The following is a 55,341-nucleotide window of genomic DNA, read 5'->3' on the forward strand; positions in this document are numbered from 1 at the left end:
TGTGGCCCGCAGCTCAGACGTGAACCGCGACCTTGAGCGCTTCCAGGGACGGCGCGGCGGCAATACCGGCTTCGGCGCACAGCTGCAGCACCCGCGGCACGTCGTTGCCGTAGACCAGCACCACTTGCAGCTCGTCGTCCAGCAACTGGCTGAAGTTCATCAGCACGTAACCGCCGTTTTCCGGGTTCATGCTGCCCATCTGGATCTGGATGCGGTTGAGCGCGGTCAGGGCCTCGGTCTTGGCCAGTTGCTTGGGCTTGATATTGAACGCCACGCCCGGGCCGAAAGACGCGACGATCTGCGCGAACAGGTCCATGTAGGTGTCGGCCTGGAACAGCACGGTGTCCGGCAGGCTGCCGACCACCACCCATTCGCCCAGCGGGATCGGGAAGCTGTCGTCGTAGTTGATGTCCGGATTGGCGGCCAGGAAAGCCTGGGGATCGGCGTAGGCCTGGGCGGCCTCGTCGGCGATCCGCAGGATTTCTTCTTCGCCCATGCAGCCGGAGCTGATTTTAGTGATGAGTTCGGCGAGGACGTTTTTCATGGGCGAATCCTGTTACGGGTCAATGGCGGGCGCGCAGGATAGCCTAAACCCGGCCCGCGAACCTACCGCCGCGCCCCAGGCATGGCCCAGGCCCGACGGTATGCGCCGTTCAGCTCAGCCCAGCAACTTCTGCAATTGCGCGGTGGTGTCGACGGCGCCCATGGTCTTCGCCGCGTCCAGTGCGCTCACGCCGTTGGCGTCGGTGGCTCGTGGGTTGGCGCCCTTGCCGATGAGGTAGTCGACGATTTCCGTGCGGTTGAACATCGCCGCCATCATCAGCGCGGTACGCCCGTCGAAGGACGAGCCTTCCACCTCGGCACCGCCCTCCACCAACGCCTTGACCACCGCCAGGTCACCCTTGAAGGCTGCGCCGGCGATCGGGCTCTGGCCGTTGTCGTTACGGATCTCGGGGTCGGCCTTGTGCTTGAGCAGCACCTGTACCGCGTCCACATGCCCGTAGTAGCTGGCCAGCATCAGCAGGGTGTCGCCCTTGTGATTGCGCAGGTTGACCGGCAGACCGCTGCTCGCCAGCTTGTCGAGCATCTGGGCGTCGCCTTGACGTGCGACGTTGAAGACCTGCTCGGTGAACTCGGCGGCTTCTTCTGCGGTCATCTGGCGGCTTTTGTCTGACATCGGGAACTCCACTTTCGGCCAATCGGAAAGCCGCTAGTTTCCCCAAGCGGCTCCCGCCCTGTCATCCCTTTTTTCTCAAGAGCGGCCATAGCCAGAATCAATAACGGTGCCGACCGGCACAAATATCCGCCAGGACCGCCTCCGTCACCCGGACATAGGTCGCCGAACCCGGCAACCAGGCGTACACCGGGTCGCCGCCGGTTTTCGACGGGTCGAAGGCTTCTTCCTTGAGCCGGGTCTTCTGGTACTTGAAGGTGCCGGTGGTCTCCATCTTCACCTTGACCCGCAGGAACAGCGGCACCGCGTAGCCCGGCAGATGCTCGCGGGCGAACTGCAACAGCTCGGTGAAATCCAGGGTCGCCAGGGATTCGGCCGGGGTGATCGCCGCCATCCCGGCACGGCCGTTGGTGTTGTGCACCTCCACACCATAGGCCACCGCCTCGGCGACCTGCGGATGTTGCAGGAGGATGTTCTCCACCTCGGTGGTGGAGACGTTTTCGCCCTTCCAGCGATAGGTATCGCCCAGGCGATCGATGAACTGCGCATGGCCAAAACCGATATCGCGCAGCAGGTCGCCGGTATTGAAGTAACGGTCGCCCTTCTCGAACACGTCGGTGAGGATCACCTTCAGGTTCTTTTCCGGCTCGGTATAGCCGTCCAGCGGTGCCTTGTCGTCGATCTTCGCCAGCAGCAGGCCTTGCCCGCCCTTGGCGACCTTCTGCATGAAGCCGGAACCGTTGCGGATCGGCGCGCAGGTGTCGTGGGCATACTCCACCAGCGCCCAGGGCGCCAGGGAAAAACCCACGGTATTGTCGAAGTTGAGCACGTTGGTAAAGCCGATATTGCCGTCGCTGGCGGCATACAGCTCACAGATATGCTCGATGCCGAAACGCTGCTTGAACGGCCCCCACACGCCGGGGCGCAGGCCGTTGCCGACCATCTTCACCACGCTGTTGTCACGGTCGTGCTCGCAGGCAGGCTGGTCAACCAGGTAACGGCACAGCTCGCCCACATAACCAATGGTGGTGGCCTTGAACCGGCGGACGTCTTCCCAGAAACGGCTGGCGCTGAACTTGCGGCGAATGGCGAAGCCCGAAGCGCCGCTGATGGCCGAGCCCCAGCACACGCACAACCCGGTGGCGTGATACAGCGGCAAGGTGCAGTACAGGATATCGGCCGGCTGCATGTCGAGGGCGATCATGCCGAAGCTGGCCGCGCTGCGCATCCAGCGACCGTGCTTGAAAATACCGGCCTTGGGCAGCCCGGTGGTGCCGGAGGTGTAGATATAGAAGCACGGATCGTCGAGGTAGATCCGCGCGGTACTTGGTGGGTTGGACGATTCGCTGGCGGCACTGGCGGTCATCAGGTCGATGCAACCGGCAGGCGTTGGCCCGGGCGCCACATCCGGATCGGCGACGAACCAGGTGCGCGCCTCGTCGATGGCGACCTGATCGCGAATCGCCGAATAGGCATCCAGCAGTTCGCCGCCGACGATCATCGCTACCGGCTTCACCAGGTTCACGCTGTGCACCAACACACTGCCGGTCTGCGCGGTATTGAGCATGGCGCAGATGCCGCCGAGCTTGGCCACCGCCAGCACGCTCACCAGCAACTCGGGACGGTTCTCGACGAAGATCGCCACCACGTTGCCCTTGCCGATGCCCTGGCTCGCCAGGTAATGGGCGATCCGGTTGGCCCACTGGTTGGCCTGTGCATAACTCAACACCCGGTCGCCGTACAGCAGCGCCGGACCGTCGGGGTTGCGTTGGGTGGCCTGCTCGAAGGTCCAGCCCAGCCCGCAGGGCTGATCGGCGCGCTTGACGTTGGCTATCTGCATGCCCTTGATGACCCGCGGCAACGCCCGGGCGATGGAGGGCAACTTCCGTAGCATCATGCCCCAGGTGATCATGTCGTGCTGATGAGTGCTCATGACGGCTCCTGTTCGACGCAAAAGGATCCTGCACGGGACCAGGCCGGGCAGGCGGACAAGGGTCGATGGGGCTATTCAGCTGGGGCCCGAGGGCGGGCCGCGACGGCAAACAGGAGAAACAGGGGGCGTGCTATTGGCAGTAACGCAGAGCATGGCGTTCATGGATGACGTCCTATTTTCTTATTATCAGGCGCCCATGATCCAAGGGGATCACGGCGCATGACTGTCCATGTCGGTGAAACGTCTGATTGACCTGTACAGCCCCGGAACACCAGGGCTTGGGCTTGTGCAAAGAGTCTGCGCCAAGCCTGTCGCTGGCAAAAAAATACGTCAGCGCTTCCTGGCCTGTACATGGAGTTTTTGCAAAGTTTTGTATCTCCTCCGCGCCGCCAGGTGCCTCGCGCTTGAGGGCCGGGCTTGCCGGCTGAATCTTTTGCGTGAACCGGCAGTCACAGCGTTACGCCACTGCCCTTGCCCAGGCCCGCGATCTCGCAAAATGCAGGATGCACGATGGCCATTCATGCAAATTGCACGGACACGCAAACGGCGAATTTTTATAACAATATGATTTATAACGATTTTTATAAAAAATTGAGGCTGGCACAATCGCTGCACCTATCACTCCAGGTTTGCCATTCAAGAACCAATGGAGCTGATAGACATGAGCCTGATCCAAGAAAAATTCGCTTCCCTGTTCTCCAACTACGAAGTGACCACTCAGCCACGGCCCGATGGCGGCATCCTGTTGACGCTGCGTAACAGCGAAGGTAAACAGCTCAAGCGCTCGATCTCTTATGCGCAGTTGCATGCGGGCGATCAGTTGTCGTGGGTGATCAGCGCGTTGCGTCGCGACCTGGCCGAACAGGCCAGCGAATTGCCACAGATTTCCCTGCTGCAAAGCCAGAACCGTTTTGCCCTGCCGTCGTATCACTCGCTTTAAATCCGCACCGCCGCGGATTCGCGATGATCACCGGCAGTTGGATAACAGATACCCCCAATCAGGCCGTGCCAGCCTTGCGCTGACACGGCCTGATTGCTTTTCAGAAACCCTGCGGATCGATATCGGCGAAGCTCGCTACATTCGCATGCCCCGCCAATACCCCGCCTTCGCGCACCAGGCCGCAGGTGGCCAGGCCGGCGGACCGGGCCGCATCCAGCTCCTGGACAATATCGGACAAAAAGAGAATCTGCCCGGGCGCACAGCCGATGGCCTGGGTAATGCGCTGGTAAGACTGCACTTCCCGTTTCGGCCCCGAGGTGGTGTCGAAGAAACCGCTGAACAGCGGCGACAGGTCCCCGGCAGTTGAGCAACCGAAAATCAGCTTCTGCGCCTGGATCGAGCCCGACGAATAGACATACAACCGATAGCCGGCCTGGTGCCAGCGCTGCAACGCCGCCACCGCATCCGGGTAGACATGGCCCTTGAGCTGTCCGGCCCGGTACCCCTGCTCCCAGACCATGCCTTGCAGCGCCTTGAGTGGCGTGGACTTGCGATCTTCCGCGATCCAGCCCAGCAGAATCCCGATCACCCGCTCGACGTCCGCCACCGGCTCGCCGCTGGCCTCGCGCACCGCCTGCAACTGCTCGGCAACGTCGGCCCGGCTGGCGTGCTTGCGCACGAAGTCCGGCAGCTGCCGCACCGCGTAGGGGAACAGCACCTCGAAGACAAAACTCACCGCGCTGGTGGTGCCTTCGATGTCGGTGAGAATGGCCTTGATCGGCATCCGCTCAATCCTCCAGAAGCGGGAACTGGCTGGCGATATCGGAACCGGTGAAGTTGGCGACCCAGCCTTGCGGGTTGTTGAACATGCGGATCGCCACCAGGTATGGGTTCTCGCCCATGTCGAACCAGTGCGCGGTACCGGCCGGCACCGAAATCAGGTCGTTCTTCTCGCAGAGCACGGCATACACATAGTCGCCAATATGCAGGCTGAACAGACCGCGGCCGGCGACGAAAAAGCGCACCTCGTCCTCGGCATGCCGGTGCTCGTCGAGGAACTTGGCGCGCAGCTCGGCCTTCTGCGGGTGATCGCCATTGAGGCTGATCACATCGACGGTGATGTAGCCGCGCTCGGTCATCAGGCGGTCGATCTGTTCCTGGTAGGCGCCTATCACTTCCTCCTGGCTGGCGCCCGGCTGGATCCTGGTGGCGGCTTGCCAGCGATCGAAACGCACGCCCTGCTCGGCCAGGGTCGCGGCGATATCGTCGAAATGGGTCAGCACCTTGTTCGGCAGGTCCGGGCTGGATACGTGGTAAACGGACAGGCTGCTCATCTTGGCAATTCCTCGTTATCGGCAGTGCCTTCCGGCTTTTTCCAGGCCGGTCAGGCAGTGCATATCATCAGGCGCTGGCTACTTCAGTCGAAGCAAGCCTTAACGGTTTAACAGGGCGCGAGTCTGCAACTCGCACTCGAACAGAAACTCGAAGGCCTCGATCTGGCGCTGCGCGTCACTCATGCGCGCGCCCCAGGTGTAGAGGCCATGACCGCGAATCAGGTAGCCGACGCAATCGGCATGGGCGTCGAGCCAGGGCTGGATCTTGGTCACCAGCCGGGCGATGTCCTGATCGTTGTCGAAAATCGGCACGCGCACCCGCGACTCGTGGCTGGCAATGCCGGTAAAAGCCTTTTGCAGCTCGTAACCCTCGAACTCGATGAAGTCCTCGGCGGTCAGGCGTGACAGCACCGTGGCATTCACCGAGTGGGTATGCAACACGGCGCCGATCTGCGGGTTCCAGCTGTACAGCTGGGTGTGCAACAGGGTTTCGGCCGACGGCTTTTTGCCCGGTTCCAGGCTGTTGCCCGACAAGTCGGTGGCCAGCACGTCATCCAGGCCCAACTGGCCTTTGTGCTTGCCCGAAACCGTGAGCAATAGCGCGCTCGGCGACAGGCGCGTGGAATAGTTGCTGCTGGTGGCCGGGGACCAGCCGCGGGCATACAGAAAGCGTCCGACCTCGATGATGTCCTGTGCCAGCTGTTCGCGGGTAAGGCTCATGGCCTCTCCTCTTGCATACGTGTGGCAATGATAACGGCTGCCGCCAGCGCTGCGAGGCTTGCAATACTAAAGGTCAATGTCGCACCCAGGGCGTTCCAGCTGTAGCCGGAATACAACGCGCCCAATGCGCCGCCGGTGCCGGCCAGGGCCGCGTACAGGGCCTGGCCCTGGCCTTGCTGACGGTCGCCGAAGCTGCGTTGCACGAAATGAATGGCCGCGGCATGAAAGCTGCCGAAGGTCGCGGCATGCAGCACCTGGGCAAACAACAGCACCCACAGATGCTCGGCAAAGGCGCCCAGCAGCAACCAGCGCAGGGCTGCCAGCAGGAAACTCGCCAGCAGCACCCGGCGTACCGAAAACCGCGAGAGAATCCAGCTCATTGCCAGGAACATCAAGACTTCGGCGACCACCCCCAGCGCCCACAACAGGCCGATCAAGCCGCGGCTGTAGCCCAGGTGTTCCAGGTGCAGGGTCAGGAAGGTGTAGTAAGGACCGTGGCTCATTTGCATCAGCGCCACGCAGGCATAGAAGGCCAGGACGCCGGGGCTGCGCAGCTGGCCAAGAAAGCCCCCGGCGGCCAAGCGGCTGCCCTGGGCCGCTGGCTGGGCATTGGGCACCCAGGCGCTGCTGAGCACGATGCCGGCCATGATCAGCACCAGCGCCGCCGGGTAGATGTCCAGGCTCAACCACTCGAACAGCCGCCCCAGCGCCACCACCGTGAGGATGAAACCGATCGAGCCCCACAGGCGGATCTGGCTGTAGCGAGCGGTCTGGCCTTGCAGGTGCGCCAGGGTGATCACTTCGAATTGCGGCAATACCGCGTGCCAGAAGAACGCATGCAGGGCCATGACCATCGCCAGCCAGGCGTAGCTCTTGCTGACGAAAATCAGCGAAAAACTCAGCAGCGTGCAGATCGCGCCAAAACGCACGATGGCCAGGCGCCGGCCGGTGTAGTCGCCCAGCCAGCCCCAGAGGTTCGGCGCCACGCAGCGCATCAGCATGGGAATCGCCACCAGCTCGCCAATACGCGCGCTGGAAAACCCCAGGTGATCGAAATACAGCGCCAGAAACGGCGCGGTCGAACCCAGCAAGGCGAAATAGAACAGGTAGAAACTGGAGAGCCGCCAGTACGGGAGCGCCGCCACGGCCGTCAGACCGTGGCGACTGGCAGAGACGCCATTACAACTGGCCCAGCACCGGCGTGCTGACGCGCACGTCGGCATTCTGGCCACGATGACGCAGCAGGTGATCCATCAGCACGATGGCCATCATGGCTTCGGCGATCGGCGTGGCGCGGATGCCCACGCACGGGTCGTGACGGCCCTTGGTGATGACGTCCACCGGGTTGCCATCGATGTCGATCGAGCGGCCCGGGGTGGTGATGCTGGAGGTCGGCTTGAGCGCCAGGTGCGCGACGATCGGCTGGCCGGAGGAAATCCCGCCCAGGATGCCGCCCGCGTTGTTGCTGAGGAAACCTTGCGGGGTCAGCTCGTCGCGATGCTCGGTGCCACGCTGGGCGACGCTGGCGAAACCGGCGCCGATTTCCACGCCCTTGACCGCGTTGATGCTCATCAGCGCATGGGCCAGCTCGGCGTCCAGGCGGTCGAAGATCGGCTCGCCCAGGCCCGGCATCACGCCCTCGGCGACCACGGTGATCTTGGCGCCCACCGAATCCTGATCGCGACGCAGCTGGTCCATGTAGGCTTCCAGCTCCGGCACCTTGTCCGGGTCGGGGCTGAAGAAGGCGTTGTCTTCCACCGAGTCCCAAGTCTTGAACGGGATTTCGATCGGGCCCAGCTGGCTCATGTAGCCACGCACCACGATGCCCTGGCTGGCCAGGTACTTCTTGGCGATGGCCCCGGCCGCCACGCGCATGGCGGTTTCCCGCGCCGAGCTGCGACCGCCGCCGCGGTAGTCGCGGATGCCGTATTTGTGGTGGTAGGTGTAATCGGCGTGGGCCGGACGGAACAGATCCTTGATCGCCGAGTAGTCCTTGGACTTCTGGTCGGTGTTGCGGATCAGCAGGCCGATGGAGCAGCCGGTGGTCTTGCCCTCGAACACGCCGGAGAGGATTTCGACTTCATCGGCTTCCTGGCGCTGGGTCGTGTGGCGGCTGGTGCCGGGCTTGCGCCGGTCCAGGTCGCGCTGCAGATCGTCCAGCGACAGCTCAAGACCCGGTGGGCAGCCGTCGACAATGGCGACCAACGCCGGACCATGGCTTTCGCCTGCGGTGGTGACAGTGAACAGCTTGCCGTAGGTATTGCCGGACATGCAGGACGCTCCATGAAATCAGCCGAAATAACTCAATCTGGATTACTGAGCCGGGAAGTATACGCAGGCTCCCCAACTAGTTCATCCTCGAACCTTATCCGTGTCCGGAAGTCCAACCGGCACCTTCTCCATGATGGCGTGATGATGCTGCGAGTTCTTCTCTTGAGCCTTACCCTGTTCACCGGCCTGGTCCAGGCGGCCGTACTGCAACGTCCCATCAGCCTCGACACCGGCACTGGCGAGTTATACGGCTCGCTGCTGCTGCCCAAGTCCGATGCCCCGGTGCCGGTGGTCCTGATCGTCTCCGGCTCCGGCCCCACCGACCGCAACGGCAACAATCCCGACGGTGGGCGCAACGACAGCCTCAAGCGCCTGGCCTGGGTGCTGGCCAAGCACAACATCGCCAGCGTGCGCTACGACAAGCGCGGGGTGGCCGCCAGCCTCGCCGCCACCCCGGACGAGCGCAACCTGACCCTCGACGCCTATGTCGCCGACGCCGTGGCCTGGGGCAAGAAGCTCAAGAGCGACCCGCGCCTGGGCCCGTTGATCATGCTCGGCCACAGCGAAGGCGCGCTGATCGCCACCCTGGCGGCGCCCCAGGTCGATGCAGCGGCGGTGATTTCCATCTCCGGCACCGCCCGCCCAGTGGACCAGGTGCTGCGCCAGCAACTGAGCTATCGCCTGCCGGCGCCGCTGATGCTGCGCAGCAACGAACTGCTCGACAGTCTCAAGGCTGGCCGGGTCGACACTGACGTGCCGCCGCAGTTGGAAGTGATCTTCCGCCCCAGCGTGCAGCCGTACCTGATCACCCTGTTCAGGCAAGACCCGGCCGCCGCGTTCGCCCGCCTGAAGATGCCGGCGCTGATCGTCCAGGGCAGTAATGACATCCAGGTCGGTGTCGGCGATGCGCAGATGCTCAAGGCCGCCAAGCCGGACGCCCAATTGGCGCTGATCGAAGGCATGAACCATGTCCTGCGTATCGTGCCCAACGACGTCAAGCGGCAACTGGCCTCCTACAAGGATCCGCAGCTGCCCCTGGCCTCGGAACTCGGCACCCGCATCATCAGCTTTATTGACGGACTTCACGCCCGTTGACGCGTTTTCCCCTCCAGTCCTGAAAAAAACGGCCGATAAGCCTTTGCCGGCCGTTCACTTGCCGTCGGCAAGTAGCGCTTGGACAGGATCTCGCCGTTATGACCGATACCCAGAACCCTCCCGAAACCGAGGTTGAAACCCCCGCTCCCGAAGCCGTGGCGTTGCCGTGGGCGGACGTCCATGCCGAGCATCACCGGATGCTTCGCCTGGCCCCCCTGCAAACCGATCGCGCCACGGGCGGACGACCCTTGCGCTTTATCGAGTTCGGTTATGCCGAGCGCAGCAACAAGGAACACAGCCTGTTGCGCATGACCCTCCAACTGCCGGGCCAACGGGTGCGCAAGGAACAGAATCACCTGGATGTCTGGGTCGACCACGCGACTCGTCGGGTGCGCTTCGAACCGGAAAACCTGCAGATCGAGCCGGCGAACCGTGGCATCGGCCGCTTTCTGCTGGCGCAGGGGGCAAGCTGGGCCCAGAAGAAATGGCCGCACTACCGCGTGGACGGTTTCGAACTGGCGAACAAGGATGCGCTGAACGAGGCCACGCGCCTGCGGCGCGATCATTTCCTGCGGGTCCAGGGTTTCGATGTGGTTTACGCCGATGCCCAGCATCTCAAGGGCAGCGTCAAGCATGTGCAGGTCGGTGAACTGCTGCCCAACTGGAACACCGAAAAGCTGCAATTCGTCGAGATCCTCGAAGCCGCGCAAATGCTGCAGCAGGCCGAGCAGAACCTCGAAGAACAGGAAGTGAAGCTGCGCAAGCACGAAGAAAAGGTCGCCAAGTACAAGCGCGAAGACACCGGGCTGCGCTTTACCATCACCTGCCTGGTGGCGTTTGCGGTGTTCCAGGCCGGGTTGCTGATCTGGATCGCGACCCACCGCTGACTCCTGGCCGCCTCTACGGACAACTGTAGGAGCGAAGCTTGCTCGCGATAGCGTCCGTCCAGGCACACCCCGGTGCCTGGATCGCGGGCAAGTCGGATCGCCGCCCGCTCGCTCCTACAGAAACGCCGATCAGACCCGGGAGCTGAACAGTGCCTGGTGCTGTCGGCACTGCTCGGCGGTGAGCATGAATACGCCATGACCGCCGCGCGCGAAGTCCAGCCAGGCGAAATCGACTTCCGGGTACAGCGCTTCGACATGAACCTGGCTGTTGCCGACCTCGACGATCAACAGGCCCTTCTCGGTCAAATGATCCGCCGCCTCGGCCAGCATGCGCCGCACCAGGTTCAAGCCATCGTCGCCACAGGCCAGGCCCAGCTCCGGTTCATGCTGGTATTCCTCGGGCATGTCGGCGAAGTCCTCGGCATCCACATACGGCGGGTTCGACACGATCAGGTCGAAGCGCTGGCCCGGCAAGCCGTCGAAACCGTCGCCCTGCACCGTGAACACCCGCTCATCGACGCCATGACGCTCGATGTTCTGGTTCGCCACCTCGAGGGCTTCGAACGACAGGTCGGCCAGCACCACTTCGGCCTTGCGGAACTCGTAGGCGCAGGCAATGCCGATGCAGCCGGAACCGGTGCACAGATCGAGAATGCGCGTAGGCTCGGCGCCCAGCCAGGGCTCGAAACGTTTTTCGATCAGCTCGCCGATCGGCGAACGCGGGATCAGCACCCGCTCATCGACAATGAACGACAGGCCGCAGAACCAGGCCTCGCCCAGCAGATAGGCGGTCGGTACGCGCTCTTCGATGCGCCGCTTGAGCAGACGCTGCAGGTTGACCAGTTCGTCGTCTTCCAGGGCGCAGTCCAGATAGCTGTCAGCGATTTCCCACGGCAGGTGCAAGGCACCCAGTACCAATTGGCGGGCTTCGTCCCAGGCGTTGTCGGTCCCATGGCCGAAAAACAGATCCTCCCCATGAAAGCGGCTGACAGCCCAACGGATATGGTCGCGCAGGGTGCGCAGGCGGGAAGTGATCACGGGACAGACTCCTGAAAAAACGACTGGCGATTCTAACAGCCAAAACGTCTGAGGACGACGCATGAAAAATCTGAGTCTGCGGGGCGTTCGGGCGCTTTTCCCTGCATTCGACCCGATTCTGCATAGCCCTTGACACGGCTGTAGGCCAGCAACCACGCACCTTACGTTAGTAGCGATTCACAGAAGCGCTCCGCCAGAGGACAATGTCGCAAAAGCCCCACTCACAGGAGCCCCAGAATGTCCGTTCCAAAGACGATGTTTCAACTCAGCGGTCGTGGTTATGCAGCGGCTAATTTGAGCCACGCGACCCTTGTGATCATCGACGCCCAGAAAGAGTACCTCAGCGGTCCGCTGGCCCTGTCCGGCATGGACGCTGCGGTCGCCAACATCAAGCAACTGGTCGCTGCCGCCCGCTCCGCCAGCCGCCCGGTTGTGCATGTGCGCCACCTCGGCACCGTCGGCGGCCTGTTCGACCCCCAGGGCGAGCGCGGTGAGTTCATCCCCGGCCTCGAACCCCTGGGCGACGAGACCATCATCGGCAAGCTGCTGCCGAGCGCCTTCCATGGCACCGAACTGGAAAAGCGCCTGCAGGACCTGGGCTCCCTGGACCTGATCGTCTGCGGTTTCATGAGCCATTCCAGTGTCAGCACCACCGTGCGCGCGGCGAAGAACCTGGGCTTTCGCTGCACCTTGGTGGAAGACGCCTGCGCCACTCGCGATCTGCCCTACAAGGGCGGCATCCTCAGCGCCGAGCACGTGCAGCAGACCGAAATGGCCATCATGGCGGACAACTTCGCCACCCTCGCCGCCACCAAAGATCTGATCTGATCGACCTGCAATGAGCGGCGCGCCTTCAGGGGCAAGGCCGCTCATCCGTAAAAGCCTCTCATTTGCCGTAATTGCCTTAGCCTCAGGAACCACCCGGTCATCTTTCGGTCGAAGGGCCGATACCCATTGAGGAAGGTCGGAATGAAGATATCCGATGGTTTTGACGCACGTCGTCTGCGGCCCAAAGGCCCGCGGAACTGGCGTTTGCGCCTGGGCGCGGGATTCTCCGCGTTGCTGGCGACCTTCGGTGTGCTGCTGGCGATGGCCGGGGCCGCCAGCCTGTTGGGGCGCCCTCCGGCGCTGGGCGAATTGAATGCAAGTCCGGCGGGTTCCGCGGTGATTCTAGCGGTCGGTCTGTTACTGCTGTATGTCGGCGTCTGGCTGTGGCGTCGCTGCCGGCGGCGCATGCGCCAGCCGCAGACCCTGAACATGGCTCCCCACCTGATGAAGAAGCATGACTGAATCGACGGCAACACGTTTTGTCCCGCCCCTCTCCCGTCGAGTTGGGTAAACTGCTCGGTCTTCGCGGAGGCTGACATGCAAGACGACGATTTTTCCCTGTTCAAAAGCGCGATCCAAGGCGTCAAGCCGATCAAGCACGATCGCGCCGAAACCGGCAAACCCAAGGCTGACCGGGCGCAGATCGCCAAGCTGCGCCAGGCAGCCAGCGTGCGCACCGAAACCACGACCGTCGACGGGCTGTCCGATCAGTTCGTGATCGATGTCGGCCCGGAAGACGAGCTGATGTGGGCCCGCGACGGGGTTCAGGAAAGCCAGATGCGCAAGCTCAAGGTCGGCCAGATCCCTTTCGAGGGCAGCCTCGACCTGCACGGCATGAACGTGGAAAAGGCCCGGGAAACCCTCTGGGCATTCCTCGCCGAAGCCACCAAGTTCGAAATCCGCTGCGTGCGCGTCACCCACGGCAAGGCCGTGCGCCTGGACGGCAAGCGGCCGATGATCAAGAGCCACGTCAACACCTGGCTGCGCCAGCATCCCCAGGTACTCGGCTTCACCTCGTGCCAGGCCAAACATGGCGGTGCCGGGGCGGTCTACGTGATGCTCAAACGCACCATGATGGAAGGCCGCGACGAGTAAAGCCGCTTCGTCGCGCTTGCAGCGCCCGGTCCGCCACCGTACCCTTGCCCTTTGCGTAAAATCCCACAGGTAGTTTCATGTCCCTGGAACAGAATTACACGGCGATCCTTGGCCAATTGGGCGAAGACGTCTCCCGCGAGGGCCTGCTCGACACGCCAAAACGTGCCGCCAAAGCCATGCAGTACCTCTGCCGCGGTTATGAACAAACGCTGGAAGAAGTCACCAACGGTGCCTTGTTCAGCTCCGATAACAGTGAAATGGTGCTGGTCAAGGACATCGAGCTCTACTCGCTGTGCGAGCACCATCTGCTGCCTTTCATCGGCAAGGCTCACGTCGCCTACATTCCGAGTGGCAAGGTGCTGGGCCTGTCGAAAGTCGCGCGCATCGTCGACATGTACGCGCGCCGCCTGCAGATCCAGGAAAACCTCAGCCGCCAGATCGCCGACGCGGTCCAGCAAGTGACCGGCGCCCTGGGCGTCGCGGTGGTGATCGAGGCCAAGCACATGTGCATGATGATGCGCGGTGTGGAGAAGCAGAACTCGTCGATGATCACCTCGGTGATGCTGGGCGAGTTCCGCGAAAACGCGGCAACCCGCAGCGAGTTTCTCAGCCTGATCAAGTAAACGGCTGCCCGAAAGAACCGGCGTTCATCGCCGGTTTTTTTTCGCCTGGCAAAAATCAGGTAAGCTGCCGCCCCTTCTTTCATGGGCAAGAGGCAATATCGTGATCGTCAAAGCGCTTCGAGTCGGCCTGGGCCAGCTCATCATCTTCATCGACTTCATCACCCGCCCACGCAAGCAGCAGCGCCCCGCTGCCGCTCAAGCCCAGGTCGAACAGGCCGCCAAGGGCCTGGCCCTGTACCAGTTCCACGCCTGCCCGTTCTGCGTGAAAACCCGCCGCACCCTGCACCGCCTGAACGTTCCGGTGGCCCTGCGTGACGCGAAAAACAACGAACAGGATCGCCAGGCCCTGCTGGAGCAAGGCGGCAAGATCAAGGTGCCGTGCCTGCGTATCGAAGAAAACGGCCAGACCACCTGGATGTACGAGTCCAAGGTGATCATCGATTATCTGGACAAGCGCTTTGCAACAGCTTGAATGGTTGGTGGCGTTCTGAAGGACGTCATCGCGCCAGAACAGCCCCCACAAGATCCAGACCATAAAAAAACCGACCCAAGGGTCGGTTTTTTGTTTCCCGCAGAGACTCAGTCGAGCATCCCGATATGCCGCGGGTGGCTTTCCACCCGCTGCATCCACGCCTGGATGCCCGGGTAGCGCGCCAGGTCGAAGCCACCTTCATGGGCGACATGGGTGTAGGCATAGAGCGCGATATCGGCAATCGAGTACTGCTCGCCCACCAGATACGGCGTTCGCGCCAACTGGTGTTCCATCACATCCAGGGCCTTGTAACCGCGTTTTTGCAGCTTCTCGTATTCGTGCTGGCGTTCTTGCGGCAACCCCAGATAGAGCTGGATGAAACGTGCCACGGCAATGTACGGCTCATGGCTGTATTGCTCGAAAAACTGCCATTGCAGCACTTGCGTGCGTAAACGCGGCTCGCTCGGCAGGAATTCGCTGCCGTCGGCGAGAAAGTTGAGAATCGCGTTCGACTCCCACAGGCAGGTGCCGTCTTCCAGCTCCAGCACCGGGATCTTGCCGTTGGGGTTCTTCGCCAGAAACGCCTCGGTCTGCGTATCCCCGTTCAAGATGTCCACGGCATGCCACTCGTAAGGCTGGCCGAGCAGATTGAGCATCAGCTTGACCTTGTAGCAGTTGCCGGACCGGTAATCCCCATAAACCTTGTACATGGCCCTCTCCCCTTAGGCTGCCTGTGCAGCCTGTGCTTGACGTACCACGGTGGCCAGCCGCTTGAGACCTTCGTCCAGACGCGCCGGATCGATATGACTGAAATTCAACCGCAGGTGACCTGGATTGCGGTCCGGCTCGGAGAAGAAGGGTTCGCCCGGCATGAATGCCACGTCCTGCTCCAGCGCCGCTTTCAGCAAAGTGCGGGTGTCCAGCGGCTGTTTCAAGGTCAACCAGAAAAACAGCCCGCCCTGGGGCACCTGCCAATCGGCCAGATCGCCGAAATGACGTTGCAGGGCGGCCTGAAAACCATCGCGGCGCACCCGGTAGAAATCGCGCAATTCGCCCAGGTGCTGCTGGTACTGCTCGGTACCTATCCATTGCAGCGCCTGCCATTGGCCGACGCGGTTGGTGTGCAGGTCCGCCGATTGCTTCAACCGCAGCAGATGGGGAAACAGGTCCGGGCTGGCGATCAGGTAACCGACCCGCAACCCTGGCAGCAGGGTCTTCGACACCGTGCCGGTGTAGATCCAGCTGGCCTTGCGCAGGCGCCCGACAATAGGCGTGGCGTTGCCGCCATCGAACGTCAGTTCGCGGTAAGGCTCGTCTTCGATCAGGGTCACTCCGAACTCGTCGAGCAGCGCCGCCACGGCATCGCGCTTGGCCTCGCTGTAGCGCACCGCCGAAGGATTCTGGAAGGTCGGGATCAGGTAGATGAACGCGGGACGATGCTGCTCCAGGCAGGCGCGCAATTGCGCCAGATCCGGCCCATCGGCCTGAAGCGGCACGGTCAGGCAATCGGCGCCGAACAGCTGGAAGATCTGCAGTGCCGCGAGATAAGTCGGCGCTTCCAGCATGATCTCGGTGCCCTTGTCGATGTACAGCTTGGCCGCCAGATCGAGGGTCTGCTGGGAGCCGCTGACCACCAGCACCTGGCTGGCCTCGCACGGCACGCCCAGCGCCCGGGCCTGTGCCGCCAGGGCCTCGCGCAGCTGTGGCTCGCCTTCACTCATGCCGTATTGGCCCATGGACACCGGCATCGCCTGCCAATCGACCTTCGGCAGCATCGCCTCGGCGGGCAGGCCTCCGGCGAACGACATCACTTCCGGACGCTGCGCGGCGGCAAGGATTTCACGGATCAGTGAGCTTTTAAGACGCGAAACACGTTCGGAGAAGGCCATGAGGTCACCAGTAGCAAAGGCGGAGGAAAATACGTCAAACTGCTTGACCGAAATTACGCCGACTTTCGCAGATACGTCAATATGCTTGACCTTAAAAACCAGACCACCCAACAAGCCGCCATGGAAGCCTTCTTCTTTGGTTACCAGGCGTTCACCGCCAAGGCCGACGAAATGCTCGAGCGTCGCGGCCTGAGTCGCGTGCACCAGCGCATCGTGTTTTTCATCGCCCGCTATCCGGGGCTGAGCGTGAAAGAACTGCTCACGGCACTGGGCGTGAGCAAGCAGGCGCTGAATATCCCGCTGCGCCAATTGATGGAGATGCACCTGGTCAACAGCGTTGCCTCGCAGAGCGACAAGCGCAAACGCCTGCTGGAGCTGACGGAAGACGGCGCGCGCTTTGAGCAATCGCTGCGGCGCGAGCAGGTCAAGCTGCTGCAACGGGTATTCGCCGAGGCCGGCGAGGCGGCAGTGGATGGCTGGCTGGCGGTGAACAAGGCTCTGGGCGAAAACCGCTGACACCCCAGCCCGCGAGCACGCAGCGGTCGTCAACCTGCATACCCGATACTTCTGCAGGACCGCGTCAGCCCCATTACGACCGCTGCGCGCTCGATCGCAGGCTGCGCCAGCGGCTACAGGGCATATAGCCTTTCTGGCGGACTTTTCGCACACAACCTAAAAAACATTATTTGCTTTCTTTGTATACAAAAGCATAATTCGCCACGTGCGAGTTCCTGACCTAAAGGTCAATAAAAGCCCGCAAGCCTTACATGCCTCAAAGAGCCGCTGCCCACCCTCACGTGCCCGGCTCTGGAAAAAATAATAAAACTCTTGAGGAGTACTCGCTGTGGAAAGCCGCAAATCCGAAGCCCCTACGCTGGAACTTTCGCCGCCGCTGAACAGTGGCTGGCTGGAGCGCATCTTCAAACTCAGGTTGCATGGCACCACGGTGAAGACCGAGTTGATCGCCGGTCTGACGACCTTCATCACCATGGCCTACATCATCTTCGTCAACCCCAACATCATGGCCGACGCCGGCATTGACCACGGCGCGGCCTTTGTCGCCACCTGCATCGCCGCCGCCCTGGGTTGCCTGTTGATGGGGCTGTACGCCAACTGGCCGGTAGGCCTGGCGCCCGGCATGGGGCTGAACGCCTTTTTCACCTACACCGTGGTCGGAACCATGGGTTACAACTGGGAAACCGCCCTCGGTGCAGTGTTCGTCTCCGGCGTGCTGTTCATGTTCCTGACCTTCTCGCGGATCCGCGAATGGCTGCTCAACAGCATTCCGGCCAGCCTGCGTTTTGCCATGGGCGCCGGCGTGGGTTTGTTCCTGGGGCTGATCGGCTTGAAAACCGCGGGCATCGTGGTCGATAGCCCGGCCACCCTGATCAAGCTCGGCTCCCTGCGTGAACCTGGCCCGCTGCTGGCGGCGGTCTGCTTCCTGATGATTGCCGTGCTCAGCTATCACCGGGTGTTCGGCGCGATCCTCATCAGCATCATCACCGTGACCCTGGCCGGCTGGGGCCTGGGCCTGGTGCACTACGAGGGCATCATGTCGGCCCCGCCGAGCCTGGCACCGACCTGGATGGCCATGGACGTCGCCGGGGTGTTCAACGTCAGCATGATCAGCGTGGTGCTGGCGTTCCTCTTCGTGCACATGTTCGATACCGCCGGCACCCTGATGGGCGTGGCCCAGCGCGCCGGCCTGGTCAACCCCGACGGCAAGATCGAGAACCTCTCCCGCGCCCTGAAGGCGGACAGTGCCTCCAGCGTATTTGGCGCGGTGGTCGGCGTTCCGCCCGTGACCAGTTACGTGGAAAGTGCCGCGGGTGTCGCCGCAGGTGGTCGGACTGGTCTTACCGCAGTGACCGTAGGTGTGCTATTTATCGCAGCCATGTTTTTCGCACCGCTGGCTGGCATGATCCCCGCTTATGCCACCGCCGGCGCGCTGATTTATGTGGCGATGCTGATGATGGGCGGCATGGCCCACATCGATTGGGAAGAGGCCACCGACAGCATCCCGGCGATCGTGACCGCCATCATGATGCCGCTGACCTTCTCGGTCGCCGACGGTATCGCCCTGGGCTTCATCACCTACGTGGCCTTGAAGGCCGGGACGGGCAAGTACAAGGAAATCTCCATCAGCCTGTGGGTGCTGTGCGCGATCTTTATCGCCAAGTTCATTTTCTTGTAGGTACATCGGTTTCAAACGGCCTCACCCCCGTCGGGTGAGGCTTTTGCGCATAAGGAGAAAGGCAATGAGCGTGGAAACCTGGCTGCTGTTCAGCGGCGCGGCACTGGTGGTAATCCTGATTCCGGGCCCGCTGTCCCTGCTGATGATCAGCAACAGTCTGAATTACGGTTTGCGCCGGTCCTACCCGGCGTTTCTCGGCGGCGTGTTTGCCTCGATCTGCCTGCTGAGCGCCTCGGCCCTGGGCCTGGGCGCCCTGCTGCTGGCCTCGGAACAGCTGTTCAGCGCCCTGAAAATCGTCGGTGCGCTGTACCTGTTCTATCTCGCCTGGCAAAGCTGGCAGCAATCGCGGCAGCCGTCTCATGGCGCCGAAGTGCCCGAGGCCGCACCGAAACCACGCTTTCGCGCACTGTTCGGGCGCGCTTTTGTGCTGGGTGCCAGCAACCCGAAAGACATTCTGTTCTTCGCCGCGTTTCTTCCACAGTTTCTCAGCGCCGAGCAGCCCTTCCTGCCCCAGCTGCTGATCATGATCGCCACCTGGACCGTACTCGACCTACTGTGCAAGCTGACTTACGGCCTGGGTGCCCACGGTGCGGCGCGCTACCTGCGCAGCGGCAAGGGCCAGAGCTGGTTCAACCGGGTCAGCGCCGGGCTGTTCAGCGGCGCCGGTGCCGCGTCGCTGTTGAGCCGCTGAAAGCATCGCGGGCAAGCCTCGCTCCTACAGAAGCCAATCCTGTAGGAGCGAGCGGGCGGCGATCCGACTTGCCCGCGATAGCGTCCTCACAAGCACCACCTTTCTGGGAACGAAAAAAAGCCCGCAGTGTGAGCGGGCGAAAGACCAAAGAAGCTATTTGCGCAGGCTTCGTGGGGGGAAAGTCCTAGCTTCCTCTGTAGGTCGAATAGCTGTAGGGCGAGATCAGCAGCGGTACGTGGTAATGCTCCTGCTCGGCCGAGATGCCAAAGCGCAGCACCACCACATCGAGAAACGCAGGTTCGGGCAGTTGTACGCCGCGGGCACGGTAGTAATCACCGGCATGGAATTGCAGCTGGTAAACCCCGGTGCGGTAGTCATCGCCTTGCAGCAGCGGCGCATCGCAACGGCCGTCGCTGTTGGTCAGGGCACTGGCGACCAGTTCCAGCTGCGTACCTTCGACCCGGTACAACTCGACCTTGATGGCGCTGCCTGGGCAGCCATGCGCGGCATCCAATACGTGTGTAGTCAAACGTCCCATTGATTCTGCGTGTCTGTGCGCGCTCACACGTCCAGACCTCGCGCCTCCTGAAGTCAGTTGATAAGGAGACCGCACCGTTTCGGAGCACGAAAGGATGCGGCGAGGAATTTATTAAGACACTTTTCAAAAAAATTGTACACAATAAAAATCACCCATTTCCGGGTACTTCGAACAAGCCCCCGTATTCCCTTGATCAGCGGCTACACCATGAGGACAGAAGACTTTTCATCCATTAGCTGACCAACCAGGCAGGTTTCTTGCAGTACCCAGGCATGAACACAATCGATGAAAAATGCAAAAAATCGGGCTTACAAACCGAATGAAAAGTTGTATACAATCAGTCCATCGCTGTGACGCCAGCCTGTCCTTCTCCCCAGGCCCCGCCACGCCACCGTTATCACGATAAGAAGGAAGACTGCAGTGAGCGCTGACTACCCACGCGACCTGATCGGTTACGGCTCCAACCCTCCTCACCCTCACTGGCCGGGCAATGCCCGCATCGCCCTGTCGTTCGTGCTCAATTACGAAGAAGGCGGCGAGCGCAATATCCTGCACGGCGACAAGGAGTCGGAAGCCTTCCTTTCGGAAATGGTCGCCGCCCAGCCCCTGCAGGGCGAACGCAACATGAGCATGGAATCGCTGTATGAGTATGGCAGCCGTGCCGGCGTCTGGCGGATCCTCAAGCTGTTCAAGGAATTCGACATTCCGCTGACCATCTTCGCCGTCGCCATGGCCGCCCAGCGCCATCCGGACGTGATCCGCGCCATGGTCGAGGCCGGCCACGAGATCTGCAGCCACGGCTACCGCTGGATCGACTACCAGTACATGGACGAGGCCCAGGAACGCGAGCACATGCTCGAGGCGATCCGCATCCTCACCGAAATCACCGGTGAGCGCCCGCTGGGCTGGTACACCGGCCGCACTGGCCCGAACACCCGGCGCCTGGTGATGGAAGAAGGTGGTTTCCTCTACGACTGCGACACCTACGACGACGACCTGCCCTACTGGGAAGCCAACAACCCGACCGGCAAGGCGCACCTGGTGATCCCCTACACCCTGGACACCAACGACATGCGCTTCACCCAGGTCCAGGGCTTCAACAAGGGCGACGACTTCTACCAGTACCTCAAGGATGCCTTCGACGTGCTGTACGCCGAAGGCGCCGAGGCACCGAAGATGCTGTCCATCGGCCTGCACTGCCGCCTGATCGGCCGCCCGGCGCGCCTGGCCGCCCTGAAGCGTTTTATCGAGTACGTCAAAGGTCACGATCAGGTCTGGTTCACCCGCCGCGTGGACATCGCCCGCCACTGGCAGCAAACCCATCCGTTCCCGGGGGCGGCGAAATGAGCACCTTCCAAACCCTGAAACCCTCGACCCTGAGCCGCGACGCCTTCGTCAACGCCTTCGCCGACATCTACGAACATTCGCCATGGGTCGCCGAAAAGGCCTTCGACCTGGGCCAGGATGCCTCGATCGACCGGATCGACACCCTACACCAGCGCATGAGCGACATCCTGTTGAGCGCCGACCACCAGAGCCAGTTGGCCCTGATCAATGCTCACCCGGACCTGGCCGGCAAAGCCGCCGTCCAGGGGCAACTGACCGCGGCCAGCACTGAAGAACAGTCTGGCGCGGGTATTCACCAATGCACGGCCGAAGAGTTCCAGCGCTTCACCGAGCTGAACGACGCCTACAAGGCCAAGTTCAAGTTTCCCTTCATCATGGCGGTAAAAGGCAGCAACCGGCATCAGATCCTCGCGGCGTTCGAAGCACGCATCCACAACTCGGTGGACACCGAATTCAGGTGCGCGCTGGCGGAGATCAACAAGATCGCCCTGTTCCGATTACTGACTCTCTAGCAAGCCTGGCCCGAGTACGAAACGTACCCAGGGCCCTGCAAGCATCCCAAGCCACTCTATAAAGGCAGACAAGAAGAATGAAAGCTTACGCCGTACCTTTCGAGAAGTTCGTCAACCTGGCCGACGCCCGCCTGGGCACCAAGATCATTTCGGTGACCGATGACTGGTTCGCTGACGCCAACCGTCTGTTCCAGCCGACCCCGGCCGTATGGAAGGAGGGCGTTTTCGATGACAACGGCAAGTGGATGGACGGCTGGGAGTCGCGCCGCAAGCGCTTCGAAGGCTACGACAGCGCGGTGATCCGCCTGGGCGTGCCTGGCCAGATCAAAGGCGTGGACATCGACACCTCATTCTTCACCGGCAACTTCCCGCCATCGGCCTCCCTGGAAGCCTGCTTCCTGGCCGAAGGCGAACCGAATGAAAACACCCAGTGGGTGGAAGTGCTGTCGGCCGTCGAGCTGCAAGGCAACAGCCACCACTACCACGAGATCAGCAACGACCAGGCGTTCAGCCACCTGCGCTTCAACATCTACCCGGATGGCGGCGTGGCCCGCCTGCGCGTGTATGGCATTCCGTACCGCGACTGGTCGGCGGTCGGCGACAACGAGCAGATCGACCTGGCAGCCGCCCTCAACGGCGGCCGCGCCCTGGCCTGCTCCGACGAACACTTCGGCCGCATGAGCAACATCCTCAACCCGGGCCGCGGCATCAACATGGGCGATGGCTGGGAAACCGCACGCCGCCGCACGCCAGGCAATGACTGGGTGATCGTCGCCCTGGGCCATCCGGGCGAGATCGAGAAAATCATCGTCGACACCCTGCACTTCAAGGGCAACTACCCGGACAGCTGCTCGATCCAGGGCGCCTTCGTCAAGGGCGGTACCGACAGCCAGATCGAAACCCAGTCGCTGTTCTGGCGTGAACTGCTGCCGAGCCAGAAGCTGGAAATGCACGCCGAACACACCTTCGCCGAGCAGATCAAGGCCCTGGGCCCGATCACCCATATCCGACTGAACGTGTTCCCGGACGGTGGTGTCAGCCGCCTGCGGATCCTGGGCAAGGTCGCTCGGTAATGCCGAGCCTGTAGGTGTAGGAGCGAGCTTGCTCGCGATAGCGTCAGACCGGGCGATAGATGAACACCGGACAACCGCATCGCGATGCAAGCTCGCTCCTACAGGACAGCACAAGACGACAACAACGAATTCACAGATTAAGAAGAACAGCATGCGCACATTGATGATCGAACCGCTGAGCAAAGAAGCCTTCGCCCCCTTCGGTGACGTGATCGAAACCGACGGCAGCGATCACTTCATGATCAACAACGGTTCGACCATGCGCTTCCATCGTCTGGCTACCGTGGCAACCGCCACGCCGGACGACAAGGCGATCATCAGCATCTTCCGCGCCGACGCGCTGGACATGCCCTTGACCGTCCGCATGCTGGAGCGCCATCCGCTGGGCAGCCAGGCTTTCATTCCGCTGCTCGGCAATCCCTTTCTGATCGTGGTCGCGCCACTTGGCGATGCACCTGTATCGGGCTTGGTCCGCGCCTTTGTCAGCAATGGCAGGCAGGGCATTAATTACCATCGCGGCGTCTGGCACCACCCGGTGCTGACGATCGAAAAGCGGGATGACTTCCTGGTGGTTGATCGCAGTGGCACAGGCAACAACTGCGATGAGCATTTCTTTGAAGAGGATGAGTGTTTGATCCTCGCCCCCCACCAATAAGAGAAGGTCTGATCACCCGAAAACAAGGGTGACAGGCGAGAGGTAAAGACTGTGGAAGCACATCTGTTGGAATGGCTCAACCTGAGCGTGCGTTGGGTTCACATGATCACTGGCGTGGCCTGGATCGGCGCGTCGTTCTACTTCGTCTGGCTGGAAAACAACCTCAATCGCGTCAACCCCAAGGACGGCCTGTCGGGCGACCTCTGGGCAATCCACGGTGGCGGCATCTATCACCTGGAAAAATACAAACTGGCCCCACCGTCCATGCCGGAAAACCTGCACTGGTTCAAATGGGAAGCCTACTTCACCTGGATGTCGGGGATCGCCCTGCTGTGCCTGGTGTTCTACTACAACCCGATGCTCTACCTGGTAGCGCCCGGCAGCGGCCTGACCGGCCCTGAAGGCGTGGCCATCGGCATCGGTTCGCTGATCGCCGGCTGGTTCGTCTACGACTTCCTCTGCGACTCGCCCCTGGGCAAGAAACCCGCCCTGCTCGGCTTCATCCTGTTCGTGCTGTTGATCGCCGCGGCCTATGGCTTCAGCAAGGTGTTCAGCGGTCGCGGCGCCTACCTGCACGTCGGCGCCATCATCGGCACCATCATGGTCGGCAACGTGTTCCGCATCATCATGCCGGCCCAGCGCGCGCTGGTGGCCGCCATCGCGGAAAACCGCACGCCGGACCCGACCCTGCCGGCCAAGGGCCTGCTGCGTTCGCGCCACAACAACTACTTCACCCTGCCCGTGCTGTTCATCATGATCAGCAACCACTTTCCGAGCACCTACGGCAGCCAGTACAACTGGTTGATCCTGGCCGGGATCGCAGTGCTGGCGGTGCTGGTACGTCACTACTTCAACACCCGCCACGACAGCCACAAGTTCGCCTGGACCCTGCCGGTCGCCGCCCTGGGCATGATCTGCCTGGCCTACGTCACCGGCCCCGCGCAAATGGCCAACAGCCCGGAAGTGGCCAAGGCCCCAGCGAAGATCGAGTACCAGCCACTGCCGGAAACCGCCATCGGCGGCGGCGCCAAGCCTGAAACCGCAGCAACTCCAGCAGCTCCGGCGACTCCCGAAGTGGCTCCGGCACAAGCGTCCACGGCGGCCCAGGGCCCGACCTTCGACAAAGTGCATAACGTGATCCAGGAACGTTGCACCGTCTGCCACTCGGCCAAGCCCACCAGCCCGCTGTTCAGTGCCGCGCCGGCCGGCGTGATGTTCGACACCCCCGAGCAGATCAAGCTCCAGGCCCCACGGATCCAGGCCCAGGCAGTCGCCAGCCAGATCATGCCGCTGGGCAATATCACCCAGATGACCCAGCAGGAACGTGACCTGATCGGCGCCTGGATCAACCAGGGGGCGCGCACCAACTAGTACCGCGGTGCCTTGACGACCGCTATCGCAGGCAAGCCTCGCGCCTACAGCATGTGTGTTGCTTCTGTAGGAGCGAAGCTTGCTCGCGATCGGCCGCCACGCGGTTGGCCTGCTGCAAAAAAGCTGTTCGCAACCACACAGCTTTCTAATCACAAGAATAAGAAGATCCGAGGTGTTGCATGTCCGCGTTAACCGAACCGCGCATCCCCGACGCACCCGCCATTGCGCGACTGCCCCTTTTGCAACTGATCCTGGTCGGGTTGCAGCATGTTCTGCTGATGTACGGAGGCGCCATCGCGGTGCCGCTGATCATCGGACAGGCCGCGGGTCTGAGTCGTGAAGAAATCGCCTTCCTGATCAATGCCGACCTGCTGGTCGCCGGCATCGCCACCCTCGTACAATCCCTCGGCATCGGCCCCATGGGCATCCGCATGCCGGTGATGATGGGCGCCAGCTTTGCCGCCGTGGGCAGCATGGTAGCCATGGCCGGCATGCCGGGCATCGGCCTGCAGGGGATCTTCGGCGCGACCATCGCCGCCGGTTTCTTCGGCATGCTCATCGCGCCCTTCATGTCCAAGGTGGTGCGCTTCTTTCCGCCCCTGGTCACCGGCACCGTCATCACCTCCATCGGTCTGTCGCTGTTCCCGGTCGCGGTGAACTGGGCGGGCGGTGGTAGCCACAATGCCGAATTCGGTTCCCCCATCTACCTGACCATCGCCGCGCTGGTGCTGGGCACAATCCTGCTGGTACATCGGTTCATGCGCGGTTTCTGGGTGAACATTTCCGTGCTGATCGGCATGGGCCTGGGCTACGTGCTCTGCGGCCTGATCGGCATGGTCGACCTCAGCGGCATGGCCCAGGCGCCCTGGGTGCAGGTGGTCACTCCGCTGCATTTCGGCATGCCGCAGTTCCATCTGGCGCCGATTCTTTCGATGTGCCTGGTGGTGGTGATCATCTTCGTCGAGTCCACCGGGATGTTCCTCGCCCTGGGGAAAATCACCGGTCAGGAAGTCACCCCGCGCATGCTCCGCCGTGGCCTGCTGTGTGATGCCGGCGCCTCGTTTTTCGCCGGTTTCCTCAACACCTTCACCCACTCTTCGTTCGCCCAGAACATCGGCCTGGTGCAGATGACCGGTGTGCGCTGCCGCTCGGTGACCATAGTCGCCGGCGGCCTGCTGATCGTGCTGAGCCTGCTGCCCAAGGCGGCTTTCCTGGTGGCCTCGATTCCCCCGGCGGTACTGGGTGGCGCGGCTATCGCCATGTTCGGCATGGTGGCGGCGACCGGGATCAAGATCCTCCAGGAAACCGATATCGCCGACCGGCGCAATCAACTGCTGGTGGCGGTGAGCATCGGCATGGGCCTGATTCCGGTGGTCCGTCCGGAATTCTTCGCCCACCTGCCCCTGTGGATGAGCCCGATCACCCACAGCGGAATCGCCATGGCCACCCTCAGTGCGCTGGCCCTGAACCTGCTGTTCAACATTCTGGGCGGCACCGAACGGGCCGCCAGCAACGCCCGACACGCCCACCAGCATTGAAGCCTGGACGGGGCGGCCCGACAGCCGCCCCTGCTTGACCGTCGATACCCGAAATACACGCACGACAGGCAGACCCGGCACCGCGCCCGGTCGCAGTCGGCGGCTGCCTGCGCCTTGACAATAAAAACAAACAGGGAGCAACACGATGAGACATGCACACGCACGCCTGCTGCTCGGCGGCGCACTGCTGGCCACGACCCAGGTCATGGCCGGCGACCTGCTGCTGTGGCAGACCAACAGCCTGACCTACCTGTACGGCAAGAACTTCGCGATCAACCCGTCGATCCAGCAGACGGTGACCTTCGAGCACGCCGACCGTTGGAAATACGGCGACACCTTCCTGTTCGTCGACAAGATTTTCTACAACGGCGAGGAAGACCGTAACAAAGGTCCCCACGCCTTTTACGGCGAGTTCAGCCCCAGGCTGTCGTTCGGCAAGATCCTCGACCGCTCATTCGCCTTCGGCCCGGTCAAGGATGTGTTGCTGGCCATGACCTACGAATATGGCGAAGGCGACAGCGAGGCCTATCTGATCGGCCCCGGTTTCGATCTGGCCGTTGCGGGCTTCAACTATTTCACCCTGAACTTCTATCGCCGCCAGACCGAAGGCCCGCGCCCCGGCGACGGTGTCTGGCAGATCACCCCCTCCTGGTCCTACAGCATCCCGCTGGGCCGTTCGAACCTGTTGGTCGACGGCTATCTGGACTGGGTGGTGGACAACGACCGGAACGACCGCGGTACCTACCACGCTAACCTGCATATCAATCCGCAGATCAAATACGACCTGGGCAAGGCCCTGCGCCTGGGCGAAAAGCAGCTGTATGTCGGTCTCGAATACAGCTACTGGAAAGACAAATACGGCATTCAGAACAGCACCAACCTGGACACCAATCAGAACACCGCCAGCCTGCTGGTGAAGGTGCATTTCTAGAATGACCGGCAAACGTGCCCCAAAGTTGTTTCAAGTGCGCTATTGCAGAGCACTTGAGCAAGGCCGTGGGAGTCAGTATTCTCCGCGGCCGCCTGAATCCGGTGAAAAAAAAAGCCCGGATTTAAAACCTGACCGGAAAGCCAACTTATCCCGGCCTCCGGAAAGTACCAAGGCGTACCGAGTTAAAACCGAATTCACTCTCGATCGACTGTATTCGTACAGGCGCGCGGGAGTTTTTGCGCTTTTTTTTCGCCTTGGCTCAGCTCTTGCTATCAGCAACAAAGCTGACCGATCGGATGATTTTTCAGCCACTAAAAGGTGCCACACCAGAGCACCGGCTTTTAAAGAAAAACGTGGAACCACTTACTTTTTGGGAGCAACCGAATGAACCGCATCTGTAAAGGCCTGATGCTTGCCGGATCCTTGCTGGCAGGGGCCCAGGCCACCGCCGGCGACCTGCTGCAATGGCAGAACAACAGCCTGACCTACCTCTACGGCAAAGACTTCACGATCAACCCGCAGATCCAGCAAACCGTGACTTTCGAACATGCCGATGCCTGGAAGTACGGCGACAACTTCCTGTTTATCGACAAGATCTTCTACAACGGTAAAAAGGACGGCAACGTCGGCCCGAACACTTATTACGGCGAGTTCAGCCCGCGTCTTTCGTTCGGCAAGATCTTCGACCGGAAGTTGGAGTTCGGCCCGATCAAGGATGTATTGCTGGCCATGACTTACGAGTTCGGCGAAGGCGATAACGAGTCCTACCTGATCGGTCCGGGCTTCGACCTGGCAATCCCCGGGTTCGATTACTTCCAGTTGAACTTCTACAACCGCCAGACCGAAGGCAGCCGTGCCGGCGACAATGTCTGGCAGATCACCCCGGTCTGGTCCTACACCATTCCCGTGGGCCGTTCGGACATCCTGATCGACGGTTTCATCGACTGGGTGGTGGACAACGACAAAAACTCCAAAGGCGAGTATCACGCCAACCTGCACATCAACCCGCAGATCAAGTACGACCTGGGCAAGGCGCTGAAACTGGGCGACAAACAGCTGTATGTGGGTATCGAGTACGACTACTGGAAGAACAAGTACGGGGTCAAGGACACCCCGTATTTCGACACCGACCAGAACACCGCCAGCCTGCTGCTCAAGTACCACTTCTGATGCAGTGAGCGCCGTTCCCGTGCGGGTCGCGGGAACGGATTACATCGAATAAATCGATAGCAACGCGCCGATATTCGCAACCATCAATCAGTTGAGCTGGCATAGCATGTCGCTCATCCCAACCTGATCAGGAGTTGCATCGATGACTCAATTTCGCACAGTACTCAGCGTCCATACCGGCCAGCCCGCTTCGGACGGCGCCGGCGTCAGACTGACCCGGGTCTTCGGTGGCCAGGGTGTCGAGCGCTTCGACCCGTTCCTGATGCTCGATGAATTCGGCTCGGAAAACCCCGACGACTACATCGCAGGCTTCCCGCCCCATCCCCATCGCGGCTTCGAAACCGTCACCTACATGCTCGAAGGCCGCATGCGCCACGAGGATCACCTGGGCAACGTCGGCCTGCTGGAAGGTGGTGGCGTGCAATGGATGACCGCCGCCAAGGGCATCATCCACAGCGAGATGCCGGAACAGGAAGAAGGCGTGATGCGCGGCTTCCAGCTCTGGCTGAACCTGCCGGGCAAGCACAAGCTGGACAAGGCCAGCTACCGGGACATTCAACCCCAGGACATCCCCCGCCTGACCACCGCCAATGGCGTGGAAGTGGTGGTGATCGCCGGCCGCTTCGATGACGGCCAAGCGCAGCAGACCGGCGCCGTCGAACGGCCGGACACCGAGCCCCACTACTTCGACCTGCGCCTGCCTGCGGGCGCCAGCATCAGCCCGCGGCTGCCTGCAGGGCATCGGGCCCTGCTGTACGTCTATGAAGGTCAGATCGACCTGCCCGGGCATCCGCAACCGGTCGCCAGCAGCAAGCTGGTGCGCCTGTCCGACCAGGGCGAGATTCAGTTGAGCAGTGCCGCCGGCGCCCGCGTGCTGTTGATTGCCGGCAAGCCGCTGGGCGAGCCGATCGTGCAGTACGGCCCATTCGTGATGAACAGCCGGGAAGAGATCGAGCAGGCATTGCGGGATTTTCGCGATGACAAACTGACGGCCTGAGCATTGCCCTTAGAAACGCTATCGCGAGCAAGCTCGCTCCTACAAAGATAATGAATTCCCTGTAGGAGCGAGCTTGCTCGCGATGCTTTTTCAGGCCGTCTCGACCGCGGCCGCCAAGCCCAGAAACCGCCGCAGCTCGTCGCGCTTGGCCAAGGCATCGCTGCGCCCCAGCTCGATCAATTCGCTGCAATACCCCGCCTCGAACAGCAGGTAACTCAAGACCCCGGCACCGCTGGTCTTGGTCGCCCCCGGCCCGCGCAGGAACAGGCGCAATGCCGCCGGCAGCTCATGCCGGTGACGCGCGGCGATCTCGTCGATCGGCTGGCTGGGGGCGATCACCAGCACCTCCACCGGCGCCACGCCCAGGGTACGGACGGGCGTGCCCGACGGCAGCAGATGACTGAACTGGTTGAGTCGCTGCAAGAGCTCGATGTCGCTCTCCAGGCTGTCAATGAACGTACTGTTGAGCATGTGGCCACCGATCTGCGCCAGCGTCGGCTGCTGCCCGGTGTAGCTGCGTTGCTGGGGCGCCTGCGGATCGATGCCGCGGGGGTTGCCGCTGACCCCGACCACCAGCACCCGGCTGGCCCCCAGGTGCAAGGCCGGACTGATGGGCGCCGATTGCCGCACCGCGCCGTCGCCGAAAAACTCCTGGTCGATTTTCACCGGCGCGAACAGCAGTGGAATCGCCGAGCTGGCCAGCAAGTGTTCGACCGTGAGTTCGGTGGGCAGGCCGATACGCCGATGGCGCAACCAGGCCTCGATGGTGCCGCCGCCCTGATAGAAGGTCACCGCCTGGCCCGATTCATAACCGAAGGCCGTGACCGCCACCGCCTGCAGATGCTTTTGCGCAATGGCATGACGAATACCGGACAGCTGCAATTTATCGTTCAACAACTGCCGCAGCGGCGAGCTGTTGAGCAACGCCACCGGCACTTGCGCGCCCAGGCCGAGCAGGCTGTGGCCAACGAACCGGGTGGCCTGGCGGATCACCCCGGGCCAGTCGCTGCGAATCACCTGATGGCTGCGAAAACCCTGCCAGAACGCCGTGAGACGCTCGATGGCCGCGGTGAAATCCAGCGCGCCGCTGGCCAGGCTGACCGCATTGATCGCCCCGGCCGAGGTTCCGACTATCACCGGGAAGGGATTGCTCGCCCCCGCCGGCAGCAATTCGGCAATCGCCGCCAGCACCCCCACCTGATATGCCGCACGAGCCCCGCCGCCGGAAAGAATCAATCCTGTGACCGGTTCCGCTGGGCTCATCGCTACACTCCATGGCGCTGATAAAGGGCTTTCAATCTAGCGCGATAAATTCAACCGCGCTTCTTATACAGCTTCGGCTCGCCTGGCGGACGGCTCTTGAAGCGCCGATGAGCCCACAGATACTGCTCCGGACACTCGCGCAGCACACCTTCGATCCACTGGTTGATGCGCAGGCAATCGGCCTCTTCGGTCTCACCCGGGAAATCCTGCAACGGCGGGTGAATCACCAGCCGATAACCACTGCCATCGGCCAGCCGCTGCTGAGTGAAAGGCACCACCAGGGCCTTGCCCAGCCGGGCGAACTTACTGGTGGCGGTGACCGTCGCCGCCTGGATGCCGAACAGCGGCACGAACACGCTCTGCTTGGCGCCGTAATCCTGGTCCGGTGCGTACCAGATGGCCCGCCCGGCGCGCAGCAGCTTGAGCATGCCGCGCACGTCTTCACGCTCCACCGCCAGGGAATCCAGATTGTGCCGCTCGCGGCCACGACGCTGGATGAAATCGAACAGCGGGTTCTTGTGCTCGCGGTACATGCCGTCGATGGTGTGCTGCTGGCCCAGCAAGGCGGCGCCGATCTCCAGGGTGGTGAAGTGCAGGGCCATGAGGATCACGCCCTTGCCTTCCAACTGCGCCTGCTTGAGATGCTCCAGGCCTTCGACATGGGCCAGGCGCGCCAGGCGCGGCTTGGACCACCACCAGCTCATGGCCATTTCGAAAAAGGCGATGCCGGTGGAGGCGAAGTTTTCCTTGAGCAGGCGCTTGCGCTCGGCGGCGGACTTTTCGGGGAAACACAGTTCCAGGTTGCGCTTGGCGATCCGCCGACGCTCACCGGCCACCCGGTACATCAGCGCGCCCAGGGCACGACCGATCCACAGCAGCAACGGATAAGGCAGTTGAACCACCAGCCATAGCAGACCCAGGCCCAGCCACAGCGGCCAAAAACGGGGATAAAGAAATGCAGCTCGAAAACGCGGGCGATCCATTACAGATTCCGGACAGACAACAAGGTCGCGCATTCTACATCGGTTCGACCCGGCTTGCGGCCCGCGGGCGTTCTCGTTATAAGTCTCGGCACTTTTAGTGACAAGCCGCTTTATGCCGACCATGAGCCAAACCGAATCGCAAGACCTGGATCCTGTGTTCCAGTTGAAGGGCAGCATGCTGGCCATCACCGTGCTGGAACTGGCCCGCAACGACCTCGAGGGCCTCGATCGCCAACTGGCGGCGAAGGTCGCGCAAGCCCCGAATTTCTTCAGCAACGCCCCGCTGGTGCTGGCGCTGGACAAACTGCCGGCCAGCGAAGGCGCCGTCGATCTGCCCGGCCTGATGCGCGTCTGCCGTCACCATGGTCTGCGCACCCTGGCGATCCGCGCCAGCCGCATCGAAGACATCGCCGCGGCGATCGCCGTCGACCTGCCCGTGCTGCCGCCTTCCGGCGCCCGGGAACGACCGCTGGAACCGCAGGAAAACGAAGCCCGGAAAAAGCCTGAAAAGCCGCCTGAGCCGACCATCAAGCCCACCCGAATCATCACTTCGCCAGTACGCGGCGGGCAGCAGATCTATGCCCAGGGTGGCGATCTGGTCGTGACCTCCTCGGTCAGTCCGGGTGCGGAACTTCTGGCCGATGGCAACATCCATGTATACGGCCCGATGCGCGGTCGAGCGCTGGCCGGGGTCAAGGGAGATACCAAGGCACGGATTTTCTGTCAGCAATTGAGCGCTGAACTGGTGTCCATCGCCGGCCAGTACAAGGTTTCCGAGGACCTGCGGCGCGATCCGTTGTGGGGTGCCGGGGTCCAGGTCAGCCTGTCGGGTGACGTGTTGAACATCACACGTCTTTAACGGATACTGCCGCATTTTCCAAGCATCTCTAAAACGTAGCGAATACGGCTCAAACGAAGTAGGAGCAGGTGTTAACCGACCTCCAGCCAAGGCTGTCCGACTGCAGTAGTTTTCAAGAGATGTTTTTCAGGGGCTAAAAGTCCTTTTTCCTTAGGGGTGAAACACCTTGGCCAAGATTCTCGTGGTTACATCCGGCAAGGGTGGTGTGGGTAAGACCACCACCAGCGCCGCTATCGGTACCGGCCTCGCTCTGCGCGGCCACAAAACTGTCATCGTCGACTTCGACGTCGGCTTGCGTAACCTCGACCTGATCATGGGTTGCGAACGTCGCGTGGTGTATGACTTCGTCAACGTGGTCAACGGCGAAGCCAACCTGCAGCAAGCCCTGATCAAAGACAAGCGCCTGGAAAACCTCTACGTACTGGCCGCCAGTCAGACCCGCGATAAAGATGCGCTGACCCAGGAAGGCGTGGAAAAAGTGCTGATGGAGCTCAAGGAAACCTTCGAATTCGTGGTCTGCGACTCCCCGGCCGGTATCGAGAAAGGTGCTCACCTGGCCATGTACTTCGCCGACGAAGCGATTGTCGTGACCAACCCGGAAGTTTCCTCGGTACGTGACTCCGACCGCATGCTGGGCCTGCTGGCCAGCAAGTCCAAGCGCGCGGAGAACGGCGAAGACCCGATCAAGGAACACCTGCTGCTGACCCGCTACAACCCTTCGCGTGTCAGCAACGGCGAAATGCTTGGCGTCGAAGACGTCAAAGAGATTCTCGCAGTAACGCTGCTGGGCGTGATTCCAGAATCCCAGGCAGTACTCAAGGCTTCCAACCAAGGCGTTCCGGTGATTCTCGATGACCAGAGCGACGCCGGCCAGGCGTACAGCGATGCTGTCGACCGTCTGCTGGGTAAAACCGTGGAACACCGGTTCCTTGATGTTGAGAAGAAGGGATTCTTCGAGCGCCTGTTTGGAGGTAGGTAATGAATCTTTTTGACTTCTTTCGTGCCAGCAAAAAAGTAAGCACCGCGTCGGTAGCGAAAGAGCGTCTACAGATCATCGTGGCGCATGAACGCGGCCAGCGCACTACCCCTGATTACTTGCCTGCCTTGCAGAAGGAACTGGTGGAAGTCATCCGCAAGTACGTCAATATCGGGTCCGATGACGTGCATGTCGCCCTGGAAAACCAGGGCAGCTGCTCGATCCTGGAACTCAATATCACCCTGCCTGATCGCTGATCGATTCGGCTGGAGCCACGGCGGCTCGGTCCCTCGGTTTTTCTACAGGAGCACAGGTGCTCCTGTAGAAGCCGGGTCGATCGAGCCGCCGTTGGCGTTTGTTACGAGGCTGTTTTAATGCCGCTGTCGAATATCCGCATCATTCACCAGGACGCCGCCGTCCTGGTGGTGGACAAGCCCACCCTGCTGCTCTCCGTGCCCGGCCGGGCCGATGACAACAAGGATTGCCTGATCACCCGCCTGCAGGAAAACGGCTACCCGGAAGCCCGCATCGTCCATCGCCTGGACTGGGAAACCTCCGGCATCATCCTGCTGGCCCGCGACCCCGATACCCATCGCGAACTGTCCCGGCAATTTCACGACCGCGAGACCGAAAAAGCCTACACCGCCCTGTGCTGGGGCCAGCCGGAACTGGACAGCGGCAGCATCGACCTGCCACTGCGCTACGACCCGCCGACCAAACCGCGGCACGTGGTGGACCACGAATTCGGCAAGAACGCCCTGACCTTCTGGCGAGTGCTGGAACGCTGCGGCGACTGGTGCCGCGTCGAGCTGACCCCGATCACCGGGCGCTCGCACCAGTTGCGGGTGCATATGCTGTCCATCGGCCACCCGCTGCTGGGCGACGGCCTGTACGCGCATCCGCAAGCGCTGGCCGCCTGGCCACGCCTGTGCCTGCACGCCAGCATGCTCAGCTTCACCCATCCGCAGAGTGGCGAACGCCTGCGCTTCGAGTGCCCGGCACCGTTCTGATCGAGAGCGGCCACCGTAGCGGGACGCCCCTCGATTGAGGGGCAAGCAGGAAAAATCTGATCAGAAATGAAGATTAATCTGAACAATTTGTTATGAATTTGTGAAAATAATATTAAAATAGTGGCTATTCGACATTAAGGCAGGAAGCCCTCGTGCTCAGCAGTCAGCCATTTCAACGCGATTACCCTTTCACCTTCTGCTTTCTGAATACCACCCTGCACCTTCGCGAAAAACCTTCGGCAGACGCCTGCACAGCCCTCGAGCAACTCATCCGCCAACGTCACGCCCACAAACAGACCCGCGCCAGCACCCCCTTGGCGACCGGCGAGACACCGCTGTTCGCCAAGGTGCAACCCCTGGATACGCTCAAGGCGAAAGTTCGCGTCACCCTGGGCAAGCCCCAGCGCAACGGCCGCTTCGACTGGCCGCTGGAAGAACTGATCAACACCGTCGAAGCCCAGCGACGCGGCGTACAGATGTCCGACCTTGAAGGATTCGGCTACACCCGGGATCGCTTGGGGCTGGTACAGGAATACTTCATCATTACCCGCCTGCTGGATGATTACGTCGACGGCGTACAGTGGTTGCGCAACAACCCGGACAAGATCGAGCCTTTTATCCGCGATGCATTCGGCCTGCTGCACTCCCTCGCGCAAAAGAACATCACCCACATGGATTTCTGGGCCGGCAACATCATGATCAGCCCCCAGGCTCCGCTCAAGGCCATCGACTTCGAGAACTGCTTCGCGACCATCACGCCCCATGCCAGCGAAACCCTGGGTTTTCAGTTGGGGTTCTTCTATCGCCGCGAAGTCTACAAACTGATCACCGAAGCGCAGTACGACGCGCTGGTGGAGGAGTACCTCGATCAACTGCCGGGCATTTGCGCAGAGAAATTCAATGAGGTTTACCAGGCCAGCAAGCATGAATATGTGGGTCGCAAGCAACGCCGCGAAGTGTTCCTCAAAGGCAACCTGATCACTGGTTGAGCCGTTTTCCCTGCCGCGATGAATGTTGTCTCCCTCAACGGCATTGCGCCTGCAATGCCGCGAGCCGATACGGTAAACTCGCGCCACTGCTGTCTGGAGTTACTTATGCGCGAAGAGTTGAACCAGGGCCTGATCGACTTCCTCAAGGCCTCCCCTACCCCTTTCCATGCAACCGCCAGCCTCGTACAACGCCTGGAGGCCGCGGGCTACCAGCGTCTCGACGAGCGCGAGCCGTGGACCACCGAAGCCAACGGTCGCTACTACGTCACCCGCAATGACTCCTCCATCGTGGCCGTCAAGCTGGGGCGGCATTCGCCTCTGCAAGGCGGGATCCGCATGGTCGGCGCGCACACCGACAGCCCGTGCCTGAGGGTCAAGCCGCAACCGGAGCTGCAACGCCAGGGCTTCTGGCAACTGGGCGTGGAAGTCTATGGCGGCGCCCTGCTGGCGCCCTGGTTCGACCGCGACCTGTCGTTGGCCGGCCGCGTCACCTTCCGTCGTGACGGCAAGGTTGAAAGCCAGTTGATCGACTTCAAGGCGCCCATCGCGATCATCCCCAACCTGGCGATTCACCTCAATCGCGAAGCCAACCAGGGCTGGGCCATCAATGCCCAGACCGAGTTGCCGCCGATCCTCGCGCAATTCGCCGGCGACGAGCGGGTCGACTTCCGCGCGGTGCTGACCGACCAGCTGGCCCGCGAACACGGCCTGAACGCCGATGTGGTGCTCGATTACGAGCTGAGCTTCTACGACACCCAAAGCGCGGCGGTGATCGGCCTGCACGGCGACTTCATCGCCGGCGCGCGCCTGGACAACCTGCTGTCCTGCTACGCCGGCCTGCAAGCCTTGCTCAACGCCGACACCGAGGAAACCTGCGTGCTGGTCTGCAACGACCACGAAGAAGTCGGCTCCTGCTCGGCCTGTGGCGCCGACGGCCCGATGCTCGAGCAGACCCTGCGCCGCCTGCTGCCCGAAGGCGACGAATTCGTGCGTACCATCCAGAAGTCGCTGCTGGTCTCGGCCGACAACGCCCACGGCGTGCACCCCAACTACGCCGACAAGCACGATGCCAACCACGGCCCGAAACTCAACGCCGGCCCGGTGATCAAGGTCAACAGCAACCAGCGCTACGCCACCAACAGCGAAACCGCCGGTTTCTTCCGCCACCTGTGCATGGCCGAGGAAGTGCCGGTGCAAAGCTTCGTGGTGCGCAGCGACATGGGTTGTGGCTCGACCATCGGCCCGATCACCGCCAGCCACCTGGGCGTGCGCACCGTGGATATCGGCCTGCCGACTTTCGCCATGCACTCGATCCGCGAACTGTGCGGCAGCCACGACCTGGCCCACCTGGTGAAGGTCTTGAGCGCGTTCTACGCCAGCCGCGATCTGCCGTAAGCCCCATGTAGCCTCTGCCGCAGGCTGCGACAAGCCCGAAGGGCTTCAGCGATCTCAAGATCCTGCGCCTGTTTTTACAGGTGATCGCAGCCAGCGGCAGCGGCTACAGGGTGCCGCAGCATTTCTGATGCACATCAACCCGAACCTCGCCAAAGCCACCTAGACTTAGGACTATCCCCTTCCGACAAGGCTGTCGCCATGATCTCGATGTCTTCGTTCCACGCCATGCTCATTCCCATTCTCTCGGGAATGATCCTGTTGGCCATCGGCTACAACTTCCGCGACAAGAACGCCGGCATCTTCAGCATGTGGGCCGGTATGCTGCTGATCCTCGGCACCGTGATCTACAAGATCCTCGCCAAACTCGCCGAATAAATCCGCCGTCCAGGCTCGCATTGGTATTGGCTGCCTCGTACACTCGGTCGATCCGCTTTTTCTGAGGTTGACCGCCCAGTGTTTGCTCGTCTTTCCGTTCTGCCCTACTGCCTGTTTCTCTGTCTCCTGACACTGTTGCCGCTGTCATCGGCCCAGGCAGTGGGCTTGCCGGGCCTGCTCAACAGCGGCAAAACCCAGCCACAAGCCGAGCAGCCCCTGGGGCAGTCGCTGGATGAAGTGATCAAGTCCCTGGAAAACGACCAGCAACGCACCCAGTTGCTGACCGACCTGAAAAAACTCCGCGACGCCACGAAGAAGGCCCAGACGCCCGCCGAAGAAGGCGTGCTCGGCCTTATCGGCGGCACCCTGTCCAGCTTCGAAAAACAGTTCTCCGGCGCCGACAGCCCGATCACTCGCTGGTCGAACGAATTCGATCAGGCCCAGGATGAACTGGCGGCCCTGATGCTGCCGGCCAGCGAATGGCTGCCGATCATCTTCGCCTTCGCCCTGATCCTGATGGTCTGGAGCCTTCTCGCCGCGGCGCTGATCTGGCTCAGCCACCGCCTGCGCGAGCGTTTCGGCCTCACCGAAGAACTGCCGCAACACCCCAAGACCTGGGACCTGCTGCGCTTCGCCCTGCGCAAACTGGGGCCCTGGCTGATCGCGTTGATCATGACCGTGTACATGACCTACAAACTGCCCTCGTCCCTGGGCAAGGACCTGGCCATGGTCCTGGCTTATGCGCTGGTGGTCGGCACCTGCTTCTCGGCGATCTGCGTGATCGCCTTTTCCGTGCTGGACGGTCCGAACCGTCACCGCGCGCTGTACATCCTGCGTCGCCAGGCTTTCCGGCCGTTGTGGCTGATCGGCAGTTTCGCTGCCTTCGGCGAGGCCTTGAACGACCCACGGTTGATCGCCAGCCTGGGCAGCCACCTGGCGCACACCGCGGCCACCTTCGCCAATGTGATGGCGGCCTTGTCCACCGGGGTGTTCATCCTGCGTTTCCGCCGGCCGATCGCTCACCTGATCCGCAACCAGCCGCTGTCCCGCCGCCTGACCCGCCGCGCCCTGAGCGACACCATCGAGATCATCGGCACCTTCTGGTACCTGCCAGCGCTGGTGCTGGTGGCCATTTCCCTGTTCGCCACCTTCATTTCCGCCGGCGACACCAGCACGGCCCTGCGCCAGTCGCTGATCTGCACCGTGCTGCTGGTGCTGTGCATGGTGATCAACGGCCTGGTGCGCCGCCATTCCCTCAAGCCCCAGCGCGGGCACAAGCGCCACGCCCTGTATTCCGAGCGCCTCAAAGGCTTCTTCTACACCCTCGCCCACCTGCTGGTGTGGCTGGTGTTCATCGAACTCGGCCTGCGGGTCTGGGGCATGTCGCTGATCCGCTTCACCGAAGGCGACGGCCACGAAATCAGCGTCAAGCTGTTCAGCCTCGGCGGTACCCTGCTGTTCGCCTGGCTGATCTGGATCCTCAGCGACACCGCGGTGCACCACGCCCTGACCCGCTCGCGCAAAGGCCTGGCCAATGCCCGGGCGCAGACCATGATGCCGCTGATCCGCAACGTGCTGTTCGTCGCGATCTTCATCATTGCCCTGATCGTCGCCCTGGCGAACATGGGCATGAACGTCACGCCGCTGCTGGCCGGTGCCGGTGTGATCGGCCTGGCCATCGGTTTTGGCGCCCAGTCGCTGGTGGCCGACCTGATCACCGGCCTGTTCATCATCATCGAGGACTCCCTGGCCATCGACGACTACGTGGATGTCGGCGGCCATCTGGGTACCGTCGAAGGCTTGACCATCCGCACCGTGCGCCTGCGCGATATCGACGGCATCGTGCACACCATCCCGTTCAGCGAAATCAAGAGCATCAAGAACTACTCCCGGGAGTTCGGCTACGCGATCTTCCGGGTGGCCATTCCGTACAACATGGACATAGACGAAGCCATCAAACTGATGCGCGATGTCGGCCAGAAGATGCGTACCGACCCGCTGCAACGGCGCAACATCTGGTCGCCGCTGGAGTTCCAGGGGGTGGAAAGCTTCGAGTCCGGCAACGCGATTCTGCGCGCCCGCTTCAAGACCGCGCCGATCAAGCAATGGGAAGTGTCGCGAGCCTTCAACCTGTCCCTCAAGCGTCACCTCGACGAAGCCGGAATGGACCTGGCCACGCCACGCATGAGCGTGCAAGTGATCACCGCCGGCGGCGGGCCCCAGCAAGAGGAGTAAGGCGTCCGGCCGCGTCTCGGCAAGGGCGCGGCCGCACTCTCCAGGGTTGGGGCGGTCACAGGTTCTGGCACCTGAGCAGCCCAACACTAATCATGGAGAGAGCCCCCTATGCAGCTATCCGCTATCGCCCAAGCCTGCCTGATCGGCGTCCTGGCCTTGTCCGGCCAGGCCGCCAACGCTGTCGACGACAGCCCCATGGAACAGGCCCGCCAGCACATCGCCGAACAGGCCAAGGCCCTGGAGCCAGTGCTGCTGGAAACCCGTCGCGATATCCACGCCCACCCGGAACTCGGCAACACCGAACAGCGCACCGCACAACTGGTAGCCACGCAATTGCGCGCCCTGGGCCTGGAGGTCAAGACCGGCGTCGCCCGCACCGGCGTGGTGGCGGTGCTCAAGGGTGCCCTGCCCGGCCCCACCGTGGCCTTGCGCGCCGATATGGACGCACTGCCGGTCAAGGAAGTCGCGGACCTGCCGTTCGCCTCCAAGGCCAAGGGGCGCTATCTGGACAAGGAAGTGGACGTCATGCATGCCTGCGGCCACGACGCCCACACCGCCATCCTGCTGAGCACGGCGAAAGTCCTCAGTGACATGCGCGAGCGCCTGCCCGGCACCGTGGTGTTCTATTTCCAGCCCGCCGAAGAAGGCCCGAGCGATTTCATCCCCGACGGCAAGAACACCTGGGGCGCGAAGATGATGGTGCAGGAAGGCGTGATGAAATCGCCCAAGCCGGACGCAGTGTTCGGCCTACATGTCTGGGCCGGGATTCCGGCCGGACGCATCGCCTACCGCCCGGGCCCGACCCTGGCCAGCTCCGACGACCTGCGCATCAGGATTCTCGGCAAGCAGACCCACGCCGGCCGCCCCTGGGACGGCATCGATCCGATCACGGTCGGTGCCCAGGCCATAGTCGGACTGCAGACCGTGGTCAGCCGCCGCACCGACATCTCGTCGTTTCCCTCGGTGGTCAGCATCGGCACCATCAACGGTGGCACGCGCTACAACATCATTCCCGAGTCGCTGGACATGAGCGGCACCATCCGCTCGTACGACTACGGCATTCGCCAGAAGCTGCACAGCGATGTGCGCCAGACCGTGGAAAAGATCGCCGAAAGCGGCGGCGCCAAGGCCGAGGTGAGCATCATCGAGAAGTACGACCCGACCATCAACGACCCGGCCCTGACCGAAAAGATGCTGCCGAGCCTGCGCTGGGCGGCCAGGGACGACGTGGTGCAAGGCCCGCTGGTGGGGGGCGCGGAAGATTTTTCCTTCTATGCCAAGGAGGCGCCGGGGCTGTTCGTGTTTCTCGGCGTGACACCGCGGGACCAGGACATGGCCAAGGCCGCGCCGAACCACAACCCGGGGTTCTTTGTCGATGAATCGGCGCTGGTGGTGGGCGTGCGTACCCTGGCGTCATTGACCACCGATTATCTGTTTGCCGGAGCCAAACCTTAAGGACTGGCCCCGGGCGTCATCACGAACAAGCTCGCTCCCGCACCGGGAGCGGGCTCAGGCCACATCGACACCGACATGGATCGCGTCGTGGCGCCAGAACTCCAGGTCGCAGTCGATCAGGCGCTGGTGCTGGTCGTAATTGACCCGGGCGATCCGCAGCCCGGGACTGCCGGCCGAAACCTTCAACGCCGCGGCCGCCTCCACCGGCAAGGAGGTCGGCACGATCTCGAAGCGCACCCGGCCGTAATGCAGGTCGTAGTGCCGGGCATACAGCTCGGTGATCGACTGGTTCAGGTCGAAATCGAGAATGCCCGGGAAGTACTGCGGATTGAGGTAGTGCTCGACATACAGCACCAGACGCTCGTCGATGCGCCGTACCCGACGGATCTGGATCACGCTGGACAGCGCCGGCAGTTGCAGCCAGGCACAGACCGCCGCTGAAGCCGGTTGCAGGCGCGCCGAAATCATCTCGGTCGACGGCACGCGCCCCTGGGCGCTGACCATCGCGTGAAAATGGCTGCGCTGCATCAGGTTGTAGGCCAGCCGTGGCGACGAGACGAACCAGCCGCGCCGCTCCTCGCGGTAGATCTGGCCCTGGGCCTCCAACTGCAACAAGGCTTCGCGCACGGTAATCCGCGTAGTGCCGAACAACTCGCTGAGCTTGCGCTCGGCCGGCAGCTTGCTACCGGGTGCCAACAACCCGTGATCGATCTGTTCCTGCAGGACCTGCCCAATGGCTGTCACCGCCTTGACTGCCTCTTCGCGCATCAACGTTACCTATCTGGACTAGACCAGCACTGTTTCAGGGCAAAACGTGCCAGGGAAAAAGGCCCTCAGCCTTCACCGAGAGCCTAGGCACTGCATATGACTGACAGATGACAACGCCGCCAAATCGCTGTTCCAGACACCTGCAATTGGCTGGCCAAGTCCTTTCATATCAGCTGTTTAGCCCTGGGCTACGCTTATCTCGCAGACCCGTGCCTGACACTCGCAAACGCCTTGCAGGACTGATGCCGACATCAAAGTGTCATCCAGCCGGCTTAAATTGGCTCAGGTATTGCTGACCTAGACCAACAACGTTAGACAAACACAGCGTTGAACACGCCCAAAGGAGCTTCGGATGAAACAGCTTTTCCTGGCATCACTGTTAGGCTCGACCATCGCCCTGTGCACCGCCGCCATGGCCGCCGATACCGACTTGAAGACCCTGGAAGCCGCGGCGAAAGCCGAAGGCGCCGTCAACAGCGTCGGCATGCCCGACGACTGGGCCAACTGGAAAGGGACCTGGGAAGACCTGGCCAAGCACTACGGCCTCAAGCACATCGACACCGACATGAGCTCGGCCCAGGAGATCGCCAAGTTCGCCGCAGAGAAAGACAACGCCAGCGCCGACATCGGCGACGTGGGCGCGGCCTTCGGCCCGATCGCGGTCAAGCAGGGCGTGGTCCAGCCTTACAAGCCAAGCACCTGGGACCAGGTCCCGGACTGGGCCAAGGACAAGGACGGTAACTGGGCGCTGGCCTACACCGGCACCATTGCTTTCATCATCAACAAGAAGCTGCTGCACGGCTCCGAAGCCCCCAAAAGCTGGGCCGACCTGGAGAAAGGCAAATACAAGGTCTCCATCGGCGACGTGAGCACCGCCGCCCAGGCCGCCAACGGCGTGCTGGCCGCGGCCATCGCCAAGGGCGGCGATGAAAAGAACATCCAGCCGGCGCTGCTGATGTTCGCCGAGATCGCCAAGCAGGGGCGCCTGTCCCTGGCCAACCCAACCATCGCCACCATGGAAAAGGGTGAAGTGGAAGTCGGCGTGGTCTGGGACTTCAACGGCCTGAGCTACCGCAACAAGATGGTCAACAAGGACGACTACATCGTGCTGATCCCGTCGGACGGTTCGGTGATCTCCGGCTACACCACCATCATCAACAAATACGCCAAGCACCCGAACGCGGCCAAGCTGACCCGTGAATACATCTTCAGCGATGCCGGCCAGATCAACCTGGCGCGCGGCAATGCCCGTCCGATCCGCGCCGAGCACCTGACCCTGCCCGCCGAAGTCCAGGCCAACCTGCTGCCCAACGAGCAGTACAAGAAAGTCACGCCGATCAAGGACGCCGACGCCTGGGAGAAAACCTCCAAGGGCCTGCCACAGAAATGGCAGGAAGAAGTGATCATCAACATGCAGTAATGCTGCATCTGTAGGAGCGAGCTTGCTCGCGATCCAGGCGCTGCGGTCTGTCCTGGAACCGCAGAGATGCCATCGCGAGCAAGCTCGCTCCTACAGGCACCTGGTTGTCTTGCGGAGTCCTCCCCCATGTCACACAACGTCATCCTTGTCGTGCTCGACGGCCTCAACCATGAGGTCGCCCGCCATGCCATGGGGCACCTTCAGGCCTATGTCGGCGCAGGACGCGCCGCGCTGTACAAGCTGGAATGCGAACTGCCGGCCCTGTCCCGACCGCTCTACGAATGCATCCTGACCGGGGTGCCACCGCTGGACAGCGGCATCGTGCACAACAACGTCTCGCGCCTGTCCAACCAGCGCAGCATTTTCCACTACGCCAGCGCCGCCGGGCTTGGCACCGCCGCCGCGGCCTATCACTGGATCAGCGAGCTGTACAACCGCTCACCGTTCAACCCGGCCCGGGACCGGCATACCGACAACAAGAAGCTGCCGATCCAGCACGGGCACTTCTACTGGAACGACCACTACCCCGATTCCCATCTGTTCGCCGACGCCGAACACCTGCGGCTGCGCCATGCGCCGAACTTTCTGCTGGTGCACCCGATGAACATCGACGACGCCGGGCACAAGCACGGCCTCGACAGCCCGCAATACCGCAACAGCGCACGCTCGGCCGACATCATCCTCGCCGACTACCTGCAAGGCTGGCTCGACGCCGGCTACCAGGTGCTGGTGACGGCCGACCACGGCATGAACAACGACCGTTCCCACAACGGCCTGTTACCCGAGGAGCGGGAAGTGCCGCTGTTCGTCCTCGGCGATGCGTTCAGTTTCAGCCCCGTCGCCACGCCGGATCAGACCGAGCTGTGCGGCACCATCTGCGAATTGCTCGGCGCGCCCCACGACAAACCTGTATGCCGGGAGTTGCTGAAGTGAATGCATTCACCCGCGGCAAATGGCTGGCGATCCTGTGCCTGCTGCCCTTTGCCCTGTTCTTCATCGTGTTCCAGATCGCCCCGCTGCTCTGGGTGCTGATCAACAGCCTGCAATCGGAAGAGTTCGGCTGGGGCCTGGCCAACTTCAACAAGATCTTCAGTTCCAGGTTCTATCTGCAAGCCATCCAGTACAGCCTGGAGATCAGCTTCTGGTCGAGCGTGTTCGGCATCGTCATCGCGATTCTCGGCAGCTACTCGCTGCGCCGGGTCGACTCGAAGCTGCGCAACTTCGTCAACGCCTTCGCCAACATGACCAGCAACTTCGCCGGCGTGCCCCTGGCGTTCGCCTTCATCATCCTGCTGGGCTTCAACGGCAGCATCACCATCATGCTCAAGCAGGCGGGGATCATTCAGGACTTCAACCTGTACTCCAAGACCGGCCTGATCATCCTCTACACCTACTTCCAGATCCCCCTGGGCGTGCTGCTGCTCTACCCGGCCTTCGATGCCCTGCGCGAAGACTGGCGCGAGTCCGCGGCACTGCTTGGCGCCAGTGGCTGGCAGTTCTGGCGCCACATCGGCCTGCCGGTGCTGACCCCGGCGCTACTGGGGACCTTCGTCATCCTGCTGGCCAACGCCCTGGGCGCCTATGCCACGGTCTATGCACTGACCACCGGCAACTTCAACGTGCTGCCGATCCGCATCGCCGCCATGGTTTCCGGCGACATCTCCCTCGACCCGAACATGGCCAGCGCCCTGGCCGTGGTCCTGGTGGCGCTGATGACCCTGGTGACCATCGTCCATCAGCTGCTGTTGAAGAGGAGCTACCATGTCTCGCGCTGAACCCGGCTCCGCCGCCCTCTATCACCGGGTCGTGGTGTACCTGCTGTTCGCCATCCTCCTGCTGCCGCTGGCCGGGACCCTGATCTACTCCATCGCCAGCAACTGGTCGGCGACCATCCTGCCCAGCGGCTTTACCTTCAAGTGGTACATCCAGCTGTGGAGCGACCCGCGCTTCCTGCACGCCTTCGGCCAGTCGCTGCTGGTCTGCGTCGGCGCCCTGATCCTGTCGGTGGTGCTGATCCTGCCCCTGCTGTTCGTGGTGCACTACCACTTCCCAAAGCTCGATGCGCTGATGAACATCCTGATCCTGCTGCCGTTCGCGGTGCCGCCGGTGGTGTCCTCGGTGGGCCTGCTGCAACTCTACGGTTCGGGACCGTTCGCCATGGTCGGCACACCGTGGATCCTCGTCGGCTGCTACTTCACCGTGGCCCTGCCGTTCATGTACCGGGCGATCACCAATAACCTGCAGGCGATCAACCTGCGCGACCTGATGGACGCCGCCCAGCTGCTGGGCGCCAGTACCTGGCAGGCGGCTTTCCTGGTGGTGCTGCCGAACCTGCGCAAGGGCCTGATGGTGGCCCTGCTGCTGTCGTTCTCGTTCCTGTTCGGCGAATTCGTGTTCGCCAACATCCTGGTGGGCACCCGCTACGAAACCCTGCAGGTCTACCTGAACAATATGCGCAACAGCAGCGGCCACTTCACCAGCGCGCTGGTGATTTCCTACTTCTTCTTTGTGCTGGTTCTGACCTGGGCCGCCAACATCTTGAACAAGGACAAAAGCCAATGAGCTTCGTCAGCGTCCAACACCTGCAGAAAAATTACAGTGGCACCCCGGTGTTCAGCGACATCAACTGCGAAATCCACAAGGGCGAATTCGTCACCCTGCTCGGCCCGTCCGGCTGCGGCAAGTCCACCCTGCTGCGCTGCATCGCCGGCCTGACCCCGGTGGACGCCGGCAAGATCCTCCTCGACGGCCACGACATCGTGCCCCTGAGCCCGCAAGAACGCGGGATCGGCATGGTGTTCCAGAGCTATGCGCTGTTCCCCAACATGACCGTGGAGCAGAACGTGGCGTTCGGCCTGCGCATGCAGAAGGTCAACGCCGACGAGAGCCACAAGCGCGTGCTCGAAGTCCTGCGCCTGGTGGAACTGCACGACTTCGCCAGCCGTTATCCCCATCAACTGTCCGGGGGCCAGTGCCAGCGCGTGGCCCTGGCCCGCTCGCTGGTGACCCGTCCGCGCCTGTTGCTGCTGGACGAGCCGCTGTCGGCGCTGGACGCGCGGATCCGCAAGCACCTGCGCGAACAGATCCGGCAGATCCAGCGCGAACTGGGACTGACCACGATTTTCGTGACTCACGATCAGGAAGAAGCCCTGACCATGTCCGACCGCATTTTCCTGATGAACCAGGGCAAGATCGTCCAGAGCGGCGACGCCGAGACGCTCTACACCGCACCTGTGGATGTGTTCGCCGCCGGCTTCATCGGCAACTACAACCTGCTGGATGCCGAGAGTGCCAGCAGGCTGCTGCAGCGGCCGATCAACGGGCGTATCGCGATTCGTCCCGAAGCCATCGAGCTGCGCAAGGATGGCGAACCCGACGCGCTGATCCGCAGCCACAGCCTGCTGGGCAACGTGATCCGCTACCGGGTCGAAGCCCGTGGCGTGGAACTGGTGGTGGATGTGCTGAACCGCTCGCCGGACGATCTGCACCCCGACGGCCAACGCCTGGCACTTTCCATCGATCCCACGGCCCTCTGTGAGGTAGCCTGATGACTTTGACGCAAACGATTAAGAGAGAGCGGTACTAATGGCCCTGGCAATTTTTGATCTGGACGAGACCCTGATCCACGGCGACTGCGCCACCCTCTGGAGCGAACAGATGGGGCGCCTGGGCTGGGTCGACAGCGAGTCTTTCATGCGCCGCAACAACGAGCTGATGGACGCCTACAGCCACGGCAAGCTGGCCATGGAGGAGTTCATGGCCTTCAGCCTGGAGCCGATGGCCGGACGCACCCCGGAAGAGGTCGGGCACCTGGTCGGCCCCTGGGTCGAGGACGTGATCGAACCGATCATTTTCAGCGATGCCTGCAAGGCCATCGCCGCACACCGCAAGGCCGGCGACCGGATCCTGGTGATCTCGGCCTCGGGTACTCACCTGGTCCAGCCCATTGCCGAACGCCTGGGCATCGATGAAGTCCTGGGGATCGAGCTGGAGGTGCTGCACGGGGTCTACAGCGGCAATACCCTGGGCACCCTGACCTACCGCGAAGGCAAGGTCACCCGCCTGCTGGAATGGCTGGATGCCGAAGAAGAAAACCTCGAAGGCGCGAGCTTCTATTCCGACTCGCGCAACGACCTGCCGTTGCTGCTGAAGGTCGACTACCCGCATGTGGTCAACCCGGACCCGGTACTGCGCGAACACGCGGAAAAGGCCGGCTGGCCGATTCATCAGTGGAAGTAGGTGCCTCTGTAGCCGCTGCCGCAGGCTGCGATCGCCCACAACGTGGGCGCAAGATCTGAAGATCGCTAAAAAGCCCTTCGGGCTTATCGCAGCCTTCGGCAGCGGCTACAGGATCAGGCCAAGGTCTCGTCGATCAGCAGCACCAGCTTGCCCGACACCTGGTTGGTCGCCAGCTCGGCAAAGGCCGCTTCGGCGTCCTTGATCGGGAAGGTCATGGCCAGCTGCGGGCTCAGGCGCCCTTCGGCGAACAGTGGCCAGACATGCTGGCTGAGATCGCTGAACAGATCGGCCTTGAACTGCTCGTCGCGGCTGCGCAAGGTCGAACCCAGCAACTGGATGCGCTTGCCGAGGATCTGCGCCAGGTCCAACTGGGCCTCGCGCCCGCCCATCAAGCCGATCAGCACCCAGCGCCCGTCCAGGGCCAGCAGCTTGACGTTATGCGCGGCATAGTTGGCGCCGACCGGATCCAGGATCACATCGAACGGCCCGAAATCCCGCAAGCCTTCCAGGCCGTCGGTGCGCACCACGCCGCCCTGGGCCCCCAGCGCTTCACAGTAGGCCAGGCGGTCGGCGGAACCGACGCTGACCCAGCACGGGTTGCCGAATGCCTTGCACAACTGAATCGCGGCCGAACCGACACCACTGGCGCCGGCGTGCAGCAGGACCTTTTCCCCCGGCTTGAGGGCCGCCAGCTGGAACAGGTTCAGCCAGGCAGTGCTGTACACCTCGGGCAGCGCCGCCGCTTGCGCCAGGGACAGCCCTTCCGGCACCGGCAGGACATGACGGGCATCGACCACCACTTCCTCGGCCATGCCGCCCCCGGCCAGCAGTGCGCAGACCCGATCGCCGACCTGCCACGCAGAACCCGGGCCGACCTCGCTGATCACCCCCGAGCACTCAAGGCCCAGCACCTTGCTGGCGCCCGGTGGCGGCGGATAGAGCCCGGCCCGTTGCAACAGGTCGGCCCGGTTCAGTCCCGCGGCCGCCACACGGATTCGCACTTGTCCTACGTCGCACGTCGGACTGGGCTCTTCAACCCACTCCACATGACCTTCAACGCCTTGCAATGCTTTCACAGTGCCTCCATAGTGAGTCTGGACTGAGCCCGGAGCTGTAGCACCGGGCTTTTTGCATTATGCGACCGGTCCTTGTGGAACCGGCGACTTCAAAGACGGCCTAATATGCGTTATCAATTGCCCCCGCGTCGAATCAGCATGAAGCATTTGTTCCCCAGCACCGCCCTCGCTCTTTTCATTGGTCTCGGTCTGCTGCCGATGTCGACCAATACGTTCGCAGCCAATAGCTGGGACAAACTTCAGCCGGATCGCGACGAGGTAATTGCCAGCCTCAATGTCGTCGAGCTGCTCAAGCGTCATCACTACAGCAAGCCACCGCTGGACGACGCGCGCTCGGCGATCATCTATGACAGCTACCTGAAGCTGCTGGACCCGTCGCGCAGCTACTTCATGGCCAGCGACATCGCGGAATTCGACAAGTGGAAAACCCAGTTCGACGACTTCCTGAAAAGCGGTGACCTGAACGCCGGCTTCATCATTTACAAACGCTACCTGGACCGCGTCAAGGCGCGCCTGGACTTTGCCCTGGCCGAGCTGGGCAAAGGCGTCGACAAATTCGACTTCACCACCAAGGAGTCCTTGCTGATCGATCGCAAGGACGCGCCGTGGCTCAAGACCACCGCGGAACTCGACGACCTGTGGCGCAAGCGCGTCAAGGACGAAGTCCTGCGCATGAAGATCGCCGGCAAGGAACCCAAGCAGATTCAGGAAACGCTGACCAAGCGCTACAAGAATCAGCTCGCCCGCCTGGACCAGACCCGCGCCGAAGATATCTTCCAGGCGTACATCAACACCTTCGCCATGTCCTACGACCCGCACACCAACTATCTGTCACCGGATAACGCGGAGAACTTCGACATCAACATGAGCCTGTCGCTGGAAGGCATCGGCGCCGTGTTGCAGAGCGACAACGACCAGGTCAAGGTCGTGCGCCTGGTGCCGGCCGGCCCGGCCGACAAGACCAAGCAGGTGGCCCCGGCGGACAAGATCATCGGCGTGGCCCAGGGCGACAAGGAAATGGTCGACGTGGTCGGCTGGCGCCTGGACGAAGTGGTCAAACTGATCCGTGGTCCGAAAGGCTCGGTGGTGCGCCTGGAAATCATCCCGGCGAGCAACGCGCCGAACGACCAGACCAGCAAGATCGTCTCCATCACCCGCGAAGCGGTGAAGCTGGAAGAGCAGGCGGCGAAGAAGTCGATCCTCAACCTCAAGCAGGACGGCAAGGACTACAAGCTCGGGGTGATCGAGATCCCGGCCTTCTACCTGGACTTCAAGGCCTTCCGTGCCGGCGATCCGGACTACAAGAGCACCACCCGTGACGTGAAGAAACTGCTGACCGAGTTGCAGAAAGACAAGGTCGACGGCGTGGTCATCGACCTGCGCAACAACGGCGGCGGTTCCCTGCAGGAAGCCACCGAGCTGACCAGCCTGTTCATCGACAAGGGCCCTACCGTGCTGGTGCGTAACGCCGACGGCCGGGTCGACGTGCTCGAAGATGAAAACCCTGGCGCCTTCTACAAAGGGCCGATGGCGCTGCTGGTCAACCGTCTCTCGGCCTCGGCCTCGGAGATTTTCGCCGGTGCGATGCAGGACTATCACCGTGCCCTGATCATCGGTGGCCAGACCTTCGGCAAAGGCACCGTGCAGACCATCCAGCCGCTCAACCACGGCGAGCTGAAACTGACCCTGGCCAAGTTCTACCGGGTTTCCGGGCAGAGCACCCAGCATCAGGGCGTGCTGCCGGACATCGATTACCCGTCGATCATCGACACCAAGGAAATCGGCGAAAGCGCCCTGCCCGAAGCCATGCCATGGGACACCATTCGCCCGGCCATCAAGCCGGAGGTGGATCCGTTCAAGCCGTTCCTCGCGCAGCTGAAATCCGAGCATGACGTGCGCTCGGCCAAGGACGCCGAGTTCGTCTTCATCCGCGACAAGCTGGCCCTGGCCAAGAAGCTGATGGCGGAAAAAACCGTCAGCCTCAACGAAGCCGAACGTCGGGCGCAGCACGCCGACATCGAGGCCAAGCAGCTGGCGCTGGAAAACATCCGCCGCAAGGCCAAGGGTGAAGAGCCGCTCAAGGAGCTGAAGAAAGAAGACGAGGACGCCATTGCGGCCGCCGATCCGGACAAGACCAAGCCGGAAGACGACGCTTACCTCAGCGAAACCGGGCGAATCCTCCTCGATTACCTGAAGCTCAACACCGCGGTCGCCAAGCACTGAGATGATGGCAATTTAATGCTGACGCTCCTCGGAGCGTCATCAAACAGTCATCATTCTGTCGTGAAATAAAGGACCGGGCGCTGCTCTTGAATCAAGGGCGCGCCCGGTCCTTTTTTATCGACAGAGATCGCCATGACCACGACCGAACAGCTGAGTGCCTTGAGTTCAATCCTGGCTCAAAGCGGTTTGCACAGTCTGTTCCAGCCGATCATCTGCCTCTCCGAACGACGCATTCTCGGCTATGAAGCCTTGACCCGTGGTCCGTCCAACAGCCCGCTGCACTCCCCTGTCGCCCTGTTTGCCGTGGCCCGCCAGGCCGGACGCCTCAACGAGCTGGAAATCGCTTGCCGCCAGAGCGCCTGCAAGGGGTTCAGCGAGCAGCAGTTGCCCGGCAAGCTGTTCCTCAACGTCTCTCCGGAATCGCTGCTGGAGGCTGCCCACCAGCCCGGGCGCACCCTGCAATTGCTGCAAGACTTCGGTATTCCGCCGAGCCAGGTGGTGATCGAACTCACCGAGCAGACGCCAATCGATGACTTCCAGCTGCTGCACAATGCGCTGCATCATTATCGGGACATGGGTTTCTCGATCGCCCTGGACGACCTCGGCGCCGGTTACTCGAGCCTGCGCCTGTGGTCCGAGCTGCGCCCGGACTACGTGAAGATCGACCGGCACTTTATCGATGGCATTCATCAGGATGCCCTCAAGCGCGAGTTCGTCGGTTCGATCCTGCAAATCGCCAAGGCCTCCCGGGCCCAGGTGATCGCCGAGGGCATCGAAGTGGCGGAAGAGCTGGAGGTGCTCACGGAAATGGGCGTGGACCTGCTACAGGGTTACCTGCTCTGCCGCCCCCAGGAACATCCGCCCCGCGATGGCCGCAACCTGCTGCCCAAGCGCGAAAGCACTCCCGCGACGCTCAACGACGAAGGCAGCGACCTCAGTGCCCTGCTCAACGAACAACCGGCGGTAGCACGCGACATACCGACGGCCACAGTGCTGGAAGCCTTCCGTCGCCAAGCCAACCTCAACTCGCTGGCGGTGCTCGACGAACAGGGCCAGCCCTGCGGCATCGTGCACCGCCATTCATTGTCCGATGCCCTGCTCAAGCCCTTCGCCACCGACCTGTTTGCCCGCAAGCCCATCAGCCGCCTGATGAACGATGACTTCCTCGCGGTAGAGATCAGCCAGTCGCTGCAACAAGTCAGCCGCCTGATCACCAGTCGTGCCCGGCAACGGATCGAAGAGGATTTCATCATCACCCTCAACGGTAGCTACCTGGGCCTGGGGCGGGTGATCGATGTGCTCAAGCTGATTACCGAGCTGAAGATCCAGCAGGCGCGTTATGCCAACCCATTGACCCTGCTGCCTGGTAACGTGCCGATCCAGCAGTGCCTGACCCACCTGCTGCAACAAGGACGGGAATCGCTGATCTGTTACGTGGACATCGACAGCTTCAAACCCTTCAACGATATCTATGGCTACGGCCGTGGCGATGAAGTGCTGTTGTGCCTGGCGCAGTGCCTGAATGACCGGGTGGACCCCAGCCGCGATTTCGTCGGCCATATCGGCGGCGACGACTTTCTCCTGGTATTGGGCCCCGAGGACTGGCAAAAACGCCTGAACCAGTTGCTGGACGACTTCCATAGCCAGTGCCGGCGTTTTTATCGCAGCGAACACCTGGAAGCCGGCTGCTTCATCGCCCCCAACCGCCAGGGCATTCGCCAGGAGTTCGCCTTGCTGTCACTGTCCATTGGCGTGGTGCACCTGTATCCACAGGCCTGTGGACAACTCGATGCCAGCCAGTTGGCCGAGCTGGCCTCGCAAGCCAAGCACCACGCCAAGAACGTGCCGGGCTACAGCATCCATGTGATCGACAGCCGCCAGATGGCAGACGGCTTTACGGCTGACGCGGACCGGCTTGCGGGTCCGGCGTACTCGACTGATTCAGCTGCGCCAGCTTGACCTCGGCCAGGGGATGCCCGGCTTTCGCCGCCAGGGCCCACCAACGGGCGGCTTGCGCCGCATCCGCGGCCCTGCTGGGCGAACCGGCCAGGCTGATGACGCCCATCTGATAGGCCGCCTTGGCGTCCCCGGCCAAGCCGGCAAGACGTAACAGGCGTATGCCTTCTTCGCGAGCCCCCAGCCCCTGGCCACGAAAGGTCAGGATATGGCCATAAAAGCTCTGTGCGTCGACGTCCCCCAGGTTCGCCATGCGCGCCAATTGCCCCTCCAACCAGTGCCAGCCCCGAGGTTGACGCACAAACCAGGGCCAATGAAACAACCGGCGAGCCAGCCAGTAGCCGGCTCGCGCCTTGAGGCGCCAGAACACTCAGGCCTCCACCGACTCGGGGTATTCGTACTCGAACACACGAACCACTTCCGAGGCGTGCCACGACGCGGCCGCGACCCCATCGGAAGGCCCGGAAAAACGCCCGAGGCGCTCCGCACACTCGAAAAAACCGGTGCGCGGCAATCGACTCGCCCCCTGGCTGATCACCAGCGAACTGCGCAACGGCTGCTCCGCACGCGCATCCAGCGCGGCCAGATGTTCAAGGGCCGCCGTCAGGGTCTGCATGGCGGGGCTGGGTAGCTGCAAGCGCTCAAGCAGAGCGCGATAGGTCAAAAGATGGCGTTGCCGACGGGCCTGGTCGAGTTCCCCCAACAGGCCATCCCAATGTTGACGACTGATCCTTACGCTCACGATTCATCCCTCCAACCCGGAACCGTCAATTCCCAGGCCAGGCTACGGCGTATAGCGGCGTCGGGTTGACGCTCACCGCTTTCAATCATGGCCAGATATGACGGACTGATACCTACCGTACGGGCAAGCGCCTCAATGGCGATGCCCTTGGCTTCACGCAAACTGCGAAGTTGATCCAGACCTGGAAGCGGCTGGTCGGCTGTGGTCGCGATACCCCCCCTGGCTTCTCGCGGAGATTGTTCGGTGATACCTGCGGCTTTTAGCAAAGCCTGATACTGAGCCCATGGCAGAACCGCATATTCGGGCTCGCCATCGCGTGCAATTATCTGAATATCCATTACTACCCCGTAGGACGACACATAACGAGTCGGACTTTTCCTTATGAAGTGTAATCCTAACAGTCACTAAGGTCGCGGGGGCATCGTTGTATGGATCCGAATTCACCTCAGTTTTTCTTCGGACCTTCCAATTGCAGTTGTTCCGGGGTGTCGGGCAAACGTTCCACTACCGCCAGCTTCTCCGGTTGCTGGCGATTGCGCCAGGCGCGAAAGGCGCTGAGTTCGCCGTCCAGGGTTTTCATGATCCAGGCCAGAACGGCGATATCGTCGAGCATGCCGAACATCGGCAGGAAGTCCGGGATGGCATCCAGCGGGCTGAGGAAGTACATCAGGCCCGCGACCACCGACAGCAGCGCCTTGGGGCTGATGGCGCGGTACTCGCCACGCCAGTAAGCCAGGCACAGGGCCTGCAGCAGACGCAGATCGTCCTTGAGCTTGCCAAGACGGCCGCCTTGCAAGGCGCCTTTGCTGGCCACGGCGAACAACAGGGTCGGCAGTCGGCCACGGCTGAGCAAGCGGCCGGCCAGGGGCAGGAAGCGGGCAAAATTCCAGGGTGCTTTCATCGTCACTCCCACTGAAATGTTATCCACACAAATTGTGGATAACCTTGTGAACAGAGCCGCTTTTCACAGCTGAAAGCCCCGTTTTACAAGGGCTCGGCTCAGATCGGGCGTTTTTTACTCACATAAAAAAACCCATAATTTCATTGACTTGGCAGCCTCATGCGGCTAGCCGCAACACATGCTGTTAAGACTATGCCTTATGCCGTGGGTTCGCATTTTTTCCCGGACCAACGACCAGATACGACAACGCCCCGTAAGGACGGGGCGTTGTCATTGAACCAGACGAAGATTACTTGGCGTCGTCTTGTTTCGCTGGATCCTTGATACCCAGCAGTTCCAGCTCGAACACCAGAACCGAGTTGGCCGGAATGGCCGGGCTCGGGCTCTGTGCGCCGTAGGCCAGATCGCTCGGGATGTACAGTTTGTACTTTTCGCCGACGTGCATCAGTTGCAGGCCTTCGACCCACCCCGGAATCACGCCGCTGACCGGCAGATCGATCGGGCTGCCGCGCTCGACCGAGCTGTCGAACACAGTGCCGTTGGTCAGGGTGCCGGTGTAGTGAACGGTCACCACGTCGGTCGGCTTAGGCTGGGCGCCATCGGCTTTTTTCAGCACTTCGTACTGCAGGCCGGAGGCGGTAGTGGTCACGCCAGCCTTCTTGCCGTTTTCTTCGAGGAATTTCTTGCCGGCTGCTGCCGACTCTTCGCTGATCTTGGCCATGCGCTCTTCAGCACGCTTTTGCAGCGCGGCGAAGGCTTCGACCAGTTCGTCGTCTTTCAGCTTCTGTTCTTTCTTGCCGATGGCATCTTCGATGCCCTGGGCTACCGCTTTGGAATCCAGGTCATCCATACCTTCCTGGGCAAGGCTTTTGCCCATGTTCAGGCCGATACCATAGGAAGCTTTCTGCGCCGGGGTTTTCAGCTCCACGCTGGTCTGCGAGTCACAACCCGCAAGTACCAGGCTAACCAGGGCTACCGCCGCCGCTAACCGATGCTGTTTCATGCTATTTCCTTGTTCATGCGCCTAAAGGGCAATCGAGTAAAGCCGCGAGCTTATCAGGCGGCCACGACCAATGGCTACCGGCATGAGAGCCGGATTAGCCCGATAAGTTCACGTGTTTAAAAGCATTTCGCCAGCCATTACAACGAGCGCGGGAAAG

The 55,341-nt window shown here is 62.0% G+C and carries 59 protein-coding genes; 38 read left to right on the plus strand and 21 right to left on the minus strand.

Annotation, left to right across the window (positions count from 1 at the left end):
• Nucleotides 1-13 precede the first annotated feature (13 nt).
• The 3 genes from AC07PQ_RS26570 to AC07PQ_RS26580 form a co-directional block, all read right to left on the minus strand.
• Complete coding sequence (locus AC07PQ_RS26570) at nt 14-544, minus strand: hypothetical protein (RefSeq protein ID WP_007932253.1); 531 nt, start codon at nt 542-544, stop codon at nt 14-16.
• Nucleotides 545-658: 114 nt separating this feature from the next.
• On the minus strand, nt 659-1,177 hold the full coding sequence (locus AC07PQ_RS26575; protein ID WP_009045037.1) for an ankyrin repeat domain-containing protein: 519 nt from the start codon (nt 1,175-1,177) through the stop codon (nt 659-661).
• Between the two features lie 97 nt (nt 1,178-1,274).
• A complete protein-coding gene (locus AC07PQ_RS26580; protein WP_493186391.1) occupies nt 1,275-3,107 on the minus strand; it encodes a long-chain-acyl-CoA synthetase in 1,833 nt (610 codons plus the stop codon).
• Nucleotides 3,108-3,768: 661 nt separating this feature from the next.
• Between AC07PQ_RS26580 and AC07PQ_RS26585 the strand changes: the two genes are divergently transcribed.
• On the plus strand, nt 3,769-4,047 hold the full coding sequence (locus AC07PQ_RS26585; protein WP_009045039.1) for a DUF3509 domain-containing protein: 279 nt from the start codon (nt 3,769-3,771) through the stop codon (nt 4,045-4,047).
• Between the two features lie 100 nt (nt 4,048-4,147).
• Here AC07PQ_RS26585 and mtnC read toward each other — a convergent pair whose 3' ends face one another.
• The 5 genes from mtnC to aroC form a co-directional block, all read right to left on the minus strand.
• Nucleotides 4,148-4,831, minus strand: coding sequence for an acireductone synthase (gene mtnC, locus AC07PQ_RS26590; RefSeq protein WP_493186390.1), 684 nt, complete (start codon nt 4,829-4,831; stop codon nt 4,148-4,150).
• Between the two features lie 4 nt (nt 4,832-4,835).
• Entirely contained in the window at nt 4,836-5,381 is a 546-nt protein-coding gene (locus tag AC07PQ_RS26595; protein WP_007932260.1) for a 1,2-dihydroxy-3-keto-5-methylthiopentene dioxygenase, read from the minus strand.
• Between the two features lie 99 nt (nt 5,382-5,480).
• Nucleotides 5,481-6,101, minus strand: a complete 621-nt coding sequence (locus AC07PQ_RS26600; RefSeq protein ID WP_493186389.1) for a methylthioribulose 1-phosphate dehydratase — start codon at nt 6,099-6,101, stop codon at nt 5,481-5,483.
• Complete coding sequence (locus tag AC07PQ_RS26605) at nt 6,098-7,246, minus strand: MFS transporter (protein WP_009045043.1); 1,149 nt, start codon at nt 7,244-7,246, stop codon at nt 6,098-6,100. Before AC07PQ_RS26605 ends, AC07PQ_RS26600 begins: the two co-directional genes overlap by 4 nt.
• A gap of 34 nt (nt 7,247-7,280) precedes the next feature.
• A complete protein-coding gene (gene aroC, locus AC07PQ_RS26610) occupies nt 7,281-8,372 on the minus strand; it encodes a chorismate synthase (RefSeq protein ID WP_007932265.1) in 1,092 nt (363 codons plus the stop codon).
• 141 nt (nt 8,373-8,513) lie between these two features.
• Here aroC and AC07PQ_RS26615 point away from each other — a divergent pair, with 141 nt between their 5' ends.
• Both AC07PQ_RS26615 and AC07PQ_RS26620 read left to right on the plus strand, forming a co-directional pair.
• Nucleotides 8,514-9,467: an alpha/beta hydrolase gene (locus tag AC07PQ_RS26615; RefSeq protein WP_092417416.1), complete on the plus strand. Its 954-nt coding sequence runs from the start codon at nt 8,514-8,516 to the stop codon at nt 9,465-9,467.
• A 98-nt stretch (nt 9,468-9,565) separates the two neighbouring features.
• Nucleotides 9,566-10,354 (plus strand): hypothetical protein, encoded by a 789-nt coding sequence (locus AC07PQ_RS26620; RefSeq protein ID WP_493186388.1) that lies wholly within the window; start codon nt 9,566-9,568, stop codon nt 10,352-10,354.
• Between the two features lie 129 nt (nt 10,355-10,483).
• Here AC07PQ_RS26620 and prmB read toward each other — a convergent pair whose 3' ends face one another.
• A complete protein-coding gene (prmB, locus tag AC07PQ_RS26625; protein WP_007932269.1) occupies nt 10,484-11,392 on the minus strand; it encodes a 50S ribosomal protein L3 N(5)-glutamine methyltransferase in 909 nt (302 codons plus the stop codon).
• A 237-nt stretch (nt 11,393-11,629) separates the two neighbouring features.
• On the opposite strand from prmB, the gene AC07PQ_RS26630 reads away from it, so the two are divergent.
• The 5 genes from AC07PQ_RS26630 to AC07PQ_RS26650 all read left to right on the plus strand — a co-directional run bounded on the left by AC07PQ_RS26630 (nt 11,630) and on the right by AC07PQ_RS26650 (nt 14,410).
• Nucleotides 11,630-12,220, plus strand: coding sequence for a cysteine hydrolase family protein (locus AC07PQ_RS26630; protein WP_493186387.1), 591 nt, complete (start codon nt 11,630-11,632; stop codon nt 12,218-12,220).
• A gap of 141 nt (nt 12,221-12,361) precedes the next feature.
• A complete protein-coding gene (locus AC07PQ_RS26635; protein ID WP_007932271.1) occupies nt 12,362-12,682 on the plus strand; it encodes a hypothetical protein in 321 nt (106 codons plus the stop codon).
• Nucleotides 12,683-12,757: 75 nt separating this feature from the next.
• Entirely contained in the window at nt 12,758-13,315 is a 558-nt protein-coding gene (locus AC07PQ_RS26640; RefSeq protein ID WP_007932272.1) for a Smr/MutS family protein, read from the plus strand.
• Nucleotides 13,316-13,392: 77 nt separating this feature from the next.
• Nucleotides 13,393-13,938 (plus strand): GTP cyclohydrolase I FolE, encoded by a 546-nt coding sequence (folE, locus tag AC07PQ_RS26645; RefSeq protein ID WP_003204506.1) that lies wholly within the window; start codon nt 13,393-13,395, stop codon nt 13,936-13,938.
• Nucleotides 13,939-14,038: 100 nt separating this feature from the next.
• A complete protein-coding gene (locus AC07PQ_RS26650; RefSeq protein WP_493186386.1) occupies nt 14,039-14,410 on the plus strand; it encodes a glutathione S-transferase N-terminal domain-containing protein in 372 nt (123 codons plus the stop codon).
• A 107-nt stretch (nt 14,411-14,517) separates the two neighbouring features.
• Here the strand turns inward: AC07PQ_RS26650 and AC07PQ_RS26655 are convergent, their stop codons facing one another.
• Together AC07PQ_RS26655 and AC07PQ_RS26660 are read right to left on the minus strand one after the other, a co-directional pair.
• Entirely contained in the window at nt 14,518-15,120 is a 603-nt protein-coding gene (locus tag AC07PQ_RS26655; protein WP_007932276.1) for a glutathione S-transferase family protein, read from the minus strand.
• Nucleotides 15,121-15,132: 12 nt separating this feature from the next.
• Nucleotides 15,133-16,299 carry an aminotransferase-like domain-containing protein gene (locus AC07PQ_RS26660; RefSeq protein WP_493186385.1) on the minus strand — a complete coding sequence of 389 codons (1,167 nt, stop codon included), beginning with the start codon at nt 16,297-16,299 and terminating at the stop codon, nt 15,133-15,135.
• Nucleotides 16,300-16,380: 81 nt separating this feature from the next.
• Between AC07PQ_RS26660 and AC07PQ_RS26665 the strand changes: the two genes are divergently transcribed.
• The 3 genes from AC07PQ_RS26665 (at nt 16,381) to AC07PQ_RS26675 (ending at nt 19,184) form a co-directional block, all read left to right on the plus strand.
• Entirely contained in the window at nt 16,381-16,815 is a 435-nt protein-coding gene (locus tag AC07PQ_RS26665) for a MarR family transcriptional regulator (protein ID WP_007932281.1), read from the plus strand.
• Nucleotides 16,816-17,143: 328 nt separating this feature from the next.
• Nucleotides 17,144-18,493 carry an NCS2 family permease gene (locus AC07PQ_RS26670; RefSeq protein ID WP_009045053.1) on the plus strand — a complete coding sequence of 450 codons (1,350 nt, stop codon included), beginning with the start codon at nt 17,144-17,146 and terminating at the stop codon, nt 18,491-18,493.
• Between the two features lie 64 nt (nt 18,494-18,557).
• Complete coding sequence (locus AC07PQ_RS26675) at nt 18,558-19,184, plus strand: LysE family translocator (RefSeq protein WP_493186384.1); 627 nt, start codon at nt 18,558-18,560, stop codon at nt 19,182-19,184.
• 184 nt (nt 19,185-19,368) lie between these two features.
• On the opposite strand, the gene uraH is transcribed toward AC07PQ_RS26675, so the two are convergent.
• Complete coding sequence (uraH, locus tag AC07PQ_RS26680) at nt 19,369-19,722, minus strand: hydroxyisourate hydrolase (protein WP_023966464.1); 354 nt, start codon at nt 19,720-19,722, stop codon at nt 19,369-19,371.
• A gap of 420 nt (nt 19,723-20,142) precedes the next feature.
• On the opposite strand from uraH, the gene puuE reads away from it, so the two are divergent.
• The 10 genes from puuE (at nt 20,143) to AC07PQ_RS26730 (ending at nt 29,316) form a co-directional block, all read left to right on the plus strand.
• Complete coding sequence (gene puuE, locus AC07PQ_RS26685) at nt 20,143-21,069, plus strand: allantoinase PuuE (protein ID WP_007921782.1); 927 nt, start codon at nt 20,143-20,145, stop codon at nt 21,067-21,069.
• On the plus strand, nt 21,066-21,581 hold the full coding sequence (gene uraD, locus AC07PQ_RS26690) for a 2-oxo-4-hydroxy-4-carboxy-5-ureidoimidazoline decarboxylase (RefSeq protein ID WP_007921783.1): 516 nt from the start codon (nt 21,066-21,068) through the stop codon (nt 21,579-21,581). Before puuE ends, uraD begins: the two co-directional genes overlap by 4 nt.
• Before the next feature lie 77 nt (nt 21,582-21,658).
• Nucleotides 21,659-22,654, plus strand: a complete 996-nt coding sequence (gene alc / locus AC07PQ_RS26695) for an allantoicase (RefSeq protein WP_007921784.1) — start codon at nt 21,659-21,661, stop codon at nt 22,652-22,654.
• A gap of 151 nt (nt 22,655-22,805) precedes the next feature.
• On the plus strand, nt 22,806-23,309 hold the full coding sequence (locus tag AC07PQ_RS26700) for an ureidoglycolate lyase (RefSeq protein ID WP_493186383.1): 504 nt from the start codon (nt 22,806-22,808) through the stop codon (nt 23,307-23,309).
• A 51-nt stretch (nt 23,310-23,360) separates the two neighbouring features.
• Complete coding sequence (locus AC07PQ_RS26705; protein WP_087092404.1) at nt 23,361-24,680, plus strand: urate hydroxylase PuuD; 1,320 nt, start codon at nt 23,361-23,363, stop codon at nt 24,678-24,680.
• Nucleotides 24,681-24,859: 179 nt separating this feature from the next.
• On the plus strand, nt 24,860-26,218 hold the full coding sequence (locus tag AC07PQ_RS26710; protein ID WP_053262224.1) for a nucleobase:cation symporter-2 family protein: 1,359 nt from the start codon (nt 24,860-24,862) through the stop codon (nt 26,216-26,218).
• 145 nt (nt 26,219-26,363) lie between these two features.
• Nucleotides 26,364-27,149 carry an outer membrane protein OmpK gene (locus tag AC07PQ_RS26715; RefSeq protein ID WP_493186382.1) on the plus strand — a complete coding sequence of 262 codons (786 nt, stop codon included), beginning with the start codon at nt 26,364-26,366 and terminating at the stop codon, nt 27,147-27,149.
• Between the two features lies 1 nt (nt 27,150).
• Complete coding sequence (locus AC07PQ_RS26720) at nt 27,151-27,537, plus strand: hypothetical protein (protein ID WP_124298129.1); 387 nt, start codon at nt 27,151-27,153, stop codon at nt 27,535-27,537.
• A complete protein-coding gene (locus AC07PQ_RS26725; protein ID WP_101338767.1) occupies nt 27,534-28,319 on the plus strand; it encodes an outer membrane protein OmpK in 786 nt (261 codons plus the stop codon). The genes AC07PQ_RS26720 and AC07PQ_RS26725 overlap by 4 nt, the downstream gene beginning before the upstream one ends.
• A 142-nt stretch (nt 28,320-28,461) precedes the next feature.
• Complete coding sequence (locus tag AC07PQ_RS26730; protein ID WP_007928767.1) at nt 28,462-29,316, plus strand: pirin family protein; 855 nt, start codon at nt 28,462-28,464, stop codon at nt 29,314-29,316.
• 90 nt (nt 29,317-29,406) lie between these two features.
• On the opposite strand, the gene AC07PQ_RS26735 is transcribed toward AC07PQ_RS26730, so the two are convergent.
• Together AC07PQ_RS26735 and AC07PQ_RS26740 are read right to left on the minus strand one after the other, a co-directional pair.
• Entirely contained in the window at nt 29,407-30,579 is a 1,173-nt protein-coding gene (locus AC07PQ_RS26735) for a patatin-like phospholipase family protein (protein WP_007928770.1), read from the minus strand.
• Nucleotides 30,580-30,629: 50 nt separating this feature from the next.
• Nucleotides 30,630-31,562 carry a lipid A biosynthesis lauroyl acyltransferase gene (locus tag AC07PQ_RS26740; RefSeq protein WP_038576968.1) on the minus strand — a complete coding sequence of 311 codons (933 nt, stop codon included), beginning with the start codon at nt 31,560-31,562 and terminating at the stop codon, nt 30,630-30,632.
• A 121-nt stretch (nt 31,563-31,683) separates the two neighbouring features.
• On the opposite strand from AC07PQ_RS26740, the gene minC reads away from it, so the two are divergent.
• The 9 genes from minC (at nt 31,684) to AC07PQ_RS26785 (ending at nt 40,856) form a co-directional block, all read left to right on the plus strand.
• Nucleotides 31,684-32,421 (plus strand): septum site-determining protein MinC, encoded by a 738-nt coding sequence (minC, locus tag AC07PQ_RS26745; RefSeq protein ID WP_009045065.1) that lies wholly within the window; start codon nt 31,684-31,686, stop codon nt 32,419-32,421.
• A gap of 166 nt (nt 32,422-32,587) precedes the next feature.
• A complete protein-coding gene (gene minD / locus AC07PQ_RS26750) occupies nt 32,588-33,400 on the plus strand; it encodes a septum site-determining protein MinD (protein WP_007928664.1) in 813 nt (270 codons plus the stop codon).
• Nucleotides 33,400-33,654 carry a cell division topological specificity factor MinE gene (gene minE / locus AC07PQ_RS26755; RefSeq protein WP_007928666.1) on the plus strand — a complete coding sequence of 85 codons (255 nt, stop codon included), beginning with the start codon at nt 33,400-33,402 and terminating at the stop codon, nt 33,652-33,654. The genes minD and minE overlap by 1 nt, the downstream gene beginning before the upstream one ends.
• A 117-nt stretch (nt 33,655-33,771) precedes the next feature.
• Nucleotides 33,772-34,407, plus strand: a complete 636-nt coding sequence (locus AC07PQ_RS26760) for an RluA family pseudouridine synthase (RefSeq protein ID WP_007928667.1) — start codon at nt 33,772-33,774, stop codon at nt 34,405-34,407.
• Between the two features lie 152 nt (nt 34,408-34,559).
• Nucleotides 34,560-35,396 (plus strand): hypothetical protein, encoded by an 837-nt coding sequence (locus tag AC07PQ_RS26765; RefSeq protein ID WP_007928668.1) that lies wholly within the window; start codon nt 34,560-34,562, stop codon nt 35,394-35,396.
• Between the two features lie 105 nt (nt 35,397-35,501).
• The gene (locus tag AC07PQ_RS26770) at nt 35,502-36,791 is read left to right on the plus strand and encodes a M18 family aminopeptidase (RefSeq protein ID WP_007928670.1); all 1,290 of its coding nucleotides are present in this window, start codon (nt 35,502-35,504) and stop codon (nt 36,789-36,791) included.
• 198 nt (nt 36,792-36,989) lie between these two features.
• Nucleotides 36,990-37,166 carry a hypothetical protein gene (locus AC07PQ_RS26775; protein ID WP_007927853.1) on the plus strand — a complete coding sequence of 59 codons (177 nt, stop codon included), beginning with the start codon at nt 36,990-36,992 and terminating at the stop codon, nt 37,164-37,166.
• A gap of 78 nt (nt 37,167-37,244) precedes the next feature.
• Nucleotides 37,245-39,401 (plus strand): mechanosensitive ion channel family protein, encoded by a 2,157-nt coding sequence (locus tag AC07PQ_RS26780; RefSeq protein WP_101338770.1) that lies wholly within the window; start codon nt 37,245-37,247, stop codon nt 39,399-39,401.
• A 108-nt stretch (nt 39,402-39,509) separates the two neighbouring features.
• A complete protein-coding gene (locus tag AC07PQ_RS26785) occupies nt 39,510-40,856 on the plus strand; it encodes an amidohydrolase (RefSeq protein ID WP_007927849.1) in 1,347 nt (448 codons plus the stop codon).
• Between the two features lie 54 nt (nt 40,857-40,910).
• Here AC07PQ_RS26785 and AC07PQ_RS26790 read toward each other — a convergent pair whose 3' ends face one another.
• The gene (locus AC07PQ_RS26790; protein WP_493186381.1) at nt 40,911-41,624 is read right to left on the minus strand and encodes a UTRA domain-containing protein; all 714 of its coding nucleotides are present in this window, start codon (nt 41,622-41,624) and stop codon (nt 40,911-40,913) included.
• A gap of 352 nt (nt 41,625-41,976) precedes the next feature.
• On the opposite strand from AC07PQ_RS26790, the gene AC07PQ_RS26795 reads away from it, so the two are divergent.
• The 6 genes from AC07PQ_RS26795 (at nt 41,977) to AC07PQ_RS26820 (ending at nt 47,283) form a co-directional block, all read left to right on the plus strand.
• Nucleotides 41,977-43,044, plus strand: a complete 1,068-nt coding sequence (locus AC07PQ_RS26795; RefSeq protein ID WP_009045072.1) for an ABC transporter substrate-binding protein — start codon at nt 41,977-41,979, stop codon at nt 43,042-43,044.
• Between the two features lie 126 nt (nt 43,045-43,170).
• Nucleotides 43,171-43,977, plus strand: coding sequence for an alkaline phosphatase family protein (locus tag AC07PQ_RS26800; protein WP_007927840.1), 807 nt, complete (start codon nt 43,171-43,173; stop codon nt 43,975-43,977).
• The gene (locus AC07PQ_RS26805; protein WP_164523771.1) at nt 43,956-44,819 is read left to right on the plus strand and encodes an ABC transporter permease; all 864 of its coding nucleotides are present in this window, start codon (nt 43,956-43,958) and stop codon (nt 44,817-44,819) included. Before AC07PQ_RS26800 ends, AC07PQ_RS26805 begins: the two co-directional genes overlap by 22 nt.
• The gene (locus tag AC07PQ_RS26810; RefSeq protein ID WP_007927838.1) at nt 44,806-45,606 is read left to right on the plus strand and encodes an ABC transporter permease; all 801 of its coding nucleotides are present in this window, start codon (nt 44,806-44,808) and stop codon (nt 45,604-45,606) included. The genes AC07PQ_RS26805 and AC07PQ_RS26810 overlap by 14 nt, the downstream gene beginning before the upstream one ends.
• Nucleotides 45,603-46,592, plus strand: coding sequence for an ABC transporter ATP-binding protein (locus AC07PQ_RS26815; protein ID WP_493186380.1), 990 nt, complete (start codon nt 45,603-45,605; stop codon nt 46,590-46,592). Before AC07PQ_RS26810 ends, AC07PQ_RS26815 begins: the two co-directional genes overlap by 4 nt.
• 37 nt (nt 46,593-46,629) lie before the next feature.
• The gene (locus AC07PQ_RS26820) at nt 46,630-47,283 is read left to right on the plus strand and encodes an HAD family hydrolase (protein WP_009045076.1); all 654 of its coding nucleotides are present in this window, start codon (nt 46,630-46,632) and stop codon (nt 47,281-47,283) included.
• A gap of 113 nt (nt 47,284-47,396) precedes the next feature.
• Here the strand turns inward: AC07PQ_RS26820 and AC07PQ_RS26825 are convergent, their stop codons facing one another.
• On the minus strand, nt 47,397-48,359 hold the full coding sequence (locus AC07PQ_RS26825; protein WP_062825001.1) for a zinc-binding dehydrogenase: 963 nt from the start codon (nt 48,357-48,359) through the stop codon (nt 47,397-47,399).
• A 138-nt stretch (nt 48,360-48,497) separates the two neighbouring features.
• Between AC07PQ_RS26825 and AC07PQ_RS26830 the strand changes: the two genes are divergently transcribed.
• Together AC07PQ_RS26830 and AC07PQ_RS26835 are read left to right on the plus strand one after the other, a co-directional pair.
• Nucleotides 48,498-50,582: a carboxy terminal-processing peptidase gene (locus tag AC07PQ_RS26830; protein ID WP_493186379.1), complete on the plus strand. Its 2,085-nt coding sequence runs from the start codon at nt 48,498-48,500 to the stop codon at nt 50,580-50,582.
• 132 nt (nt 50,583-50,714) lie between these two features.
• Nucleotides 50,715-52,541: a bifunctional diguanylate cyclase/phosphodiesterase gene (locus AC07PQ_RS26835; RefSeq protein ID WP_101338776.1), complete on the plus strand. Its 1,827-nt coding sequence runs from the start codon at nt 50,715-50,717 to the stop codon at nt 52,539-52,541.
• On the opposite strand, the gene AC07PQ_RS26840 is transcribed toward AC07PQ_RS26835, so the two are convergent.
• The 5 genes from AC07PQ_RS26840 to bamJ form a co-directional block, all read right to left on the minus strand.
• Complete coding sequence (locus tag AC07PQ_RS26840; protein ID WP_493186378.1) at nt 52,477-52,908, minus strand: sel1 repeat family protein; 432 nt, start codon at nt 52,906-52,908, stop codon at nt 52,477-52,479. The two genes, AC07PQ_RS26835 and AC07PQ_RS26840, sit on opposite strands and share 65 nt — an antisense overlap.
• Nucleotides 52,909-53,280 carry a hypothetical protein gene (locus AC07PQ_RS26845; protein ID WP_007927825.1) on the minus strand — a complete coding sequence of 124 codons (372 nt, stop codon included), beginning with the start codon at nt 53,278-53,280 and terminating at the stop codon, nt 52,909-52,911. It abuts the gene before it with no gap.
• Entirely contained in the window at nt 53,277-53,618 is a 342-nt protein-coding gene (locus AC07PQ_RS26850) for a helix-turn-helix domain-containing protein (RefSeq protein ID WP_081502448.1), read from the minus strand. Before AC07PQ_RS26850 ends, AC07PQ_RS26845 begins: the two co-directional genes overlap by 4 nt.
• 107 nt (nt 53,619-53,725) lie before the next feature.
• Nucleotides 53,726-54,181 carry a YkvA family protein gene (locus AC07PQ_RS26855; RefSeq protein WP_007927824.1) on the minus strand — a complete coding sequence of 152 codons (456 nt, stop codon included), beginning with the start codon at nt 54,179-54,181 and terminating at the stop codon, nt 53,726-53,728.
• Nucleotides 54,182-54,470: 289 nt separating this feature from the next.
• Nucleotides 54,471-55,184, minus strand: a complete 714-nt coding sequence (bamJ, locus tag AC07PQ_RS26860; RefSeq protein WP_007927823.1) for a BamJ family beta-barrel-assembly machinery protein — start codon at nt 55,182-55,184, stop codon at nt 54,471-54,473.
• Between the last annotated feature and the right edge of the window lie 157 nt (nt 55,185-55,341).

It is taken from the genome of Pseudomonas sp. GW821-FHT09E12, from assembly GCF_059416085.1.

Excerpts from the sequence above, each read along its gene's own strand:
- aroC (WP_007932265.1), bottom strand. The coding sequence starts at position 8,372 with ATGTCCGGCAATACCTACGGCAAGCTGTTCACTGTCACCACCGCAGGC.
- AC07PQ_RS26660 (WP_493186385.1), bottom strand. The coding sequence starts at position 16,299 with ATGGCCTTCTCCGAACGTGTTTCGCGTCTTAAAAGCTCACTGATCCGT.
- AC07PQ_RS26715 (WP_493186382.1), top strand. The coding sequence starts at position 26,364 with ATGAGACATGCACACGCACGCCTGCTGCTCGGCGGCGCACTGCTGGCC.
- AC07PQ_RS26830 (WP_493186379.1), top strand. The coding sequence starts at position 48,498 with ATGAAGCATTTGTTCCCCAGCACCGCCCTCGCTCTTTTCATTGGTCTC.
- AC07PQ_RS26800 (WP_007927840.1), top strand. The coding sequence starts at position 43,171 with ATGTCACACAACGTCATCCTTGTCGTGCTCGACGGCCTCAACCATGAG.
- AC07PQ_RS26615 (WP_092417416.1), top strand. The coding sequence starts at position 8,514 with ATGATGCTGCGAGTTCTTCTCTTGAGCCTTACCCTGTTCACCGGCCTG.
- AC07PQ_RS26595 (WP_007932260.1), bottom strand. The coding sequence starts at position 5,381 with ATGAGCAGCCTGTCCGTTTACCACGTATCCAGCCCGGACCTGCCGAAC.
- AC07PQ_RS26630 (WP_493186387.1), top strand. The coding sequence starts at position 11,630 with ATGTCCGTTCCAAAGACGATGTTTCAACTCAGCGGTCGTGGTTATGCA.
- mtnC (WP_493186390.1), bottom strand. The coding sequence starts at position 4,831 with ATGCCGATCAAGGCCATTCTCACCGACATCGAAGGCACCACCAGCGCG.
- AC07PQ_RS26710 (WP_053262224.1), top strand. The coding sequence starts at position 24,860 with ATGTCCGCGTTAACCGAACCGCGCATCCCCGACGCACCCGCCATTGCG.
- AC07PQ_RS26580 (WP_493186391.1), bottom strand. The coding sequence starts at position 3,107 with ATGAGCACTCATCAGCACGACATGATCACCTGGGGCATGATGCTACGG.
- AC07PQ_RS26635 (WP_007932271.1), top strand. The coding sequence starts at position 12,362 with ATGAAGATATCCGATGGTTTTGACGCACGTCGTCTGCGGCCCAAAGGC.
- AC07PQ_RS26785 (WP_007927849.1), top strand. The coding sequence starts at position 39,510 with ATGCAGCTATCCGCTATCGCCCAAGCCTGCCTGATCGGCGTCCTGGCC.
- AC07PQ_RS26640 (WP_007932272.1), top strand. The coding sequence starts at position 12,758 with ATGCAAGACGACGATTTTTCCCTGTTCAAAAGCGCGATCCAAGGCGTC.
- AC07PQ_RS26790 (WP_493186381.1), bottom strand. The coding sequence starts at position 41,624 with ATGCGCGAAGAGGCAGTCAAGGCGGTGACAGCCATTGGGCAGGTCCTG.
- AC07PQ_RS26720 (WP_124298129.1), top strand. The coding sequence starts at position 27,151 with ATGACCGGCAAACGTGCCCCAAAGTTGTTTCAAGTGCGCTATTGCAGA.
- AC07PQ_RS26795 (WP_009045072.1), top strand. The coding sequence starts at position 41,977 with ATGAAACAGCTTTTCCTGGCATCACTGTTAGGCTCGACCATCGCCCTG.
- AC07PQ_RS26820 (WP_009045076.1), top strand. The coding sequence starts at position 46,630 with ATGGCCCTGGCAATTTTTGATCTGGACGAGACCCTGATCCACGGCGAC.
- uraH (WP_023966464.1), bottom strand. The coding sequence starts at position 19,722 with ATGGGACGTTTGACTACACACGTATTGGATGCCGCGCATGGCTGCCCA.
- folE (WP_003204506.1), top strand. The coding sequence starts at position 13,393 with ATGTCCCTGGAACAGAATTACACGGCGATCCTTGGCCAATTGGGCGAA.
- minC (WP_009045065.1), top strand. The coding sequence starts at position 31,684 with ATGAGCCAAACCGAATCGCAAGACCTGGATCCTGTGTTCCAGTTGAAG.
- AC07PQ_RS26585 (WP_009045039.1), top strand. The coding sequence starts at position 3,769 with ATGAGCCTGATCCAAGAAAAATTCGCTTCCCTGTTCTCCAACTACGAA.
- AC07PQ_RS26725 (WP_101338767.1), top strand. The coding sequence starts at position 27,534 with ATGAACCGCATCTGTAAAGGCCTGATGCTTGCCGGATCCTTGCTGGCA.
- AC07PQ_RS26665 (WP_007932281.1), top strand. The coding sequence starts at position 16,381 with ATGCTTGACCTTAAAAACCAGACCACCCAACAAGCCGCCATGGAAGCC.
- alc (WP_007921784.1), top strand. The coding sequence starts at position 21,659 with ATGAAAGCTTACGCCGTACCTTTCGAGAAGTTCGTCAACCTGGCCGAC.
- AC07PQ_RS26855 (WP_007927824.1), bottom strand. The coding sequence starts at position 54,181 with ATGAAAGCACCCTGGAATTTTGCCCGCTTCCTGCCCCTGGCCGGCCGC.
- AC07PQ_RS26620 (WP_493186388.1), top strand. The coding sequence starts at position 9,566 with ATGACCGATACCCAGAACCCTCCCGAAACCGAGGTTGAAACCCCCGCT.
- AC07PQ_RS26775 (WP_007927853.1), top strand. The coding sequence starts at position 36,990 with ATGATCTCGATGTCTTCGTTCCACGCCATGCTCATTCCCATTCTCTCG.
- AC07PQ_RS26760 (WP_007928667.1), top strand. The coding sequence starts at position 33,772 with ATGCCGCTGTCGAATATCCGCATCATTCACCAGGACGCCGCCGTCCTG.
- AC07PQ_RS26815 (WP_493186380.1), top strand. The coding sequence starts at position 45,603 with ATGAGCTTCGTCAGCGTCCAACACCTGCAGAAAAATTACAGTGGCACC.
- AC07PQ_RS26805 (WP_164523771.1), top strand. The coding sequence starts at position 43,956 with ATGCCGGGAGTTGCTGAAGTGAATGCATTCACCCGCGGCAAATGGCTG.
- uraD (WP_007921783.1), top strand. The coding sequence starts at position 21,066 with ATGAGCACCTTCCAAACCCTGAAACCCTCGACCCTGAGCCGCGACGCC.
- AC07PQ_RS26810 (WP_007927838.1), top strand. The coding sequence starts at position 44,806 with ATGTCTCGCGCTGAACCCGGCTCCGCCGCCCTCTATCACCGGGTCGTG.
- AC07PQ_RS26835 (WP_101338776.1), top strand. The coding sequence starts at position 50,715 with ATGACCACGACCGAACAGCTGAGTGCCTTGAGTTCAATCCTGGCTCAA.
- AC07PQ_RS26570 (WP_007932253.1), bottom strand. The coding sequence starts at position 544 with ATGAAAAACGTCCTCGCCGAACTCATCACTAAAATCAGCTCCGGCTGC.
- bamJ (WP_007927823.1), bottom strand. The coding sequence starts at position 55,184 with ATGAAACAGCATCGGTTAGCGGCGGCGGTAGCCCTGGTTAGCCTGGTA.
- AC07PQ_RS26740 (WP_038576968.1), bottom strand. The coding sequence starts at position 31,562 with ATGGATCGCCCGCGTTTTCGAGCTGCATTTCTTTATCCCCGTTTTTGG.
- AC07PQ_RS26675 (WP_493186384.1), top strand. The coding sequence starts at position 18,558 with ATGAGCGTGGAAACCTGGCTGCTGTTCAGCGGCGCGGCACTGGTGGTA.
- AC07PQ_RS26770 (WP_007928670.1), top strand. The coding sequence starts at position 35,502 with ATGCGCGAAGAGTTGAACCAGGGCCTGATCGACTTCCTCAAGGCCTCC.
- AC07PQ_RS26850 (WP_081502448.1), bottom strand. The coding sequence starts at position 53,618 with ATGGATATTCAGATAATTGCACGCGATGGCGAGCCCGAATATGCGGTT.
- AC07PQ_RS26575 (WP_009045037.1), bottom strand. The coding sequence starts at position 1,177 with ATGTCAGACAAAAGCCGCCAGATGACCGCAGAAGAAGCCGCCGAGTTC.
- AC07PQ_RS26730 (WP_007928767.1), top strand. The coding sequence starts at position 28,462 with ATGACTCAATTTCGCACAGTACTCAGCGTCCATACCGGCCAGCCCGCT.
- AC07PQ_RS26735 (WP_007928770.1), bottom strand. The coding sequence starts at position 30,579 with ATGAGCCCAGCGGAACCGGTCACAGGATTGATTCTTTCCGGCGGCGGG.
- minE (WP_007928666.1), top strand. The coding sequence starts at position 33,400 with ATGAATCTTTTTGACTTCTTTCGTGCCAGCAAAAAAGTAAGCACCGCG.
- AC07PQ_RS26700 (WP_493186383.1), top strand. The coding sequence starts at position 22,806 with ATGCGCACATTGATGATCGAACCGCTGAGCAAAGAAGCCTTCGCCCCC.
- AC07PQ_RS26600 (WP_493186389.1), bottom strand. The coding sequence starts at position 6,101 with ATGAGCCTTACCCGCGAACAGCTGGCACAGGACATCATCGAGGTCGGA.
- AC07PQ_RS26655 (WP_007932276.1), bottom strand. The coding sequence starts at position 15,120 with ATGTACAAGGTTTATGGGGATTACCGGTCCGGCAACTGCTACAAGGTC.